The sequence below is a fragment of the Pseudomonas sp. MWU12-3088 genome (assembly GCF_023242405.1).
Taxonomy (GTDB): Bacteria; Pseudomonadota; Gammaproteobacteria; order Pseudomonadales; family Pseudomonadaceae; genus Aquipseudomonas; species Aquipseudomonas kribbensis.
Genome location: NZ_JALJEA010000001.1, coordinates 626454 through 682796, shown reverse-complemented (window position 1 = coordinate 682796; position 56343 = coordinate 626454). Strand labels below are relative to the sequence as shown.

The 56343-nt window shown below is 59.4% G+C and carries 53 protein-coding genes (2 of these 53 running past the window's edge); 23 read left to right on the top strand and 30 right to left on the bottom strand.

All coding sequences use genetic code 11. The annotated features are described in order from the left end of the window. The 3 genes from modA to M5B98_RS03100 form a co-directional block, all read right to left on the bottom strand. Positions 1-629, bottom strand: partial view of a molybdate ABC transporter substrate-binding protein gene (gene modA, locus M5B98_RS03110; protein ID WP_114883351.1) — the 5' portion only. Its footprint begins 139 nt before the window's first position; the window shows 629 of its 768 coding nt (coding positions 1-629); it begins with the start codon at positions 627-629; its stop codon lies off the left edge, out of view. Between the two features lie 176 nt (positions 630-805). Next, entirely contained in the window at positions 806-1867 is a 1062-nt protein-coding gene (locus M5B98_RS03105; protein WP_248741778.1) for an NAD(P)H-dependent flavin oxidoreductase, read from the bottom strand. A gap of 108 nt (positions 1868-1975) precedes the next feature. Next, positions 1976-4423, bottom strand: a complete 2448-nt coding sequence (locus M5B98_RS03100; protein WP_248741777.1) for an autotransporter — start codon at positions 4421-4423, stop codon at positions 1976-1978. Positions 4424-4602: 179 nt separating this feature from the next. Here M5B98_RS03100 and M5B98_RS03095 point away from each other — a divergent pair, with 179 nt between their 5' ends. Both M5B98_RS03095 and M5B98_RS03090 read left to right on the top strand, forming a co-directional pair. Then, a complete protein-coding gene (locus M5B98_RS03095; protein WP_248741776.1) occupies positions 4603-5586 on the top strand; it encodes an MDR family oxidoreductase in 984 nt (327 codons plus the stop codon). 60 nt (positions 5587-5646) lie between these two features. After that, a complete protein-coding gene (locus M5B98_RS03090; RefSeq protein ID WP_248741775.1) occupies positions 5647-6105 on the top strand; it encodes a GyrI-like domain-containing protein in 459 nt (152 codons plus the stop codon). On the opposite strand, the gene ada is transcribed toward M5B98_RS03090, so the two are convergent. The 5 genes from ada to M5B98_RS03065 form a co-directional block, all read right to left on the bottom strand. Beyond that, positions 6102-7169 carry a bifunctional DNA-binding transcriptional regulator/O6-methylguanine-DNA methyltransferase Ada gene (gene ada / locus M5B98_RS03085; RefSeq protein ID WP_248741774.1) on the bottom strand — a complete coding sequence of 356 codons (1068 nt, stop codon included), beginning with the start codon at positions 7167-7169 and terminating at the stop codon, positions 6102-6104. The genes M5B98_RS03090 and ada overlap by 4 nt on opposite strands. A gap of 88 nt (positions 7170-7257) precedes the next feature. Beyond that, the gene (gene alkB / locus M5B98_RS03080; protein ID WP_248741773.1) at positions 7258-7914 is read right to left on the bottom strand and encodes a DNA oxidative demethylase AlkB; all 657 of its coding nucleotides are present in this window, start codon (positions 7912-7914) and stop codon (positions 7258-7260) included. Positions 7915-7919: 5 nt separating this feature from the next. Further along, complete coding sequence (locus M5B98_RS03075; protein WP_412548527.1) at positions 7920-8633, bottom strand: 2OG-Fe(II) oxygenase; 714 nt, start codon at positions 8631-8633, stop codon at positions 7920-7922. A 92-nt stretch (positions 8634-8725) separates the two neighbouring features. Next, positions 8726-8902, bottom strand: a complete 177-nt coding sequence (locus tag M5B98_RS03070) for a hypothetical protein (RefSeq protein WP_158593095.1) — start codon at positions 8900-8902, stop codon at positions 8726-8728. Positions 8903-8930: 28 nt separating this feature from the next. Next, entirely contained in the window at positions 8931-9233 is a 303-nt protein-coding gene (locus tag M5B98_RS03065; RefSeq protein WP_039768744.1) for a DUF1883 domain-containing protein, read from the bottom strand. A gap of 212 nt (positions 9234-9445) precedes the next feature. Here M5B98_RS03065 and M5B98_RS03060 point away from each other — a divergent pair, with 212 nt between their 5' ends. Then, positions 9446-9802 (top strand): hypothetical protein, encoded by a 357-nt coding sequence (locus tag M5B98_RS03060; protein WP_085710033.1) that lies wholly within the window; start codon positions 9446-9448, stop codon positions 9800-9802. A gap of 72 nt (positions 9803-9874) precedes the next feature. After that, positions 9875-10105 (top strand): hypothetical protein, encoded by a 231-nt coding sequence (locus tag M5B98_RS03055; protein WP_085710032.1) that lies wholly within the window; start codon positions 9875-9877, stop codon positions 10103-10105. A 3-nt stretch (positions 10106-10108) separates the two neighbouring features. Here the strand turns inward: M5B98_RS03055 and M5B98_RS03050 are convergent, their stop codons facing one another. Beyond that, on the bottom strand, positions 10109-10405 hold the full coding sequence (locus M5B98_RS03050) for a hypothetical protein (RefSeq protein WP_085710031.1): 297 nt from the start codon (positions 10403-10405) through the stop codon (positions 10109-10111). Positions 10406-10544: 139 nt separating this feature from the next. Next, positions 10545-10733 carry a hypothetical protein gene (locus M5B98_RS03045; RefSeq protein WP_085710030.1) on the bottom strand — a complete coding sequence of 63 codons (189 nt, stop codon included), beginning with the start codon at positions 10731-10733 and terminating at the stop codon, positions 10545-10547. Between the two features lie 247 nt (positions 10734-10980). On the opposite strand from M5B98_RS03045, the gene galU reads away from it, so the two are divergent. Both galU and gorA read left to right on the top strand, forming a co-directional pair. Then, positions 10981-11820 (top strand): UTP--glucose-1-phosphate uridylyltransferase GalU, encoded by an 840-nt coding sequence (gene galU / locus M5B98_RS03040; RefSeq protein ID WP_085710029.1) that lies wholly within the window; start codon positions 10981-10983, stop codon positions 11818-11820. A 129-nt stretch (positions 11821-11949) separates the two neighbouring features. After that, a complete protein-coding gene (gene gorA / locus M5B98_RS03035; RefSeq protein WP_248741772.1) occupies positions 11950-13308 on the top strand; it encodes a glutathione-disulfide reductase in 1359 nt (452 codons plus the stop codon). Here gorA and M5B98_RS03030 read toward each other — a convergent pair. Beyond that, on the bottom strand, positions 13305-14309 hold the full coding sequence (locus tag M5B98_RS03030) for a DNA-binding protein (RefSeq protein ID WP_248741771.1): 1005 nt from the start codon (positions 14307-14309) through the stop codon (positions 13305-13307). The genes gorA and M5B98_RS03030 overlap by 4 nt on opposite strands. A 177-nt stretch (positions 14310-14486) precedes the next feature. On the opposite strand from M5B98_RS03030, the gene M5B98_RS03025 reads away from it, so the two are divergent. The 3 genes from M5B98_RS03025 (at position 14487) to ahpF (ending at position 17818) form a co-directional block, all read left to right on the top strand. Continuing rightward, entirely contained in the window at positions 14487-15425 is a 939-nt protein-coding gene (locus M5B98_RS03025) for a site-specific integrase (RefSeq protein ID WP_248741770.1), read from the top strand. A 136-nt stretch (positions 15426-15561) separates the two neighbouring features. Further along, positions 15562-16125 (top strand): alkyl hydroperoxide reductase subunit C, encoded by a 564-nt coding sequence (gene ahpC / locus M5B98_RS03020; protein WP_003224621.1) that lies wholly within the window; start codon positions 15562-15564, stop codon positions 16123-16125. A gap of 130 nt (positions 16126-16255) precedes the next feature. Further along, a complete protein-coding gene (ahpF, locus tag M5B98_RS03015) occupies positions 16256-17818 on the top strand; it encodes an alkyl hydroperoxide reductase subunit F (RefSeq protein ID WP_248741769.1) in 1563 nt (520 codons plus the stop codon). Between the two features lie 77 nt (positions 17819-17895). Here the strand turns inward: ahpF and gloA are convergent, their stop codons facing one another. Continuing rightward, positions 17896-18417 carry a lactoylglutathione lyase gene (gene gloA / locus M5B98_RS03010; RefSeq protein ID WP_065260490.1) on the bottom strand — a complete coding sequence of 174 codons (522 nt, stop codon included), beginning with the start codon at positions 18415-18417 and terminating at the stop codon, positions 17896-17898. A 142-nt stretch (positions 18418-18559) separates the two neighbouring features. On the opposite strand from gloA, the gene M5B98_RS03005 reads away from it, so the two are divergent. Beyond that, the gene (locus tag M5B98_RS03005) at positions 18560-19078 is read left to right on the top strand and encodes a DUF4946 domain-containing protein (RefSeq protein WP_248741768.1); all 519 of its coding nucleotides are present in this window, start codon (positions 18560-18562) and stop codon (positions 19076-19078) included. Positions 19079-19286: 208 nt separating this feature from the next. Here the strand turns inward: M5B98_RS03005 and M5B98_RS03000 are convergent, their stop codons facing one another. The 3 genes from M5B98_RS03000 to M5B98_RS02990 form a co-directional block, all read right to left on the bottom strand. Then, a complete protein-coding gene (locus M5B98_RS03000) occupies positions 19287-19652 on the bottom strand; it encodes a histone-like nucleoid-structuring protein, MvaT/MvaU family (protein WP_064381416.1) in 366 nt (121 codons plus the stop codon). Positions 19653-19887: 235 nt separating this feature from the next. Further along, positions 19888-21423: an EAL domain-containing protein gene (locus tag M5B98_RS02995; RefSeq protein ID WP_248741767.1), complete on the bottom strand. Its 1536-nt coding sequence runs from the start codon at positions 21421-21423 to the stop codon at positions 19888-19890. Between the two features lie 115 nt (positions 21424-21538). After that, positions 21539-22411, bottom strand: coding sequence for a LysR family transcriptional regulator (locus M5B98_RS02990; RefSeq protein ID WP_248741766.1), 873 nt, complete (start codon positions 22409-22411; stop codon positions 21539-21541). Positions 22412-22488: 77 nt separating this feature from the next. On the opposite strand from M5B98_RS02990, the gene M5B98_RS02985 reads away from it, so the two are divergent. Further along, positions 22489-23436 carry a DMT family transporter gene (locus tag M5B98_RS02985; protein ID WP_248741765.1) on the top strand — a complete coding sequence of 316 codons (948 nt, stop codon included), beginning with the start codon at positions 22489-22491 and terminating at the stop codon, positions 23434-23436. 246 nt (positions 23437-23682) lie between these two features. After that, positions 23683-24759, top strand: coding sequence for a 4-hydroxyphenylpyruvate dioxygenase (gene hppD, locus M5B98_RS02980; protein ID WP_085730812.1), 1077 nt, complete (start codon positions 23683-23685; stop codon positions 24757-24759). Between the two features lie 64 nt (positions 24760-24823). Here the strand turns inward: hppD and rarD are convergent, their stop codons facing one another. The 3 genes from rarD to M5B98_RS02965 form a co-directional block, all read right to left on the bottom strand. Continuing rightward, positions 24824-25705: an EamA family transporter RarD gene (gene rarD / locus M5B98_RS02975; protein ID WP_085710020.1), complete on the bottom strand. Its 882-nt coding sequence runs from the start codon at positions 25703-25705 to the stop codon at positions 24824-24826. A gap of 287 nt (positions 25706-25992) precedes the next feature. After that, on the bottom strand, positions 25993-27006 hold the full coding sequence (locus tag M5B98_RS02970; RefSeq protein ID WP_248741764.1) for an aldo/keto reductase: 1014 nt from the start codon (positions 27004-27006) through the stop codon (positions 25993-25995). 69 nt (positions 27007-27075) lie between these two features. Continuing rightward, positions 27076-27975: a LysR family transcriptional regulator gene (locus M5B98_RS02965; protein WP_248741763.1), complete on the bottom strand. Its 900-nt coding sequence runs from the start codon at positions 27973-27975 to the stop codon at positions 27076-27078. A gap of 97 nt (positions 27976-28072) precedes the next feature. Here M5B98_RS02965 and M5B98_RS02960 point away from each other — a divergent pair, with 97 nt between their 5' ends. After that, on the top strand, positions 28073-28438 hold the full coding sequence (locus M5B98_RS02960) for a hypothetical protein (protein ID WP_248741762.1): 366 nt from the start codon (positions 28073-28075) through the stop codon (positions 28436-28438). 353 nt (positions 28439-28791) lie between these two features. Further along, positions 28792-29163: a DUF6124 family protein gene (locus M5B98_RS02955; protein WP_085710015.1), complete on the top strand. Its 372-nt coding sequence runs from the start codon at positions 28792-28794 to the stop codon at positions 29161-29163. 63 nt (positions 29164-29226) lie between these two features. On the opposite strand, the gene M5B98_RS02950 is transcribed toward M5B98_RS02955, so the two are convergent. Beyond that, positions 29227-30537: an MFS transporter gene (locus M5B98_RS02950; protein WP_114883312.1), complete on the bottom strand. Its 1311-nt coding sequence runs from the start codon at positions 30535-30537 to the stop codon at positions 29227-29229. Positions 30538-30707: 170 nt separating this feature from the next. Between M5B98_RS02950 and M5B98_RS02945 the strand changes: the two genes are divergently transcribed. The 4 genes from M5B98_RS02945 to M5B98_RS02930 all read left to right on the top strand — a co-directional run bounded on the left by M5B98_RS02945 (position 30708) and on the right by M5B98_RS02930 (position 36142). Continuing rightward, entirely contained in the window at positions 30708-31832 is a 1125-nt protein-coding gene (locus M5B98_RS02945; protein WP_248741761.1) for a sugar diacid recognition domain-containing protein, read from the top strand. 91 nt (positions 31833-31923) lie between these two features. Next, on the top strand, positions 31924-33063 hold the full coding sequence (locus M5B98_RS02940; RefSeq protein WP_248741760.1) for a glycerate kinase: 1140 nt from the start codon (positions 31924-31926) through the stop codon (positions 33061-33063). Positions 33064-33287: 224 nt separating this feature from the next. Continuing rightward, positions 33288-34913: a methyl-accepting chemotaxis protein gene (locus M5B98_RS02935; protein ID WP_248741759.1), complete on the top strand. Its 1626-nt coding sequence runs from the start codon at positions 33288-33290 to the stop codon at positions 34911-34913. 41 nt (positions 34914-34954) lie between these two features. Next, a complete protein-coding gene (locus tag M5B98_RS02930; RefSeq protein ID WP_248741758.1) occupies positions 34955-36142 on the top strand; it encodes a pyridoxal phosphate-dependent aminotransferase in 1188 nt (395 codons plus the stop codon). Between the two features lie 141 nt (positions 36143-36283). Here M5B98_RS02930 and M5B98_RS02925 read toward each other — a convergent pair whose 3' ends face one another. The 5 genes from M5B98_RS02925 to M5B98_RS02905 form a co-directional block, all read right to left on the bottom strand. Next, a complete protein-coding gene (locus tag M5B98_RS02925; RefSeq protein ID WP_248741757.1) occupies positions 36284-37261 on the bottom strand; it encodes a 2-hydroxyacid dehydrogenase in 978 nt (325 codons plus the stop codon). 21 nt (positions 37262-37282) lie between these two features. Further along, on the bottom strand, positions 37283-38581 hold the full coding sequence (locus M5B98_RS02920; protein WP_102622667.1) for an MFS transporter: 1299 nt from the start codon (positions 38579-38581) through the stop codon (positions 37283-37285). Between the two features lie 66 nt (positions 38582-38647). Next, positions 38648-39667 (bottom strand): sugar kinase, encoded by a 1020-nt coding sequence (locus tag M5B98_RS02915; RefSeq protein ID WP_248741756.1) that lies wholly within the window; start codon positions 39665-39667, stop codon positions 38648-38650. Continuing rightward, complete coding sequence (locus M5B98_RS02910) at positions 39660-40442, bottom strand: sugar phosphate isomerase/epimerase family protein (protein WP_248741755.1); 783 nt, start codon at positions 40440-40442, stop codon at positions 39660-39662. The genes M5B98_RS02915 and M5B98_RS02910 overlap by 8 nt, the downstream gene beginning before the upstream one ends. A gap of 64 nt (positions 40443-40506) precedes the next feature. Beyond that, positions 40507-41532: a LacI family DNA-binding transcriptional regulator gene (locus tag M5B98_RS02905; RefSeq protein WP_318654167.1), complete on the bottom strand. Its 1026-nt coding sequence runs from the start codon at positions 41530-41532 to the stop codon at positions 40507-40509. Between the two features lie 209 nt (positions 41533-41741). Here M5B98_RS02905 and M5B98_RS02900 point away from each other — a divergent pair, with 209 nt between their 5' ends. From M5B98_RS02900 to M5B98_RS02890, 3 genes are all read left to right on the top strand, one after another. Beyond that, a complete protein-coding gene (locus M5B98_RS02900; protein WP_248741754.1) occupies positions 41742-42587 on the top strand; it encodes a hypothetical protein in 846 nt (281 codons plus the stop codon). 100 nt (positions 42588-42687) lie between these two features. Further along, complete coding sequence (locus M5B98_RS02895; RefSeq protein ID WP_248741753.1) at positions 42688-44775, top strand: hypothetical protein; 2088 nt, start codon at positions 42688-42690, stop codon at positions 44773-44775. A 244-nt stretch (positions 44776-45019) separates the two neighbouring features. Beyond that, on the top strand, positions 45020-47464 hold the full coding sequence (locus M5B98_RS02890; RefSeq protein WP_248741752.1) for an autotransporter outer membrane beta-barrel domain-containing protein: 2445 nt from the start codon (positions 45020-45022) through the stop codon (positions 47462-47464). Positions 47465-47527: 63 nt separating this feature from the next. Here the strand turns inward: M5B98_RS02890 and M5B98_RS02885 are convergent, their stop codons facing one another. The 4 genes from M5B98_RS02885 to M5B98_RS02870 form a co-directional block, all read right to left on the bottom strand. After that, positions 47528-48025 carry a hypothetical protein gene (locus tag M5B98_RS02885; protein ID WP_248741751.1) on the bottom strand — a complete coding sequence of 166 codons (498 nt, stop codon included), beginning with the start codon at positions 48023-48025 and terminating at the stop codon, positions 47528-47530. A 219-nt stretch (positions 48026-48244) separates the two neighbouring features. Then, entirely contained in the window at positions 48245-48886 is a 642-nt protein-coding gene (locus M5B98_RS02880; RefSeq protein WP_248741750.1) for a DUF1345 domain-containing protein, read from the bottom strand. Between the two features lie 79 nt (positions 48887-48965). After that, positions 48966-52064 (bottom strand): efflux RND transporter permease subunit, encoded by a 3099-nt coding sequence (locus tag M5B98_RS02875; protein ID WP_248741749.1) that lies wholly within the window; start codon positions 52062-52064, stop codon positions 48966-48968. 15 nt (positions 52065-52079) lie between these two features. Next, the gene (locus M5B98_RS02870) at positions 52080-53237 is read right to left on the bottom strand and encodes an efflux RND transporter periplasmic adaptor subunit (RefSeq protein ID WP_248741748.1); all 1158 of its coding nucleotides are present in this window, start codon (positions 53235-53237) and stop codon (positions 52080-52082) included. Between the two features lie 261 nt (positions 53238-53498). Here M5B98_RS02870 and M5B98_RS02865 point away from each other — a divergent pair, with 261 nt between their 5' ends. Continuing rightward, positions 53499-54200: a response regulator transcription factor gene (locus M5B98_RS02865; RefSeq protein WP_007960391.1), complete on the top strand. Its 702-nt coding sequence runs from the start codon at positions 53499-53501 to the stop codon at positions 54198-54200. Between the two features lie 4 nt (positions 54201-54204). After that, positions 54205-55506, top strand: a complete 1302-nt coding sequence (locus M5B98_RS02860) for an ATP-binding protein (RefSeq protein ID WP_248741747.1) — start codon at positions 54205-54207, stop codon at positions 55504-55506. 40 nt (positions 55507-55546) lie between these two features. On the opposite strand, the gene pncA is transcribed toward M5B98_RS02860, so the two are convergent. Next, positions 55547-56173 carry a bifunctional nicotinamidase/pyrazinamidase gene (gene pncA / locus M5B98_RS02855; RefSeq protein WP_248741746.1) on the bottom strand — a complete coding sequence of 209 codons (627 nt, stop codon included), beginning with the start codon at positions 56171-56173 and terminating at the stop codon, positions 55547-55549. A 51-nt stretch (positions 56174-56224) separates the two neighbouring features. Continuing rightward, positions 56225-56343 carry the end of an anti-sigma factor family protein gene (locus M5B98_RS02850; RefSeq protein ID WP_248741745.1) on the bottom strand. The gene runs 640 nt beyond the window's last position, so the window shows 119 of its 759 coding nt (coding positions 641-759); its start codon lies off the right edge, out of view; the stop codon is at positions 56225-56227.

Genomic DNA, 56343 nt, shown 5'->3' with positions numbered 1-56343 from the left:
GCCGGAACGATCCACGCCGAACCGCTGCTGACTTTGCCGTCCTTGTAGATCTGTGAGAGGGCAACGAAGCCCAGCTCGGCATTGCCAGTGGAAACGAACTGGTAGGCCTGAGTGATGTTCTGGCCTTCGACGATCTTGGCTTTGGTCGCTTCAGTCAGTTTCAGTTTTTCCAGCACCTGGGTGGCCGCCAGACCATAAGGCGCGGCTTTCGGGTTGGCGATGGACAGGTGTTGGTATTCGTTTTTCTTCAGGACGTCGCCTTTGGCATCGACGTAACCTTCTTTGGCCGACCACAGCGCCAGGGTGCCGATGGCGTAGGTGAAGCGCGAGCCTTTGACGGTGTCGCCTTCTTTTTCCAGTTTTTCAGGCGTGGTGTCGTCAGCGGAGAGGAATACCTCGAACGGCGCGCCGTTCTTGATCTGGGTGTAGAACTGCCCGGTGGCGCCATAGGCTGCGACCAGTTTGTGCCCGGTGTCTTTTTCGAAATCGGCGGCGATTGCCTGGATCGGTGCAGTGAAGTTGGCCGCGACGGCAACTTGCACTTCATCCGCCTGAACAGCGCCGACGGCGAATACCGCAAGCAGGGAGGCCAGGCAGGTAGGGGCAAAACGTGAGGCACGAATGGTCATGTAACAGCTCCGTTGTTGGCAGGTGCAGTGGGCAGTTGTTGTTAGAGGGGTAGACTGCGCCGATGCGAGGGGGTGAATCGCTATATATCTGAATATATAGCGAAATGCTTCCAAACGGAAAGTGCTGGTTTCAGGTGGGCAGGTCAGGGAATGAAATCCCTCAGTCTGCCGTGCCTTTACCGGGCCAGTTTCGCGAGCGCTCCTTCGGCCAGTTGCCGGGTCAGTTCAGCACTGCTCAGCTCCTTGCCCAGCGTGAACGCCTGACCGGCCCACAGGTTGCTGAAGTCGGCCTCGTCCTTGGCGCGCAAGGGCATCAGAGCACCGCCGGCCAGCGGAAACGCCGGTGCCTTGGCCGACATCGGTCCCACTTCGCGCATCACTCGATTCAGGATTCCCCGTGCCGGGCGCCCGGTGAACAGGTTGGTGACCGCTGTTTCACTGTCTTTGGCGGTACGCAGCGCCTTGTGATGAGAGGCGCTGACTTTGGCTTCCGGGGTAAACAGATAAGCCGTGCCGACCTGCACGGCCGATGCGCCGAGCATGAAGGCCGCTGCGACGCCTCGTGCATCGGCGATTGCACCGGCAGCAATCACCGGTACTTTGACCGCGTCGACAATTTGCGGGACAAGGGCAAAGGTTCCGACCTGGCTGCTCAGGTCATCGCTGAGGAACATGCCCCGGTGCCCGCCGGCCTCATAGCCCATGGCGATGATTGCGTCGCATCCGTTCTGTTCCAGCCAGATAGCTTCATCGACGTTGGTGGCCGAAGACAGGATTTTCGCGCCGGTGGCTTTGACCCGGTCCAGCAGGGATTCTTCCGGGAGGCCGAAGTGGAAACTCACCACTTCCGGGCGAAATTCTTCCAGTACCTCGCAAGCGGCCGCATCAAACGGTGCACGATTGGACACTGGCGTCGGAGCGTCGAAATCGGCACCCAGTTCGCGGTAGTAGGGTTCCAGCAGATTCTTCCAGTCCCGTGCGCGCTGTTCATCGGCGGCCGGTGGCTGGTGGCAGAAGAAATTGACGTTGAAGGGTTTGTCAGTGCCCTGACGGATGGCCTTCAGTTCTTCGCGCAATTGCTCGATGCTCAGCATCGCCGCCGGCATCGAACCCAAGCCGCCCGCGTTGCACACGGCAATCACCATCGACGAGTTGGTGGCACCGGCCATAGGGCCCTGGATAATCGGCAGTTCGATGCCGAGCAGGTCAAGAATGCGCGTATCTGGCCATTGGTTCATGGAAAAGACTCCGAAGGACAAAGCAGGGCAGAGAAGCTGAAGCCGGTTTTTTTACCAGCAAAACCGGGTTCAGGGCCAGCCAAGATTTGCAGCCTCTCGGGATTCGGTTCAGCGTCGATGAAATCCGCCACCACCGCCTCCACCGAATGAATGGTTCATGAACTGCGAAGAGTTGTGGAAGTTGTTCAACCGTTGATTGCCAACGTTACGCGCCGCCGAATCCCGGTTGAGGTTCTGCAGTTGAGCATTGTTGTTGATCGGCGCTCGTGTCGTGCCACCCTTGACCATCGACTGCCAGCCATCATCGGTTTTCTTGTAGACGTTGCCGTCATGCCCGGCGTAAACGTTGTCGCCAACCCGCGCGGCGCCGCTGTTGCGCCCATGGATACCGCCATACTGCGTGGTGTTGCCGGTGTTCGGGTTGTAGACGGCGCCACGATTGGCCGTAACCTGTGTGCCATTGCGAACATTGCCGGCCGTTACCCGGCCTCCGGCAATTGCACCGCCGTTGGGCCCGACCACTTCACCACTGCGACCCGCTGCATAGTTGCCGTTGTAGACATTGTGTACCCCACCGCGCTGACCTGCCGTCGCAATCCCGGTCCGTGAGTTATAGGAAGAGCCGACCTGACCGGCCCAACGGTTGCCGGTCCAGGCGTTGTAGCCCGCGCCATAGCGGCTGACCGTCGCCCGGTCGCCCCATTGCCGATAGATGTTGCCGGTGGTGCCGGCCCAGCCGCCGGGACCCCACGCCACAGCGCCGCCGTGATATCCGTAGGCTGCGCCTCCCCAGGCCAACGGCGCCGGATACAGGTGTGGCCCCCACGCGTAACCCCAGCCGTAATTGCCCCACCATGGATAGGCGCCCCAGCCCCAACCCATGGCGACAGTGCTGCCGCCCCAACTCCAGCCGAAGCCGAAACCGAAGGTCCAGCCTGTCCACGGCGTATAGCGAATGGCGACGCCAAAACCGTAAGTCACCGGCGGCCCGTACCAGACAGTGCCCACCCAGGGTGTGTACGGATAGCCCGTGCCGTAAACCACGACGCCGGTCGCTGGATCCAGCGTCGATCCCTGATAACCCGGGGTATAGCCGACAACAACCGTGTCACCGCTGGACTCATAGACTTTGACGTAGGTGAGGTAATGCATCGGCGAGTTCGGCGGAATCGAATAAATCACCGCCGGCACCGAACTGGCGACGGTCCATGGCCCGGTCACAGCTGTCGCGACAAACCAGATGCCGTTCTCCACCGCGTACCAACTGTTGTTGTCGACACGGATGATCGGCGTAGCGCTGTTGATCACATACTGAAGCGGGGTTCCGCTGATGGCTTTGAGTTGAGGCTCACCATCGAATTGCGGGGCAGTCATTTTGACCGCGCTTTTCTTGATCGCCGACGTCTGCGGGATCGTGGCGGCAATGGCCGCTTCCCTGGCCTGCGGCGTCCCGGCCACCGAGGCTTTGACGTTCTCCTTCGGACTGTCGTCGGGGATGTTGGCGAAGTCGGCCGGCAGCTTGTCCGCCGGGGTAAATGTCCAAGGGCCGTTCATGTCAGCGGCACGGAACCAGCGGCCGGAGATCAGCACATAACTGTTCTGGTCGCCGATTTCCTTGAAGATGTGCCCGGTGGTATTGCTGACATACAGCAATTGCGTGCCCTGGATCGGCAGCCACTGCGGCGCACCGTCGGTGACGATCAGTTCGGTCGGGGTCGTGGCGACAAAGATCTTTGGCTGCGGCGGCTTGGCCAGACTCGGCACTTTGTCCTTCGGATTGCTTTGCCCGGTGAGCAGATCCACTTGCCGACTCTCGATCGCGGCTTTCTTGGCTTTCTCCAGATCCGCCAGAGGCGAGGACAGCAGGGTGTACGGCCCTGTCAATTGATCGGCAACCATCCAGCCGTCGAACACGTGCAGATAGTGTTTGCCCTGGCCGTCCTTGAGCAGCAGAGGACGAGTGTTGATGACCCGTTGCAATCCGGTGCCGTCGACCGGGCGATACGCGGCCTCACCGTCGATATAAACGAGCATGGCCGGCACATCAGAGCTGATGATGGTCGGTGGTGTGTTTTCCAGTGGCGCCGAGTCGGCTTTCTGTTCGGCGGCCAGTACGCCGACGGCAGCCTCCAATTGATCCAGGGAGATGGTTTTCTTGCGCTTGGCCGCATCGTTTTGCAGTGTCGTGATCCACGTCTCTGCCTGGCTGGCATCGGCAGGGAAATCGGCCTTGATGATCTTGTACTGGTCGAGCATGACCCAGCGGGTCGCCTTGTCGACCAGCGTATGAGCGCTGAACTGGACGATCCCGTAAGTCGCCTTGCCGTCGGCATCGGTCGCCTCGACGGCGGCGCGGGCCTGCAAGGTGTAGCCGTCCCAGCTGTCGAGCTGGGGTTGGTACACGGTGAGTCTGGACTTGCCGCTGGTGATGACTTGCGGCCATGTCGGCTCAACGGCAGCGACGTCTGCCGGCTTGGTCTCAGGCGCCGCCCACGCGGTATTGAATGCCAACAGACAGAGCATCAGCCAGGCAAGAAAAGGGCGGGCGCGGGACATTGTCAGCTCCATCGACAAAGGCTTCTCGGGGATAAACGGAAGCAGTCGAAAAAGCATAGTCGCCCGATCTGGAATCACCCGCCCGTTTCAGCGATTGGCGGAAAGTCGAGTGGGGCAAAATGTTGCAGTGTGCTATTTGAATGCCACGATCCCCTGAATCCTTCCCCTGAGAGGCAGTCATGTTCAACGCCATTCTGATCGACAAAAACGACAGCGGATATCGCGCCAGCCTGCAGACAATCGACGAGCAGCAGTTGCCCGAAGGCAATGTGACAGTGCGCGTCGCGTACAGCACGCTCAACTTCAAGGACGGGTTGGCGATTACCGGCAGCAGTCCGGTGGTGCGCAAGTTCCCGATGGTGCCGGGAATCGATCTGGCGGGTACGGTCGAAGTCAGTTCGCATCCCGACTATAAGGCTGGCGATCAGGTGCTGCTCAACGGCTGGGGCGTGGGTGAAAACCACTGGGGCGGTCTGGCCCAGAAGGCGCGGCTCAACGGCGACTGGCTGATTCCGCTGCCAAAAGCCTTCACTGCCGCGCAAGCCATGGCCATTGGTACGGCGGGCTACACGGCGATGCTGTGCATCATGGCGCTGGAGCGAAACGGCGTGACGCCAGAGCAGGGCGAAGTACTGGTCACCGGCGCCAATGGCGGGGTCGGCAGCTTTGCCATTGCCTTGTTGCACAAACTTGGCTATCGCGTGGTGGCGTCTACCGGGCGGGTGTCGGAGCATGAATATCTGCAGCGACTGGGCGCCAGCGAAATCATTGATCGTGCGACCTTGTCCGAACCCGGCAAGCCACTGGCGAAGGAGCGTTGGGCAGCAGTGATTGATTCGGTCGGCAGTCATACTTTGGTCAACGCCTGCGCCAGTACTCGCGCCGAAGGTACTGTCGCGGCATGCGGTCTGGCTCAGGGCATGGATTTTCCGGCGTCGGTGGCCCCGTTCATCTTGCGTGGCGTGACGCTGGCCGGCATCAACAGCGTGACCCAGCCCAAGGCCCGCCGAATTGAAGCCTGGGCGCGTCTGGCCAAGGATCTGGATTTCGCCCTGTTGCCCCTGATCAGCCACGAAATCGCCCTCAGCGAAGCGATCGAAGCTGCTCCGAAATTGCTCGCCGGACAGTTGCGCGGACGGGTTGTCGTGGACGTCAATCGCTGACACATTAAGCGCCATCGCGGACCTGCCGGGCCGCACTTCAAAAAAGGGAGTGGCACTTCGATGGATTTACAACAACAGCACGTTGAGTCGTTCACGGTCTCAGGCTTGCGCGTTCGAACCACCAATGCCGCAGAACACAAGGCCGAGACCGCGAAAATCGGACCGATGTGGGGCGAGTTCTTCGGCAAGAACCTGGCGCAGGTCATTCCCGGCAAACTGACCGAGTCGCCGATTTATGGGGTGTATTCGGCCTACGAGTCGGATGCCTCGGGCGCATTCGATGTGACCGCCGGCGTTGCTGTCGTTGATCCGCAAAGCGGTTTCGAAACAATCCTGATCGAGAGCGGCGAGTATCTGGTTTTTCAGGGGCAGGGCGCGTTGCCGGACGCCGTCATCGCCACCTGGGGCCGGATCTGGAAACACTTCGAAGCCAATCCGCAGATCCAGCGCCGCTACGCCACCGACTTCGAGGCCTACCTGGGCCCCGAGTCGGTAGCTATCTACATCGGTATTCGCTAAGGCTGCGTTTCCCGGGACAACAGCTCACGCTTGCGCTCCACACCCCAGCGATAGCCGGAAAGGTTGCCGTCGCTGCGCACCACACGGTGGCAAGGGATCGCCACCGCGAGGCTGTTGGCGCCGCAAGCCTGGGCTACCGCCCGAACCGCTTTTGGCGAGCCGATGCGTTGAGCGATGTCGGCGTAACTGGCGGTGCTGCCGACCGGAATTTCGCGCAGTGCCTGCCAGACCCGTTCCTGAAACGCGGTGCCCCGCACATCCAGTGGCAGGTCGAGGCCGATGGCCGGTGCTTCGATGAAGCCGACGACATGGGCGATCAGTTGTTCGAACTCGGCATCAGCTCCGATCAGGTTTGCCCGGCGAAACTGATCCTGCAGGTCGCAGACCAGTTGATGAGGGTCGTCCCCCAACAGAATCGCGCAGATCCCCCGGTCACTCTGTGCCACCAGAATCGCGCCAAGCGAACATTGGCCCACCGCAAAACGAATGTCGTTGTTTTGCCCGGCGGCCCGGAAGTCGCCGGGTTTCATGCCCAGCAACTGGTCTGCGGATTCGTAGAAGCGGCTGTTCGAGTTGAAACCGGCGTCGTACAGCGCATCGGTCACCGAGTCGCCATCCGCCAGACGTTGCCGGACTCTGCGGGAACGATGCGCGGCGGCGTAACCTTTGGGTGTCAGGCCGGTGGCGGCTTTGAAGACCCGGTGGAAATGGAAGGCGCTAAGGCCGGCGGCTTCGGCCAGTTCGTTGAGTGCCGGCAGGGTTTCGGCGCTTTCGATCTGCCGGCAGGCTGCGGCTACGGTCGCGGCATGTTGCGCAGCCACGTCGCTCTGGTCCTTGCTCGCCCGTTTGCTGGGGCGGTATCCCGCCGCTTCGGCCTCTTCGGCGGTGTCGAAGAACTCGACATTCTGCGGCTTCGGCAGACGTGCCAGGCTGCTCGGGCGGCAATAGATGCCGGTGGTCTTCACGGCATAGACAAATTGGCCGTCCGCCCGTGGGTCGCGGGCGACGACAGCGGCCCAACGTGGATCGTCTTGAATGTTCAAAGGGGTCGAAAGCGTTTTCATGATGGAGAGTCCGTTGACCTGTTGAATTTCAGGTTAACCAGTGCCGCCAACCGTAACACTCCGGCCCTTGCGGTCAAATTTCGTGAGGTTATCCAGCGGTGCGAAATGTCAGATTGAAACGCTGTTCGCCCAATTGCGGATGCCGGCCGTGTTTGATCGGCAGGACGCCGTGGAAGCGCAGCCGGTCGACGCCGCCCCAGATCACCATGTCGCCGTGCAGCAACGAAATGCGCTGACTCTTGTCGCTGCGGGCGAAACCGCCGAACAGAAACATGGCTGGCAAACCCAATGACAGAGAAACGATCGGTGCGTTGTAGGAATGTTCGTCCTTGTCCTGATGCAAAGACATCTTCGCGCCGGGGACATAGCGGTTGATCAGGCAGGAATCCGGTATGAAGTCGGAAAATCCGACTTGCTTCGCCGCTGCCTGGGCGAGCTTGCGAAAGACTTCAGGCATTTGCGGCCAGGGCTGGTGGCTGATTGGATCTTCGGCCGAGTAGCGATAACCGCTGCGATCGGTGATCCAGCCCAAAGCGCCGCAGCTGCTGGTGGCCACCGACATGCTGAAGCCGCCGGGCGTCATCATGTGCCGCAGCGGGGCGCGTTCGATGACCGTTTCCAGCGCCGGCAGCAATTGCTCGATACGGGAGAGTGCGAAGCCGCGCAAGACCCACGATTGCTCTCCAATCTGCTCGGAGCGGTGTGGCTGCTCGGTGTCGGCGAAGAGGTCGAAATTGCTGTGCATGATGGTCAGGTTGCGTCGTGGAAGATGATGCCGAGAGTATGCCGTTTTCCGCTGTGCAGGCGACTCACCCCGTGGCGCATGGTGACCCGATAATCGCCGCGCACGCCTTTGACCGGGCGCTGGTTGACGGCAAAGATCAAGGCGTCACCTTTTCTCAGGTCCATCACCAACGGGCGTGACTGCATTCTCGGACGTTGTTCGGTCAGGACGAACTCACCACCGCTGAAGTCTTCGCCAGGCTCTGACAGAAGAATCGCCACTTGCAGTGGAAAGACATGTTCGCCGTACAAGTCCTGATGCAAACAGTTGTAGTCCTGTGGGCCATATTGCAGCAAGAGCGGGGTAGGCCGCAGTTGACCGGCGGCGTGACAGCGCGCAAGAAACTCGCTGTGCAGAGGTGGAAACCGTTGCGGCAAACCCATTCGTTCGTGCCAGCGGTTGGCCAGGGGAACGAGTCGCGGATAAAACGTACTGCGCAGGCGCTCCGCCAGCGGCGGTAACGGATAGCGCAGATATTTGTACTCGCCGCGCCCGAACCCGTGGCGGGCCATGATGACTTGCGAGCGGAACGGTTCGCTTTGCGGGTAAAGCGCACTCAGGCGCTCGCAGGTTTCCGGGCGCAACAACGAGCGGATGACGGTACAGCCGTCCTGATCCAGCTGTTGTTCCAGTGCGACCCAGTCGAGCCTGTCGAGGGGAGAGTCGGGTGACATCGGCATTCTGATTCCTTGGTTCTTGTCCAGGCGATCAGTCTAGGCAGCCCGCGAGGCCGGAACACTCCGGCGCTTGCGGTCGAATTGTCACCCGTGTCTTACAAGGCCTTGCTGACGCTGATATCGCTGATCACGTCGCCGCTCTGGCCGTGCAGGGCATCCAGTGCAGCCTTGGCCTCTTCCGGCGTGCCGTTTTCCAGCTGGGCGAATTCGAAGCGGCGTTCGCCGTTGAGTTTGTACTTGATGACGTATTTGGTCGTTTGGGCCACGGTCATGCTTACCTGGTTGGATTGATGGAGGCGATCAGCTGAGTTTCGAGCTGGAACGACGGATGATCTTGATCGAGTGCGTCAGGGTCGGCTTGCGGGTCACGCTGATGGCGCGGCGGCTGACGGTGTCGATGGTGATGTTCCAGAACCCGGTGCTCGGCGCCGTGATGCGGGCCGGGAAGGTGTCGAATGCGCCGCCGTGGTAAGTGTGACGGCCGCCGTTCTTGAAGCTGCGGAAGTTGGCGTCGTTCATCAGGCGGATATTGCAGGTTTGCGAGCATTGGATGACGACGATGTCGTCTTCGTTGAGGTGCTCGCGCTGGTGAATAAATTTCATGGGCGCCTCCAGAAGGGCTTTTTCTACAAAATCAAAACGATAGCAAGGTCGATTGGCGGCAGTTTATCAGTCCGGACAGGTTATTATCCGGCCGTCGGGCGCTGCTTTGACAATTAAAAACAGTTATTCGCGATTCCATGTGCGTTAAATGCAATGAGCCTCGGAGAAAATTGGCATTCGTGCTGTCCGACGGTCTTTATAGGAGATTCTGTATGAAGTGGGGTGTGGTCATTGTGCCGTTGGCATTGGCGATGGGTGGTTGCGCAAGCGTTTCAGAGATTAATGAAACGTTGCCGACCATGAACGTCATTTCCGGCAAGAAGCCCCACGAATATGCGCAGTGCCTGGCTGACAAGCTGGCGCAAAGCCGCGGGGCCCTGCAAATGGAGCCGCACAAGGACGGGGTTAGGGTGATCGTGCCGGGGAAATTGTCATCCGGCCCGGCGGCGGTGTTTGACATCGAGGATCGCTCCGGCGGCAGCAGTATCAAGTTGCATGAACGCATGTCCAATGTGCCGATACGTCCTCGGGATGTACGCAATGCCGCCACGGTGTGCATTTCCGGCTGATAAACTGTCAGTCATCGGTATTGATGCCGTCCAGGCCACGCCTGGGCGGCATTGTCATTTCTGGAGATGTGCATGAAGCGGGAGCAGGTGCGCGAGCGCCATAAAGAAGGGCTGATTGCGGCCACGCATGTGATTCAGAACCCGGCGAATCCGGGTGAGTGGATCGTGTTTTTCAAGAAAAGCGCCGGGCGCAGTTATTTTCTGGTGGATGAAAACGACGAAGTCGAATCGTTTGGCCGTCTGGATGACCTGATTGAGGTCGTTCGCGGGCTGGGGATCAAGTTCGCCGAAATCCACATGTAAAACCTACTTGCAGACCACCACGACGCTGCGAGTCTTGTAATTGCCGACGTCGACACCCAGTGTCTTGTCGCTTTCCTTCGGGGCAGGCGTACCTTCCGTTCCAACGATGCGATAGCCGGTCCCGGCGCAGGAGGCATCGGCCTTTTCATAGCAACTGGCCCAGGAGTTCGCCTCGCCGGAGCAGTCGATGCTCAGGCCTTGTTCGCCGTTGTTCAGATAAGTCGTTTCGGACGTGGCGCAGCCGGCCAGGGCCAGAAGCGCAATCAGTGGCAGCATGCGGTGCAGGGTACGGGTGTTCATGGCGATGTCGTCTTCGGAAGGAGAGGGCTAGACGCTATGACAGCGCCGGTGTGAAAAGGTTATAGCGATTGGCCACGTCTTTGTGTGCGGGCCAAAAAAAGCCCTGCGCAGTGGCAGGGCCGGGATTTGTGGTCGCCGATCAGTCTTGATCCTTGCCGCGACGCTTCGGTGCAGGAGGCGTGTAATCAAGCACCGCGGCCACTTCAACCGCCATCGCTTCAGTGGGCAATGGACCGGACACATCTTCGCCGTTGGCGGCGGTGATATGCCACTGGCCATCTTTTGCCTTGGCGACGGTGTACCCGTTGATGATTTTTGCTGCGGACATCTAGCGGCCTCGTTGGCTGGTTCAAAGGCGTCATGATAGCGGGAAACGGGCGAGCGGGCGCGGGTCGATGCGGTGTTCCTGAATCTTTGGGCTACGCTGAATGCGCAGCTTCTGCGTGCGGATTGAACTATCCGCCAGAATATTTCTCTATGTTGACATCGGTTAGCCAGTGCGGGGCATTGTAAGGTGCACGCCGCCTGATTAGACTGCGCCGAAACTCGTACACACAGCCCTTTCAAGGACTTATATGATCAAGAAATGCTTGTTCCCAGCAGCCGGTTACGGTACTCGCTTCCTTCCAGCGACTAAGGCCATGCCCAAAGAAATGCTGCCGGTGGTAAACAAGCCACTGATCCAGTACGGCGTCGAAGAAGCTCTGGATGCTGGTCTGACTGAGATCTCCATCGTGACCGGCCGTGGCAAGCGCGCCCTGGAAGACCACTTCGACATCAGCTATGAGCTGGAAAACCAGATCAAGGGCACCGACAAAGAGAAATATCTGGTCGGTATCCGCAAGCTGTTGGACGAGTGCTCGTTCTCCTACACCCGTCAGACTGAAATGAAAGGCCTGGGCCACGCGATCCTGACCGGTCGTCCGCTGATCGGCGACGAACCGTTTGCCGTGGTGCTGGCGGACGACCTGTGCGTCAACCTCGAAGGCGACGGCGTACTGACCCAGATGGTCAAGCTGTACAAGCAGTTCCGCTGCTCGATCATTGCCATTCAGGAAGTCGATCCGGCAGAGACCAGCAAGTACGGCGTTATCGCCGGCGAGATGATCCGCGACGACATCTACCGCGTACACAGCATGGTCGAGAAGCCAAAGCCGGAAGACGCACCGTCGAACCTGGCGATCATCGGTCGTTACATCCTGACCCCGGACATCTTCGACCTGATCGAACAGACCGAGCCAGGCAAGGGTGGTGAAATCCAGATCACCGACGCCCTGATGAAACAGGCCCAGAACGGCTGCGTGATGGCCTACAAGTTCAAGGGCAAGCGTTTCGACTGCGGTGGTGCCGAGGGTTACATCGAGGCCACCAACTTCTGCTTCGAAAACTTCTACAAGACCGGCAAGGCCTACTGATAGCGCCTGACCTGTCTGTACGAAAAAGCCACCTTCGGGTGGCTTTTTCATTTTCCGCCCCTATATCGGCAGGAGTGCTTGCCCAAAGGACGACGGCGGGTATGCTGATCGCCTGCCGAGGAGAAAGAAATGGCCTACGATTTTGACCTTTATGTGATTGGTGCCGGTTCCGGCGGTGTACGTGCTGCGCGTTTTGCTGCCGGTTTTGGTGCGAAAGTGGCGGTGGCCGAGAGCCGTTATCTGGGTGGCACCTGCGTCAACGTCGGCTGCGTGCCGAAGAAGCTGTTGGTGTACGGTGCGCATTTCGCCGAAGACTTTGAGCAGTCGTCCGGTTTCGGTTGGAGCCTGGGTGAGGCGAATTTCGATTGGTCGACCCTGATCGCCAACAAGGATCGCGAGATCAATCGCCTTAACGGCATTTATCGCAATCTGCTGGTCAACAGTGGCGTGACCCTGCACGAAGCGCACGCGAAGATCGTTGGTCCCCATGAAGTGGAGGTCAACGGCGAGCGTTACACCGCGAAAAACATTCTGATCGCCACGGGCGGCTGGCCGCAGATTCCGGAAATTCCGGGGCACGAGCATGCCATCAGCTCCAATCAGGCGTTTTTCCTGAAAGAGCTGCCCAAGCGTGTCCTGGTCGTTGGTGGTGGTTACATCGCCGTCGAGTTTGCCGGGATCTTCCACGGTCTCGGTGCAGATACCACGTTGCTGTATCGCGGTGATTTGTTCCTGCGCGGCTTCGACGGCTCGGTGCGCAAGCATCTGCAGGAAGAGCTGACCAAGCGCGGTATGAATTTGCAGTTCAATGCCGATATCGAGCGGATCGACAAACAAGCCGATGGCAGCCTCAAGGCTACTCTCAAGGATGGTCGCGTACTGGAAGCAGATTGCGTGTTCTACGCCACTGGCCGGCGCCCGATGCTGGACAATCTCGGGCTGGAAAATACCGATGTGCAGCTCGACGACAAAGGCTTCATCAAGGTCGATGAGCAATATCAGACCACCGAGCCGTCAATCCTGGCGCTGGGCGATGTCATCGGGCGTGTGCAGTTGACGCCGGTGGCGCTGGCTGAAGGCATGGCGGTGGCGCGACGTCTGTTCAAGCCGGAGCAATACCGGCCGGTGGATTACAAGATGATCCCGACAGCGGTGTTCAGCTTGCCGAATATCGGCACTGTCGGTTTGACCGAAGAAGAAGCGCGTGAAGCGGGTCACGATGTGGTGATCTTCGAAAGCCGCTTCCGCCCGATGAAGCTGACCCTGACCGAATGCCAGGAACGCACGCTGATGAAACTGGTGGTCGATGGCAAAACCGACAAGGTGCTGGGCTGCCACATGGTCGGGCCGGATGCCGGCGAGATCGTACAGGGCCTGGCGATCGCATTGAAGGCTGGCGCCACCAAGCGTGACTTCGACGACACCGTCGGGGTGCACCCGACGGCGGCCGAAGAGTTTGTGACCATGCGTACGCCGGTCGGCGCTTAAGTCTTTTTCGGTTCTGCTGCGTCTGGCGCTGCCGCAACGGTGGTAGCCAGGCGCAGGCTGTCTTGCGCCTTGGTCAATTCCTTCTCCAGTGACTGATTGAGCTGAGACTGCTCGTCGACGCTCTGCTTGAGTGTCTGACTCTCCAGCAGCGCCACGCGCAAGCGTTCCTGGAGGAGGGTGCGCTCGCTGTCGACGCGGGTCGCTTGCTCCAGCAGTTGATCCTGACGCTGATTGCTGTGCTTGAGCTGATCCTGCAGCAGGCTCAGTTCGCGCAGCGTGCCACGGTTCTCGGTCAGCAGGCGTTCGTTGTCACGGTGCAATTGAGTGATTTCGTCCTGACGAACCAGCGCACTTTGCTGCGCCTGACGCAACTCCATCTGCAATTGTTGAACCTGGCTTTCGTGACGGCTCTGTTCCTGTTCGCGCTGCTCCTTGACGGCATTGCGGTAGTGCTCAAGCGCATCTCGGGCATGCAGGTGTTTTTCTTCCAGCGAGCGGATCTGCTCGTCCTTGTCTTGCAAGCGCAATTCGAAATCTGCCAGCGCCTGATTCAGGCCGGCATTGCGTGTCTGTTCGGTTTGCAGCATCGAGCGGGTGTCGCTCAAGGCTTCGGACTCTTTCGCTAGCGCTGCGCCCTGGATGTCGTGCTTCTTCTCCAGCTGTGCATGGTGATGGCGAAGTTGATTCAGCTCTGCTTCCAACGCCTGGCGTTGTTGCTCGTACTGCTCGCGTGCCTGATCAATCGGCTCTTGCGCCTGTTCTTTCAGGCGTTGGGCAAGGCGCGTGACGAGGGCGAGGAGTTCGTCATCGATGGGTTCTGCCGAAGGATCTGCCGGTGCGCTGCCGTCATCCAGTTCCTTCAGGTAGCGATGAATCGTGGTTTTTGATCCGGTATTCCCCAGCTCGATGCGTACTGCGTCGATGCTCGGGTGTTCGCCACGGGCGAGGATCGCTGAGCGCGCGATCTGGACTACTGCTTTGTTAACGCCGCCACGGGCCATATGTGCTCCTACGATTACGTACTGTGGTACATGCCACCAAAGTACGCAGTGTACCATGCTGAAAATAAAGTTAAATGTTTCAAGATAAACGGGCGGGATATACTGGTATTACCCAATGTGAAACGTCAGAATCCGCTTTTCATTCTTCAAATCAGTACATCTGCGAGAAATCTGCCCATGAGCGATCTGGATCGCTATCTGCAAGCCGCCACCCGTGACAACACCCGCCGCAGCTACCGTGCGGCCGTCGAGCATTTCGAAACGGTATGGGGCGGGTTCCTGCCCGCGACGGCGGACAGCGTCGCGCGCTATCTGGTGGCTCACGCGGGCGTTCTGTCGGTCAATACGCTGAAGCTGCGCCTGTCGGCACTGGCGCAGTGGCACAACAGTCAGGGGTTTGCCGATCCGACCAAGACGCCGGTGGTGCGCAAAGTGTTCAAGGGCATCCGTGCGCTGCATCCCGCGCAGGAAAAACAGGCCGAGCCGTTACAGCTGCAGGACCTTGACCAGACCGTTGCCTGGCTTGAGCAGGAAATGAAGGTTGCCCGGGAAAAACAGGATCGGCCGTTGCTGCTCAGAGCCTGTCGGGATCGGGCGCTGATTCTTCTGGGGTTCTGGCGCGGCTTTCGTAGTGACGAGCTGTGCCGGGTGCAGATCGAGCATGTCCAGGCCCACGCCGGCAGTGGCATCACCCTGTACCTGCCGCGCAGCAAGGGTGACCGGGAGAACCTCGGACAGACCTATCAGGCCCCGGCTTTGCTCAAGCTTTGCCCGGTGCAGGCCTACATCGACTGGATCACTGAAGCTGCGCTCGTACGCGGCCCGGTGTTTCGCGCCGTCGACCGCTGGGGCAATCTGAGCGAGGAGGGCTTGCACGCCAACAGTGTGATTCCGTTGCTGCGCCAGGCCCTCGAACGCGCCGGGATAGCCGCCGAGCGCTACACAAGCCATTCGTTGCGACGTGGCTTTGCCACCTGGGCCCATCAAAGTGGCTGGGATCTCAAGTCGCTGATGAGTTACGTGGGCTGGAAGGATATGAAGTCCGCCATGCGCTATGTTGAAGCGAGCCCCTTTCACGGGATGGCCCGGATTACGGATAAGCCGTTGTCGTCGTAGATATCGTTTTCTTCTATTAATACAGTCAGCTAATAGCGAAAACAAATCAGCAGCATCAGGTTTGCCAATGAGCCATCCGTCGAGTGAGTGGGTAGGATTCACCCATCGAATTCACAACCCTGACGGAGAGTCATCAATGCCTATCATCAACAGCCAAGTAAAACCGTTCAAAGCTACCGCGTTCAAAAACGGCGACTTCGTACAAGTCTCGGACGCTGACCTGAAAGGCAAATGGTCCGTAGTGTTCTTCTACCCGGCCGACTTCACCTTCGTTTGCCCAACCGAGCTGGAAGACCTGGCCGACAACTACGCTGCCTTCCAGAAACTGGGCGTAGAAATCTACAGCGTTTCCACCGACACCCACTTTGCCCACGCTGCCTGGCACAACACTTCGCCAGCCATCGGCAAAATCGAATACACCATGATCGGCGACCCGACCCACGTCATCTCCCGCAACTTCGACGTGCTGATCGAAGAAGCTGGCCTGGCAGACCGTGGCACTTTCGTGATCAACCCTGAAGGCCAGATCAAAATCGTTGAACTGAACGACGGCGGCGTTGGCCGTGACGCTTCCGAGCTGCTGCGCAAAATCAAGGCTGCTCAGTACGTTGCTGCCCACCCAGGCGAAGTTTGCCCGGCCAAGTGGAAAGAAGGCGAGGCCACTCTGGCTCCGTCCCTGGACCTGGTCGGCAAGATCTGAGTCTGTGACACACGCAATGCAGGGCGGGACTCCGCACCTACCTCAGTAAGCTGCACCGCCCAATAGAAAAGCCCGGGCGAGATTCGCTCGGGCTTTTTTTCGCCTCAAATAAAGTCAGGAGATCGCCCGTATGTTGGACGCCAATCTTAAAGCCCAGTTGAAATCGTACCTGGAACGGGTCACCCAGCCGATCGAGATCGTTGCTTCACTCGACGACGGTGCGAAATCCCGTGAAATGCTCGACCTGCTGAAAGACGTTGCCAGTCTTTCGCATCAGATTACCTTGATCGACAGCGGCGACGATGCACGCAAGCCGTCGTTCTCGATCAACCGCCCGGGTGCCGATATCAGCCTGCGTTTCGCCGGCATCCCGATGGGCCATGAATTCACTTCGCTGGTGCTGGCCCTGCTGCAAGTCGGCGGCCACCCTTCGAAGGCCAGTGTCGAAGTGATTGAACAGATCCGCTCGCTCAAGGGCGAGTTCAACTTCGAGACCTACTTCTCGTTGTCCTGCCAGAACTGCCCGGACGTGGTCCAGGCGTTGAACCTGATGGCCGTGCTGAACCCGAACATCCGTCACGTCGCCATCGACGGCGCGCTGTTCCAGGACGAAGTCAACGATCGCAAGATCATGGCCGTGCCGAGCATCTACCTGAACGGCGAAAACTTCGGCCAGGGCCGCATGGGCCTGGAGGAAATCCTCGCCAAACTCGACACCGGTGCCATCGAGCGTCAGGCCGAGAAAATCAGCGCCAAAGAGTCTTTCGATGTACTGGTGGTCGGCGGTGGCCCGGCCGGTGCTTCGGCGGCCATCTATGCGGCACGTAAAGGCATTCGCACTGGCGTTGCGGCTGAGCGTTTTGGCGGTCAGGTGCTGGACACCATGGCCATCGAAAACTTCATTTCCGTGCAGGAAACCGAAGGCCCGAAGCTGGCGACCGCGCTGGAAGAACACGTCAAGCAGTACGACGTAGACATCATGAATCTGCAACGCGCCGACAAGCTGATTCCGGGCAAGAACGGCGAGCTGCATGAAGTCCACTTCGCCAGCGGCGCGACCCTCAAGGCCAAGAGCGTGATTCTGGCGACCGGCGCACGGTGGCGTGAAATGAACGTGCCGGGCGAACAGGAATACCGCAACAAGGGCGTGGCGTACTGCCCGCACTGCGACGGTCCGCTGTTCAAAGGCAAGCGTGTGGCGGTGATTGGCGGCGGTAACTCCGGCGTCGAAGCGGCCATCGACCTGGCCGGTATCGTGTCCCACGTAACCTTGCTTGAGTTCGACGTACAACTGCGTGCCGACGCCGTATTGCAACGCAAGCTGCATAGCCTGCCGAATGTCACCGTGATCACCAGTGCGTTGACCACTGAAGTCACTGGCGACGGCCAGAAGGTCAACGGCCTGCGTTACAAGGATCGCAACACTGACGAGTTGCGCACGGTCGAGCTGGAAGGGATCTTCGTGCAGATCGGTCTGTTGCCCAACACCGACTGGCTCAAAGGCACCATCGAGCTGTCGCCGCGTGGCGAGATCATTGTCGACAACCGTGGCGAAACCTCGATCCCGGGCATCTTTGCTGCCGGCGACGTGACCACTGTGCCGTACAAGCAGATCGTGATTGCGGTGGGTGAGGGCGCCAAGGCTTCCCTCAGTGCTTTCGATCACCTGATCCGCACTTCGGCCCCGGCGTAAATCCCGGACCGAAAAAGAAAAACCCCATCAGCGATGATGGGGTTTTTTCTTTTCAGCGTTTTCAGCGTTTTCAGCGTTTACAGCGGTGCCGGCTGAATGATCTCGACCCAGTAGCCATCCGGGTCCTTGATGAACGCCAGGCTCTTCATGCGGCCATCGGTCAGGCGTTTCTGGAAGTCGCAGCCCAGCTCTTCAAAGCGTGCGCAAGCAGCGACGATGTCCGGCACCGAAATGCAGATGTGGCCGAAACCGCGCGGGTCGGTGTTGCCGTTGTGGTAGGCGAAATCGGCGTCGTTCTCGGTGCCGTGGTTGTGGGTCAGTTCCAGGATGCCGGGAATCGACTTCATCCACTCGGTGCGCGCAGCGGCGTCGGCCGGGATCTGCGATTTGTCGACCAGGGCGAGGAAGTACAGGCTGAATTCCGCTTCCGGGAAGTCACGTTTTTCCACCAGCGAGAAACCCAGCACGCGGGTGTAGAAGTCCAGCGACTTGGTGATGTCTTTGACGCGCAGCATGGTGTGGTTGAACACGAAGTTGCGGGTTGCGCTGTCCGGGGTGGCGGTGACGCCAGGGAAGGTGTTCAGTTCTTGCAGGCTCATGGGCCCTCCGTAACAAATTGGGGCGAGTGAATGGGCGCAATGATACGCATGCCTTGCGGCATCGCCAAACCGAAAGCGCGGGCTTGCCCTGCAGGCGAGCGAGCCTCAGACTTTACGGCTCAATCCGCGAGTGCCTCTGGTAATGATCCGACCGTTCAAATCGCTGTTCGTTTTCTTCGGCTTGTCCCTCATCGCCGCTTCGGCCTGCGCTGATGCGCCGAGCATTACCTGGCCTGCGGGTTGGCAAGTCGAAGCGCTGCCCGAAACCACGGCGGAAGTTTCCCGTCAGCGGGCGGTCAAGACCGACTCCGATGGCAATCAGGTGATGGTGATGGAGTTGACTATGACGCGTGTGGAAACGGGTCATCAGGTCAACCTGCAAGGCGTGTTGCTGGAAATGCGCAAGTCGGTGCAGAAGGACTTTTTCCAGGGCGGTTATCAGAGTGTCTGTAACAAGGTTCATTCGAGCACACTTGGCTCACTCGCGGCGCTCGAGACCACTTGTACAGTCACCGAAAATGGCCGTCATGTGCTGTCACAAACATTGGTTGCTGCAGTAGAGGCAGACAAGGCCTATGTACTTTCGTATGCCGGGCAAGCCGAGGTTTACAAGGCCAGCGCTGATGAAATAGTGGCGGCGAGAAACAGCTTGAAATTTTAGTCAGCTGTTCGGTGTTCCTCAGCCCGTTAGATACCTGAAGTGATTAAATACAAAGTTGCTCGCCCTGCGAAGGCGCAACATCCGGAAGCATAGTTTCAGTGCAAGAGGCTGTTTGGCTGTGAACTTTCGACACGGGAAATTGTTGCATTTGTTAGATATTGTCCAAAAAAAAGCCCTGCATCTGCAGGGCTTTTATGTTTGCGGGGGATTAACCGCGCAACCAGGAATCAACGGTGGCTGCACCGTATTGTTCCTTCCAGGCCTTCAGGCCGCGATGGTTGCCACCCTTGGTCTCGATCAGCTCGCCGGTGTGCGGGTTCTGATAGACCTTGACCACGCGAGCGCGGCGGGTTTTAGGTGCTGCGGTCAGTTGCAGACCGGATTTGGCCGGGTTCGGATCGAGGATGGCGATGATGTCTTTCAGGCCTTTGCCGTAGGTTTTCATCAGCCCCTGGAGCTTTTCTTCGAATTCGATTTCTTTCTTGAGCCCGGCATCGTTCTTCAGCGATTCCAGCTGCTTGAGCTGTTCCTGAAGGGCCTTTTCAGCTGCACGAAATTCAGCGAGTCTGGACAATATCTTTACTCCAATAGTGTGTTTGGCTGATACCAACCGCAAACAAAGCTATAAGCCAAGAGCCTTGAAGCGACTCGGTGATAGTGGCTCACCTGCCAATCTAGCAACAGGTAAGAAAAATTGTAGTAGTTAATGCGTCAAGAGTAAATCCTGACGTTTTCTTTATGTAAAAACAGCGATGTCTTGTATCAATTTGGTGCGACCGGTCTGAGCCCGTCGGTTTTATCGCGTTTAGTTAATGGTGAGTTAATGCATCGATGAAGTCTGTGGCCGGCATCGGTTTGCCAAACAGATAGCCTTGCAGGAAGTTGACGTGATGCGCGGCCAGATAATCGGCCTGGACCTGTGTTTCCACGCCTTCGGCCACAATGCCCAGGTCCAGTTTGGCGGAGAGTTCGATGATGCTGTCCAGAATGTGTCGGGACAGGGCATCCTTATCAATCATTGCGACGAATGTCTGGTCGATCTTCAGGAAGTCGACATTGAATGTTCTCAAATAGCCCAGGCTCGAATGGCCGGTGCCGAAGTCGTCGATCGCGATCTTCACACCCATGGCCCGCAGTTGCGCAAACAACTGATGAGTGATGTCGGTGGGCTCGATCAACTCGCGTTCCGTCAATTCCAGGACCAGGCTGATGCTGCCGGGGGCGAAGGCCGCGAGAAACTCGCGGCAGTCTTCCAGCAACTCCAGATCGTGGCAGTGACTGGCCGTAATGTTGATGCCGATGTGGAAGGGGGCCTCGAAGGAAGCAGACAGCGGCCCGAGCACCACAGCGGTCTGCTGCATTAATGCGCGGGTCATCGGCACGATCAGCCCGGAATGTTCTGCGAACGGTATGAAAAGGTCCGGGCGTACCAGGCCTTCCTTGGGATGATTCCAGCGCATCAGCACTTCGCAGCCCGACCAGCGTTTGCTGTCGCCGTAGACCACCGGCTGGAAGTAGGGAATGAACTCTCCGGCTTCCAGCGCGCGCAGCATTTCGTGACTGGGGGATGTCGCGCGGTTCTGCACGATATAACCGATCGCCCCGGATACCGCGCCAAAGAAAATCAACAGACTGAACAACGGCGGGTATTCGTCGCTCATGTAGTTCCAGGTTTCATCTTCAGGGAAACCGGCGCTCACCGTGTAGGCATAGTGTGCAGAGTTCAACGTGCTCTGGGCCACCGGCAACTCGGGAAGGGCGCCTTGATGCACTTTGCCGTCGGCAGAAAGCCAGTTATTGCCAACCTGCAGCAATAACAATGTCTGCCGCCCGATCAGGCGCAGGATATTGCTCAGGTGATAGCCGTCCAGCGTCGTCAGGGCGCCGCCCCGGCCATCGCTCAGTCGATACACCAGCAGCGCCGTATCAGGCGTCACCGGGTTGCCGTTCATGAGCCATAACTTGCCTTGGGTGTAGTCCCCCGGATTGACGGCTTCCTTGAAGTCGCCGAACAACGAACTGCAATAGAGGTTGTTGTCCCACACCAGATTGGTCGAACGCACGAACGGGCGGCGCGTGACCTGTTCGCGCAGGGCCAGTTTGACGTCCTCGCAGGTCTGGCCCGCCAGCGGCAGCAATTCCCGGGCGGACTGGGCGGTGTTGTCGAGCATCAGGTCGAACTGGCGCAAGGCTTCCTCGGCGGTTTGCCGGGAGCTCTGTTCCAGCGTGCGCTCGGCCTGCATATGCAGAATGACAGTGCCGATGATGATCGGCAGCAAACCACACAGCAGCGTCACGATGATTCGGGTGCTGCGTTTGCGGCGGGGCCTGACGGTCAGAGGCATGGGCGCATCCTGTTGCGGTGGTGTGGGGCTCTCGACGGCAGGCGGGGCAAGGATGCACCTTCTGGAAAGCGTTGGGTCTGTGCCCATGATAGATGGCCGTTGGCGCTTGCGCCGCTCAGCGGTAATCCAGTGCAGTCGCCAGCTTGATGAAAGCCAGAGTGGCGGGTGATGCCTGGCGCTGATCCAGCACGGCCAGGCCGATGTGGCGCACCACGGCGGGTGACAATGGCCGCTTCACGTATTGCGGGTTTGGCTCGTCGGGCAGTGAGCCGTCGGCAACGAGGGTGATGGCGTCGCCCCGGCTCACGGTATCGAGGGTGCTCAGCAGTTGCGAGCAGCGGTAGCGGATATTCGGGCTCAGTCTTGCCGCGTTGAACAGTCGCGATACCAGTTCCGAAGAGCCGGCTTCGGTGAGTACGAACGGGTCGTTGCACAGGTCTTTCAGGCTCAGTTGCGCCTGCGTGGCCAGAGGATGGTCGGGCGGAAGCAGGGCGACCATCTGGTCCTCCATCAGGGCAAACGTATCAAAACGTTCTTCGGGCAACACCACGAAACCGATGTCGATCCGCCGCTCGTCAAGCCACTGGAGTACCTGCCGGTCCGGCCCTTCGTCGATGTGAACCTCGATGCCCGGGTGCGCCTGGCGGAAATGCTGGAGGATTCGCGGCAGCAACCTGATCGATGAAGTCGGGCCGAACGAGCCGATACGCAAGGTACCGCTTTTCAGCCCGCGCGCATCGGCGGCTTCCTGGCGCAATGTGTTGGCCAGCCCGAGCATCGCCCGTGCGCGCAGCAGCAATTGCTCGCCAATATCGCTGAGTTCGACTTGCGATTGATGCCGGCGAAACAGTTCGACACCCAGTTCCTGTTCCAGTGACTTCAAGGCATGGGACACCGCCGACTGGGAAATCCCCAGACGATGGGCGGCGAGAGTGAAGCCGCGCAGTTCGGCCACCAGAGAGAAGATTTCGAGCTGGGTCAAAGTCATGAGTAAAAGCTCATTTTACGATGATCGACAATTATTCGAATGATACGGCATCCGTCAGTTTCGTCGCCGAGAGCGTTATGAATAGTCATGAATCAATCCGTCCGGTGGCCTCGGACATGCCCGTCTATCTGAACCTCGCCATGGTCAGCATGATCTGGGGCGGGACCTGGGTGGCCGGGCGGTTTCTCGCCGGCAGCTTGAGTCCGATCCTCGCCGCCAGCTTTCGGTTCTTGCTGGCCAGTGTCGCGTTGCTCTGTTTTCTATGGCTGGCGCGGATTCCCTTCGCACGCCCGAATCCCGGGCAATGGCTGCAACTGGCATTGCTGGGGTTCTTCGGGATTTTCTTCTACAACCTGTGCTTCTTTTACGGCCTGCAATACATCAATGCGTCGCGGGCTTCGCTGATTGTTACGTTAAATCCGGCGGTGATTGGCCTGGCGTCATGGCTGCTGTTCAAGGAGCGCCTGAGTCGATTTAAAGTCATCGGCATCCTGGTCTGCATCGGTGGTGCGGGCGTGGTGATCGTCAGTCGTAATCCGCAATTGCTGGCTGCGACACCAGACGCCTGGATCGGCGATCTGCTGATTCTCGGCTGTGTGTTGAGTTGGGGTGTTTATTCGCTGTTTTCCCGCAGTCTCAACCAGAGCATAGGCCCGTTGCAGACGGTGACCTTTTCGATTCTGCTCGGCACGCTGATGCTCTGGGCGCTGGCCGCCATTCGTGGCGAAGTGAGCGGGGCGGCGGTGGCCAATCTCGGGATGACACAATGGTTGAGCCTGATCTACCTCGGGGTGTTGGGCTCGGCCCTGGCCTACATCAGTTATTACGACGGCATTCGCAAAATCGGCGCGACCCGCTCCGGCGTGTTCATTGCGCTTAACCCGCTGACCGCCGTGCTCGCTGGTGCAATCCTGCTGGGCGAGCAACTGACGCTGCCCATGTGCCTGGGCGGCGTGCTGATTCTGGCGGGCATCTGGCTGTGCAACAAACCCCTTGCACCGGGCCGAAAAAAGCGGATTTTATAGAGAGGGCAGACAACCCTATTTACGCTGTGTAGAATCGGGTTACGCATACAATAATAATCGTCTTCTGGCAGCAGAAGCCTCGCCCGCAAGAGCCTTGGGTCGACAATGAAGATATTCGGGTTTCAACTGATCTACGGTGACTTCCTCGCCCGCAGTGTGCGTGGCATCTCCTGTGCGCCACCCACCGGTCTCAGCATTACTGACAAATAACTCTGGTTAATTGATAAGAATGATGAGGCGCCAACCATGGCAGATTTATACGAAAACCCAATGGGCCTGATGGGCTTCGAGTTCATCGAGTTCGCATCGCCGACACCTGGCACCCTGGAGCCGATCTTCGAGATCATGGGCTTCACCAAGGTCGCGACCCACCGTTCCAAGAACGTGCACCTGTATCGCCAGGGCGCGATCAACCTGATCCTCAACAACGAACCCCACAGCGTCGCTTCGTACTTCGCCGCCGAGCACGGTCCGTCCGTTTGCGGCATGGCGTTCCGGGTCAAGGATTCGCAGAAGGCCTACAAACGTGCGCTGGAACTCGGCGCCCAGCCGATCCACATCGAAACCGGTCCGATGGAGCTGAACCTGCCGGCGATCAAAGGCATTGGTGGCGCGCCGCTGTACCTGATCGACCGTTTCGGCGAAGGCAGCTCGATCTATGACATCGACTTCGTGTTCCTCGAAGGCGTTGACCGCAACCCGGTCGGTGCCGGCCTGAAGATCATCGATCACCTGACCCACAACGTTTATCGCGGCCGCATGGCCTACTGGGCCAACTTCTACGAGAAGCTGTTCAACTTCCGCGAGATCCGCTACTTCGACATCAAGGGCGAATACACCGGCCTGACCTCGAAAGCGATGACCGCGCCGGACGGTATGATCCGCATCCCGCTCAACGAAGAATCGTCGAAGGGCGCCGGGCAGATCGAAGAGTTCCTGATGCAGTTCAACGGCGAAGGCATCCAGCACGTGGCGTTCCTCACCGACGACCTGGTCAAGACCTGGGATCAGTTGAAGAAGATCGGCATGCGCTTCATGACCGCGCCGCCGGACACCTACTACGAAATGCTCGAAGGCCGCCTGCCGAACCACGGCGAGCCGGTCGATCAACTACAATCGCGCGGCATCCTGCTCGATGGCGCGTCGGACAAAGACGACAAGCGTCTGCTGCTGCAGATCTTCTCGGAAACCCTGATGGGCCCGGTGTTCTTCGAATTCATCCAGCGTAAAGGCGACGATGGTTTCGGCGAAGGCAACTTCAAAGCACTGTTCGAATCGATCGAGCGTGACCAGGTGCGTCGTGGCGTACTCGCCACCGAGTAATCTGCAGATGTAAAAAAGCCCGGCCTGCAATTAATTGTGCAGGCCGGGCTTTTTATTGCGCGTCTTACGGACGCCGCTGGCGCATCAGATGCTTGAACCCTTCAAACACCAGCACCACCACCGCGAGCCAGATCGGGATGTAGGTCAGCCATTCGCCGGGTTTGATGCTCTCGCCGAGCAGCAGCGCTACACCGAGCAACAACACCGGCTCAACATAACTCAACAAGCCGAACAGACTGAACGGCAACAAACGACTGGCAATGATGTACACCACCAGCGCCGACGCACTGATCAGACCGAGCAGCGGAATCAGCCACGCCAGCGCCGGATACTGATCGAACACGCCGAAACCCTGTTCACCGCCGCGCACAAACCAGTACGCCACCGGCAGCATCAGCGTCATGTCGACCCACAGTCCACCAAGGTTGTCGGTCTTGAGGTATTTGCGCAGTACGAAATACAACGGGTAACCGACGACCACCACCAGCGTCGCCCAGGAAAACCCGCCGACCTGATACAACTCGTTCAACACGCCCAGGCTGGCAAAGAACACCGCGATTTTTTGCAGGTACGACAGGCTTTCGCCGTAAGCGATACGCCCGGTCAGCACCATGGCCAGCGGCAACAGGAAGTAGCCCAGCGACACGTCGAGGCTGTAACCATTGAGCGGCGCCCACATGAACAGCCACAACTGCACGCCGAGTAGCGCTGACGAGAGGATCAGGCCGCCGATCAGCTTCGGCAGCGCAGGGATCCGGCGCAGCAACTCCAGCACCCGCCGCCATTCGCCGGACAGCAGCATGAACACAGTCATGCAGGGCACGGTCAGCAGCATCCGCCAACCGTAGATTTCCACGCCGCTCAACGGGGTGAGCAGCGAGGTGTAGTAATACATGACGGCAAACAGCGTCGAGGCTGTTACCGAAAGAGCGATACCTTTAGACAAACTGTCCTCGCGGGGGTGATGGTGAAACGGGGCGCGCAGGATACGTGGTTTTTGTGCTGAATATTGGTCGGGGTGGTCAATATTTTCTACAAAACCAAAAGAAGCCCTCACCCTAACCCTCTCCCGGAGGGAGAGGGGACTGACCGAGGTGTCTCACGAGTTTCAGCGACGTGAAATTCCGAGTCGATTATGGATTCAACACAACAGCTTCAGGCAAAAGCTTAGCTTCAATATTCTCCAATCGGTTCCCTCTCCCTCCGGGAGAGGGCTAGGGTGAGGGGGCGATCTCACGCCTGGCGCGGTTTGCGCCCCGACACAAAATGGCTCACATCGTTGAACCCCGGCGTCGACGCATGCCCCGGCGTCACCAGCGAATCGATAAACGCCTCATCCTCCGCCGTAATCTTCACCGCTTGCGCCTTGGTGTACGCGTCCCACTGTTCTTCCGTACGCGGCCCGACAATCGCCGACGTTACCGCGCCGTTGTTCAGCACCCAGGCAATCGCAAACTCGACAATCCCGACCCCACGCTCTTTTGTGTATTGCTGGATCTGCTGGGCAATGCGCAACGACTCCACCCGCCATTCGGTTTCCAGAATGCGCTTGTCCTGGCGTCCGGCGCGGCTGTTGGCATCAGGGGTCACGTCCGGCGCGTATTTGCCGCTGAGCACACCACGGGCCAGCGGGCTGTACGGCACCACGCCGAGGCCGTAAGTCTGGGCGGCAGTGATTTGCTCGGTCTCGGCCTGGCGGTTGACGATGTTGTACAGCGGCTGGCTGATCACCGGGCGATCGACGCCCAGTTTGTCCGCCACGCGAATCACCTCGGCAATCCGCCAGCCGCGATAGTTCGACAGGCCCCAATAACGGATCTTGCCCTGGCGAATCAGATCGCCAATCGCCGAAATCGTCACTTCCAGCGGCGTGTTGTGGTCTTCGCGGTGCAGGTAATAGATGTCGAGGTAGTCGGTGCCGAGCCGGGTCAGGCTGGCCTCCAGACCGTTGAAGATATGCTTGCGGCTCAGTCCACTGCGATTCGGCACGCCGTCCACCGGGCCGAATCCGACCTTGGTTGCGAGCACCCACTCATGCCGATGACGGGCGATGGCTTCACCGACGATCTCTTCCGAGCGGCCGCTGGTGTAGACGTCGGCGGTATCGATGAAGTTGATGCCCTGATCCCAGGCCTTGTCGATGATGCGCAGCGAATCTTCCGCGCTGGTCTGCTCGCCGAACATCATCGTGCCGAGGGTGAGGGTGGACACCTGCAACCCCGATTGACCCAGTGTGCGATAGCTCATGCCGAAATCCTTTTGTCGGTGGGAAAGCTTCCATCAAATACCAGAAGCGTCCGGCAGGGCAAAGTGAATTTATCGACGCAATGCCTCACAGCGCTCGCGCAAAAACGCCTGCAACACCTTGACCCGTTCCGACACCTGCACCCGGTGCGGGCAGAGCAGATTGAACGGCACGCTCTCGCCGTGCCAGTCATCGAACAGCGTCAGCAGCCGCCCGGCGCGCACGTCTTCGGCTACGTCGAGCCAGGCCTTGTAGGCGATGCCGTGCCCGGCGAGTGCCCAACGGCGGGCAACTTCGCCGTCATCGCTGAGGTATTCGCCGCGTACTTCGACCTCGACCGTTTCGTCTTCACGATGGAAACGCCAAGTGTTGTAGGGGCGGCCATTGCGCAAGTAGAGCAGGGCGCTGTGTTCGCTCAATTCATCCGGGTTTTGCGGTGTGCCGTGACGCTCCAGATACGCAGGGCTGGCGCAGGCCACGCGCCGATGCTCAGGCAGAATCGACAACGCCACCAGCGTCGAATCACTCGGCACGCCAAAGCGCAGCGCCACGTCCACCGTCTCGCGAAACAGATCCGCATGCCGGTCGTTGAGCAGCAATTGCAGTTGAATGTGCGGGTGCTCGCGCTTGAAGTCGTCCAGCCACGGCAGCAACACATTGCGCCCGAAGTCCGACGGCGCCGCCAGTTGCAGCACGCCGCTCAGGCCTTCGGTCTGCTGCTTCAGCGCCTGCTCGCCCTCGGCCAGGGTGGCCAGCGCCAGACGCACGCTTTCCAGATAACGCCGGCCTTCTTCGGTCAGGCGCATGCTGCGGGTGGAGCGGGCGAAGAGGCGGATGCCGAGGCGGGTTTCCAGGCGTTTAAGCGCGATGCTGGCGGCGGCCGGGGTCAGCTCCAGCGCCCGGGCGGCGGCGGAAATGCTGCCGGAGTCGGCGGTGCGGACGAAGATTTCCAGATCGAGGATCGAGCTCATTAGTAAAAATCCGTTGAAGATCCTTGGCGTTTTGCGGGATTTTTCCGGGATTGGCAAGCGCAGATACTGGAATCCTGAATAACCGCAGGAGACAGACATGACGTGGACATTCGATCATCTGGCGTTCAACACTGCTGACGGTCAGGCGCTGCAGGACGCTTTTGGTGCGTTACTGGGACTGACGCCGGGGCGGCGGCCGCCGTTTCCGTTTCCCGGGCGCTGGTTGTATCAGGATGGGCAGGCGTTGGTGCATGTGATTGAGCAGCCGGCGCTGGATGAGGCTGCGTTGAGCCATATTGCGTTTCGTACCGATGAAGACGCGGCGGTGGTTTTGAAGCGGGTGCAGGGCAGTGGGTTGCCGTATCAACTGGCGCAGGTGCCAGAGGATGGGGTCTGGCAGATTTTTGTGCAGATGCCGGGGGGCTTGGTGCTGGAACTGGATGCAAAAACGGGGATGTTGTGAATGTTTAATCGGCGCGTTTAAAGGACACGTTCAGACACGCACCCCAGGCTACACAACCTTGCGCCGTTGCCTACGACTGCGCCAGAATCCGCCGGCTTGTGCGCTTACAGGCCGGGTTTTATCGTTATCCCGTCGCTGAAAAGAACAGCGATCGGGTTTGGTAGCCCGGGTCTTTAAATGCAGAGTGCTCCATTTTGTAGAGTCTTTTTGTCTCTGTTTTATGGTGGTCATTCGCAGGGCACCTTCGGGTGCGCCGTTTCTCCTAAGGCCCGGTCTACCAACCTGCGTCTGGCCACCACCATCGTTTGGTAGCGAGAGTGGTGGCTCCATATAAGTGCCTTAGGAGTTTTGCCATGATCAAACCAACACCCAACCCACCCGAAGCCGATTCAACGTCCCCCTACGAAACCCTCGACTCCAAGAAATTCCACGAAGCCGCCGAACGCGCCCTCGACCACTACCTCAATCCGTTCCACCCCAGAAAACCCCTGCTCAAACCCAACACCCGCTACCTCATCGCCCCCGGCATCCCGAGCGAAGAGCTATTGGCCGACGCCTGCGAAACCCTGACCTCGGCCAAAACCATGGCCAGCGATTTCGCCGGGATGATCGATGCGCCGCAGCGGCACGTGCTGCTGGGTATCGGGCAACTGATCATGCTGGCGGAACTGGCGGTAAACCGGGTGCTGGATAATCTGGACACGGCGGCTGAAGCCCGGCCCTGACCGATCGTAGAGCGCCAATAAAAAACGGCCCGATATGGGCCGTTTTTGTGTGTCTGCCAATAATCAGGCCCGCAAGGTCCGCGTCATCCGCAATGCCAGCAGGCTCCCGCCAACAATCACACCCGCCAGCAGATACAACGCCGCATCGGTCGACCCGGTGCTGTCCTTGACCCAACCCACAAGGTAAGGGCTGAGGAACCCGGCCATCTGCCCCATGGAGTTGATCAATGCCAGACCACCCGCCGCAGCGCCCGCGCTCAGCATGGCAGTCGGCACCGGCCAGAACATCGGCAAACCGGTCAGCGCGCCCATGGTCGCGATAGTCAGGCCGAGAATCGCAATCGCCGGATTCGCCGCGAAGTTCACCGCAATCAGCAGGCCCACAGCGCCCATCAACATCGGCACTACCAAATGCCAGCGGCGTTCTTTACGCAAATCCGCCGAACGCCCGACCACCAGCATGAATACCGCCGCCAGAAGATACGGAATCGCGCTCAACCAGCCAATCACCAGGTTGTCGCTGAAGCCGAGGTTCTTGATGATCGACGGCAGCCAGAAGTTGATCGCGTACACGCCGCTCTGGATGCAGAAGTAGATCAGGCCGAAGGCCCAGATGGCCGGGTTCTTGAATACGGCGATCAGCGAATCGGACGTGGTTTTCGGTTTGTTCGCCAGGTCTTCGGCCTGATCCGCTTCCAGCACCGACCGCTCGTGCGGGGTCAGCCATTTGGCAGCGGCGAAGTTGTCGCTCAACAGGAAGTAGGCGAGTGCGCCGAGGATTACAGTCGGAATGCCTTGCAGCAGGAACATCCACTGCCAGCCGGCCAGACCGCCCTGGCCCGCGGCGAAATGATTGAGAATCCAGCCGGAAAACGGGCTGCCGAGCAAACCGGACACCGGGATCGCCGACATGAACAGCGCCATGATCCGCCCACGGCGAAAGGTCGGGAACCACTGCGAGAGATACAGCACAACGCCCGGGAAGAACCCGGCTTCAGCGGCGCCAGTGAACAGGCGCAAGGTGTAGAACTGGGTCGGCGTGGTGACAAACAGCAGGCAGGTCGACAGCGTGCCCCAGGTGATCATCATCAGCGCGATCCAGCGCCGTGGGCCGAATTTGGTCAGCGCGAGGTTGCTCGGTACGCCGCACAGCACGTAGCCGATGAAGAAGATACCGGCCCCGAGGCCGTACACGGTTTCGCTGAATTTCAGCGCGTCGAGCATCTGCAGTTTGGCGAATCCAACGTTGACCCGGTCGAGGTAGTTGAACAGGTAGCAGATGAAGATGAAGGGAATCAAACGCAGGGTGATGCGTTTGTAGACGGCATTTTTATCGTCAGCGATGGTCTGGGCGGCAGCGGCGCTCTGCGACATGGCGGCTCTCTCTTTATTATGATTTTTTGCGATGCAAAGGGTAACGTTGATCGCCCTGAGAGTCTCGGTCACCTTTGGCCGGATTGTCTTTGTGCCTGAGCACAGGGTTTGCCGGCAGACCCTGTGCGGGTGAACAACCGTCCGCGCCTGTTTTCAAGGATTTTCCCCTTATGTTCGAACTCGATCACGACCTCGCCCAAGACATCGTCGACCGGGCCATGGCCATTTTGCCCTACAACGTCAACGTCATGGACAGCCAGGGGCTGATCCTTGGCAGTGGCGAGCCGGAGCGGATCAACACCCGCCACGAAGGCGCGCAACTGGTGCTGGCCAACGGGCGGGTGGTGGAGATCGACGCGCAGACCGCCGTGCATCTGAAAGGCGTGCAGCCGGGGATCAATCTGCCGTTGTTGCTCGATCAGCGTTTGATCGGCGTGCTCGGCATCACCGGCGAGCCGGAGCAACTGCGCACTTACGCCGAACTGGTGCGCATGACCGCCGAAATGCTGGTGGGCCAGCGCAATCAGCAATCCGAGCAGCAATGGCGTCGGCAGCGTTGCGATGACTTGCTTGCGTTGTTGCTGAGCGAAGCGGGGGATTCGCCAAGGCTGGTCGACGAAGCCCAGCAGCTAGGGCTCAAACCGCAACTGACGCGGGTGCCGTATCTGTTTGAGTTGGGCCTGGAGCACGGGCCTGGGCAAACCGTCGAGGCGCTGAGTGCCTGGCTGATGTCGCGCTATCCGGACAGTTGGTGCGTGAGTTCGGCCAAGTCGTCACTGCTGTGGTGCCGGCCGGCGAGTCAGAACGTCGAGCATGATCGCCTGCTGGAAAAACTCGATGGCCTGGGCTGGAACATCCTGCGCATTGCCGTCGGCGGGCAGGCCGATGGGCTGGCCGGGTTGCGCCGTTGCTATCGGCGGGTCGGCGACTTGCTCGCCTATGGCCGCGAAGTGCTCCCGCGTTCACGCCTGCTGACCCTCAATCGCTATCGCTTGCCGGTGATGCTCTGGCGCCATCGCAACGATGATGCGCTGGATGAACTGCTCAAACCGTTGCGCAAAGTCATCGCCAAGGACAGCAACGGCCAGTTGCTCGCGACCCTGCGCAGTTGGTGCGACCACGACGGCCAGAGCCAGGCCTGCGCCGATGCCTTGGGGATTCACCGCAACAGCCTGCGTTACCGGATGGAGCGGATTGCCGAGTTGAGCGGGGTTGATCCGCTGAAGCTCGACGGCATGTTGGCGCTGTATCTCGGGGTGCAATTGCTGCCGCAGACCGAGGATTTGTCGAAATGAACAATAAACGCCTGCGCCACTTGTGCAGCGGACAGGCGTCAACGTTTCAAGCGACTGGCAGCATGAGGGGCATTGGAACTGGAGAATTCGCATGAAAATCGTCATCGCCCCCGATTCGTTCAAGGACAGCCTGAGTGCCCAAGGCGTTGCAGAAGCCATCGCGCTGGGCCTGGCGCAGGTCTGGCCGCAGGCGACGCTGGTCAAATGCCCGATGGCCGACGGTGGTGAAGGGACGGTGGAGTCGATTCTCGACGCCTGCGAAGGCGAGTTGCGCCGCACCCGTGTGCGTGGCCCGTTGGGCGCGGCGGTCGAAGCCGCGTGGGGCTGGCTGCCGCACAACCACACCGCAATCATTGAAATGGCCGAAGCCAGCGGCCTGCAACTGGTGCCGCCGGGGCAGCGCGATGCGTGCATCAGCAGCACGTTCGGCACCGGTGAGCTGATCCGTGCAGCGCTCGATGCTGGCGCACAACGGGTGATTCTGGCCATCGGCGGCAGTGCCACCAACGACGGCGGCGCCGGCGCGATGCAGGCGCTGGGCGTGAAACTGCTGGACGCCCAAGGGCAATCGCTGGTGCCTGGCGGTCTGGCGCTGGCACAACTGGCCAAACTGGATCTCGATGAACTCGACCCGCGTCTGGCACAAGTCCGTTTCGACATAGCCGCCGACGTTAACAACCCGCTGTGCGGCCCCCACGGCGCCTCGGCGATTTTCGGTCCGCAGAAAGGCGCATCCCCTGCGCAAGTGCAGCAACTGGATCAGGCTCTTGGCCACTTCGCCGAACTCTGCGCGCAAGCGCTGGGCAAGGATGTTCGGGACGAACCGGGCAGCGGTGCAGCGGGCGGACTGGGTTTTGCCGCCAAGGCGTTTCTCGGCGCACGGTTTCAGGCCGGGGTTGAAGTGGTCGCCGAATTGGTCGGGCTGGCCGATGCAGTGAAAGGCGCAGATCTGGTGATCACCGGGGAAGGGCGCTTCGATGCCCAGACCCTGCGCGGCAAAACCCCGTTCGGCGTGGCGCGGATCGCCAAACAACATGGCGTACCGGTGATTGTCATCGCCGGCACTCTGGGCGAGGGTTATCAGGCGCTCTACGAACACGGCATCGACGCAGCTTTCGCCGTCACCAGCGGCCCGATGACTCTGGAGCAAGCCTGCGCCGAAGCCCCACGTCTGTTGCGCGAACGTGCTACGGACATTGCCCGCGTCTGGCGCATGGCAACCCCGGCCTGACCTGTCACCCATCATCTAAAACGTCGGGTGTTTCAATAGCGAAACACTCGCAACACTTTGAAAAATATTTCTTCTTTACACGCAAACTTCCTAAAGCCTGGCCGATACAGCGATCAGGCGCACAGAAGATTTCCCAGCACAGTGACGCCGGACTGAAACCCGCCCTCGCGGGGCAGTGATTACGGCATGGACGCTCGCAGTTTCAATCATCCGAGAGTCCTACTATGTCCTTGCGTAATCTGAACATCGCGCCCCGTGCCTTCCTCGGTTTTGCCTTTATTGCCCTGTTGGTGATCGTGCTCGGCGTGTTCGCCGTCAACCGCATGTCGGTCATCCGCCAGGCGTCCGTCGAGATGCAGACCAATCAGTTGCCCAGCGTCGCTTACCTTGGCGTGGTGACGGAAAACGTCTTGCGCCTGCGGATCCTTTCGTTCCGCATTCTGGTCAACCGTGACGCCGCCGGTCTGCAGGATGCACAGACCCGCATCGGCGTTCTCGTCGACAAGGTGCGCAGCGCCCAGGCTGCCTACGCCGCATTGCCGGCCGATAGCGATGAGAAGGCACAATATCAAGCGTTCGCGACGACCCTGGACAACTACCTGCAAGCGCAGAACCAGATGATGGAGTTGTCCCGCCAGGACAAGGTCGAGGACATGCGCACCCTGATCAACACGAAGATCAAGGACGGCACCGACCAGATGGGCGAGCAGCTCAACAAACTGATTGCGATCAACGCCGCCGGTGCCAAAGACGCCTCGATTCAGGCCGGTGAACATTACGACAGCGCCATCACTGGCGTGGTCATTGTGGCGGTCATTGCTGCCGTGGCCACCGTATTGTTGGCCTTGATGCTGACCCGCAGCATCGTCACCCCGTTGAACCGTGCCGTGGCCGCTGCGCAAACCATCGCCGGCGGCAACCTGACCAAAACCATCGAAGTCGACGGCAAGGACGAACCGGCGCGTCTGCTGGAAGCCTTGTCTGTGATGCAGGCAAACCTGCGCAAGACCATCGAGCAGATTGCCGGTTCCGCCACGCAACTGGGCGCCGCTGCCGAAGAACTCAGCGCCGTGACCGAAGAAGCGTCCCGTGGCCTGCAACAGCAGAACGACGAAATCGAACAGGCCGCCACCGCCGTCAACGAAATGACTGCAGCGGTGGAAGAGGTGGCACGCAACGCGGTCTCGACCTCCGAAGCGTCGAACCAGTCCACCCACGCCGCCCGTGAAGGTCGCGATCAAGTGGTGAAAACCGTCGATGCGATCCAGACCATGACCCGGGACGTGCAGAACACCGCACAGATGATCGAAGGCCTCGCCGCTCAGGGCCGCGACATCGGCAAGGTGCTGGACGTGATTCGCGCCATCGCCGAACAGACCAACCTGCTGGCACTCAACGCTGCCATCGAAGCGGCCCGTGCAGGTGAAGCCGGGCGTGGTTTCGCCGTGGTGGCGGACGAGGTTCGTGCCCTGGCTCACCGCACCGCGCAATCGACTCAGGAAATCGAAAAAATGGTCGCCGGCATCCAGAACGGTACCGGCGAAGCGGTGGAGTCGATGCAGCAAAGCAACCAGCGCACCCAGACGACCCTGGAAATGGCCCGTGCCGCCGGCGTCGCGCTGGAGCAGATCACGCAATCGATTCACCAGATCAACGAACGCAATCTGGTGATCGCCAGCGCGTCCGAAGAGCAGGCGCAAGTGTCCCGTGAAGTCGACCGCAACCTGGTGAATATCCGTGATCTGGCCACCCAATCGGCGGCCGGGGCCAACCAGACCAGCGCCGCCACCCACGAACTGTCGCGTCTGGCGGTGGATTTGAATGCGATGGTGGCGCGGTTTGTGATTTGACCTAGGGTGAAGGCTGGAGACTGCGCAATCAGGAGACGTACATGCGCTATTCAGCCTTGACCCAACGAATCGCCGGGGAGGGAGCAGCGGCCTGGCGGATTCACGACCGAGCGCTGGAGCTGCGCGCCGAGGGCATTGATGTCTTGCTGCTGTCCGTGGGTGATCCGGATTTCGATACACCGCTGCCGATCATCCACGGCGCCATCGACAGCCTGTTGGCGGGTGATACCCATTATTCCGAAGTGCGCGGCCGGCTGGAGCTGCGCAAGCGGATCGCCGAGCGCCATCGGCGACGCAGCGGCCAGGACGTCGATGCCGAGCATGTGATCGTGCTGCCCGGCGCGCAATGCGCGGTGTATTCGGTGGCGCAGTGTCTGCTCGATCCGGGCGATGAAGTCATCGTCGCCGAACCCATGTATGTCACCTACGAAGGTGTGTTTGGCGCTTGCGGCGCGACCGTGGTGCCAGTGCCGGTTCGTCCGGAAAACGGCTTTCGAGTCGACCCGGCGGATGTCTCGGCGCGGATTACACCCAGGACGCGGGCCCTGTTGCTCAACAGTCCCAACAACCCCTCCGGCGCCAGTCTGTCTCTGTTGATCTGGCAGGAGCTGGCAGCGCTGTGCATCCGTCATGACCTGTGGCTGATCAGCGATGAGGTCTACAGCGAATTGTTATACGAAGGCGAGCATGTCAGCCCGGCGAGCCTGCCGGGCATGGCCGAGCGCACCGCGACCATCAACAGTCTGTCCAAATCCCATGCGATGACCGGGTGGCGCATCGGCTGGATGATCGGGCCCAAGCCGTTGGCCGAGCATCTGGTGAACCTGTCGTTGAGCATGTTGTTCGGCCTGCCGGACTTTGTGCAGAAAGCCGCTCAGGTCGCGCTGGAGAAGGATTTGCCGGAAGTGACGCAGATGCGTGAGGAATACCGGTTGCGCCGGGATCTGGTGTGCGAGCGGTTGCGCGGCTGTCCGGGGTTGTACCCGATCAGGCCGGATGGCGGGATGTTCGTGATGGTCGATGTGCGCCAGACCGGGATCGGCGCGCAGGACTTTGCCGAGCGGCTGCTGGAAGGGTATGGGGTTTCGGTGTTGGCGGGAGAGGCGTTCGGGCCGAGTGCGGCGGGTCATATCCGTATCGGGTTGGTGGTGGATCGGGTGAAGCTGGCGGATGCGTGTTCAAGGATTGCCTTGTGCGCTGCGCAGCTTCTCCAGGTGCGCAGCGCCTGAGAACTTTGTGTTGCCAGCACCGGCCTCTTCGCGAGCAAGCTCGCTCCCACAGGTTTTCTGGCGTACACAGATTATGTGAACGACACAGTCACTGTGGGAGCGAGCTTGCTCGCGAATACGGCCTGACAGGCGCTGAACGTTTCAGCTTTGCCACACCGGGGGATTCACCAGGTTGGCGGGCTTTTCACCGGACAACGCCGCCAATAGATTCTCCACCGCACACCGCGCCATCGCTTCGCGCGTCTCATGGGTCGCCGAACCCATGTGCGGTGTGGCCACCACGTTGTTCAACTGCAGCAACGGTGAATCTTGATTCAGCGGCTCGCGTTCGAAAACATCCAGCCCCGCCGCGCGAATCCGGTTATGCCGCAACGCTTCGATCATCGCGGCTTCGTCCACCACCTTGCCCCGGGAGATGTTGATGAAGATGCTTTCCGGGCGCATCAACGCGAACTGTTCGGCGCCGATCAGGCCTTCAGTCTGCGCAGTCAGCGGCAACGTCAGGCAGATGAAGTCCGCCTGCTGCAACAGATCCTCCAGGCTGCGGTACTGCGCATCGAACCGCGCCTCAACCGCCGGTTTGCGCGACTGACTGTGATAGATCACCGGCATGCCAAATCCGAAATGCCCACGCTGCGCCAACGCCTCGCCGATCCGACCCATGCCGATGATGCCCAGCGTCTTGCCGTGCACATCGGTACCGAAATGCGCCGGGCCGATGCTGCGATGCCAGTGACCGCCGCGCACCATGTTCGCCAGCTCCACCACGCGCCGGGCGGTGGCCAGGATCAGCGCGAAACCGGTGTCGGCGGTGGTTTCGGTGAGCACGTCCGGGGTGTTGGTCAGCAGGATCCGGCGCCGGGTCAGGTAGTCGATGTCGTAGTTGTCGACGCCCACCGAGACGCTGGAAATCGCTTCCAGCTGTGGCGCCAGATCAAGCAGCGCCGCATCCAGTTTCAGGCTGGCGCCAAGCAAGCCGTGGGCGGCGGAAAGGGCGTCGCGCAGTTTCATCAGACCGTCGGTGTCGAGGCTGTCGATCAGCGTTACATCGACCTGTTCCTCAAGGCGCGCCATCAGCGCCGGCGACAGTTTCTTGTACAGCACAACCTGCTTTTTCATCGCAGTCATCTCTCTATCAATTCAGGAATGGGCCGGCAGCGGGCGTGGTGCGACGCGCTTGGCCGTCACCCGGTCGCTGGCGCCGGGCTTGAGAAAAATCGTCAGCACCACAGAGAGCATCAGCGCTCCGCTCATCAACAGATACGAAGCGCCGGGCGAACCGGTGGAGCTGTTCAGGTAACCGACCAGATAGGAGCCACCGAACGAACCGAGGGCGCCCATGCTGTTGATCAGCGCCATGGCGCCGCCAGCGACGTTGGCCGGCAGGATCTCCGGAACGATGGCGAAGAACGGCCCGTAAGGCGCGTACATGCAGGCGCCGGCGATCACCAGCAACGTGTACGACCACCAGAAGTGTTCCGCGCCCAAAGCGTAGGAGCCGTAGAACGCCACCGAGGCAATCAGCAGCGGCGGCCAGACGAAGCGTTTGCGCTTTTGCAGTTTGTCCGAGCCCCACGACACCAGCAGCATGCCGATCACTGCTGCCAGATACGGCAACGCCGATAGCCAGCCGGCCTCGATCATGTCCATCTGCGCACCGGCCTTGAGGATCGACGGCAGCCACAGCACGAAGCCATAGACGCCGATGCTCCAGCAGAAGAATTGCAGCGCCAGAATGATCACCTTCGGCGAACGGAAGGCTTCGGCGTAGTTCTTCACCGCTTTGATCCCGACCTGTTCGGCGGCGAGAGCGCTCTCAAGGTCGTGCTTTTCCCGGTCGCTGAGCCACTTGGCCTGGGCAGGACGATCATCGGCGAGCTTCCACCAGATGAATGCCCAGAGCACCGCCGGCAGCCCTTCGATGATGAACATCCAGCGCCAGCTGAAATGCTGTACCAGATAACCCGAAACTACCGACATCCACAGCATCGTTACCGGGTTGCCGAGGATCAGGAAGGTGTTGGCCCGGGAGCGTTCGGCGCGGGTGAACCAGTGGCACAGGTACACCAGCATCGCCGGCATCACCGCCGCTTCGACCACGCCGAGCATGAAGCGGATGACGATCAGCCAATAGGCGTTGGAGACCACACCGGTCAGCGTGGCGAGCCCGCCCCAGAGGATCAGGCTGACGAAGATCAGCTTCTTGACGCTGTGCTTTTGCGCGTAGATCGCGCCGGGCACCTGGAAGAAAAAGTAGCCGAGGAAGAACAGCGCGCCGAGCAGCGAGGACAGACCCGGCGTGATCATCAGGTCGGCGGCCATTCCGGACGCGGCGGCGAAACCGTAATTGGCGCGGTCCAGGTACGCGAGGCTGTAGGTGATGAACACGATCGGCATGATGTACCACCAGCGGCGGGTGGCGAGGGTTGCGGTTTTCATGGTCTTGCTCCTGAGCTTGTTGTTTTTGTCGCAGCAGGTTCAATTAATCGGTTGTTTGTACTGGCCCTATCGCGAGCAGGCTCGCTCCCACACTGGATCGGATTCCAACTCAGAACCCTTGTGGGAGCGAGCCTGCTCGCGATTGACGGCCTCCAGTTCAGCCGAAAGTTCGGATCGGGTCGGCAAACCCTCCATGTCGCCACGGCTCTGCACCGCCCGACTGCCAACCCAGTTGGCACGTCTGACGGCTTCGGGAAAACTCAGGTGCTCCAGCAGGGCGCTGATCATCCCCACCGCAAATCCATCGCCGGCGCCGACCGTATCGACCACGGTTTCAACCGGCACCCCGGCGACAAACCCCTGATCCAGATGCGTGCGGTAATACGCACCCTGCGGCCCGAGTTTGATGGCCACGGCCTCGGCACCCTGATCGAGATAAAACGCAGCGATGTCCGCCGGGTCTTCAAAACCGGTCAGCAAGCGACCTTCGCTCAACCCTGGCAATACCCAGTGGGCGAGGGTGGCGAGGCGGTTGATCTCGGTGATCATCTCCCGCTCGCTGGCCCACAGGCTCGGGCGCAGGTTCGGGTCGAACGACACGCTGCGCCCGGCGTTGCGCATGCGGGTCATCAGTTCATGGGACATTTCCCGCGCCGATGCGGAGAGCGCCGGTGGAATGCCGGTGGCGTGCAGATGCCGGGCGCTTAACAGCGTCGGGGTGATCGACTGCGGCGACAGATGACTGGCGGCCGAGCCGCGACGGAAGTACTCGACCGTCGGATCGCTGCCGTCATCGTTGCGGGATTTGAGTTGGAAACCGGTCGGGTGCGCGTTGTCGACTTCGACATGACTGCAATCCAGACCTTCGCGGGCCAGGGTCTCGACGACAAATCGTCCCAGCGAATCAGAGCCAACCCGACTCAGCCACGCAACGTTGAAACCCAACCGGGACAAACCGATGGCCACATTGCTGTCCGCCCCGGCAATCCGCCTGTGGAACTGGTCGACGAATGCCAGATCACCGCATTGTTCGGCGACAAACATCGCCATGGTTTCGCCGAACGACAGAATATCGATCTCAGACATGAGCAGGCTCCAGGCGGGATTGGCCGAGGCGGGCGAGGGCGGCGACGTGTTCGGTGGTGAGTTGCACCAGGTCATCGCCCTGCAACGGGTATTCGGCGGCGCGCATGACCCCTTGGGCCATGTGCCGCAGCAGTTGTTCCCACAGATGCAGGTCAGTGGCGGCGGGCGGCACCGCCACCAGTTTGCCGTCGGCACGGCGGGCCACGGCTTTGCAATGTACGTAGCCGACGTAGCGGCCCAGCAAGCGTGCGGCGCTGGTGGCGGACTGGTCTTGCCATTGCCAGTTGCCGATGTCGAAGGTCATCTTGATCGGCAGGTTGTGCTGTTCGACGGCAGCGAAGAAGCGCTGGAACGGTTCGATGCGGCCACCGTGCAGGGTCTGGTCGTTCTCTACCAGCAGTTGCACCGGACTTTGCGCAAGGATCTGCGCGAGCGTCTGCAGATCGTTGTTGTCGGTGAAAAAACCCAGCGACACTTTCAGCCACTTCGAACCGAACGCTTCGGCGTTTTGCAGCGCGGTGATGAGTTCGGGATTGGGTCGCGACTGACCGGCCAGCCACAGTTCGGTGGGCGAGGAATAGATGCTTTGCAGGCCTTCGGCTTGTGTTGCGGCGGCGAGCTGTTCGGGGACTTCGTTGGTCAGCAGCTCTTCGCGCCATTCGATTCGATTGGCGCCGGCAGTGGCCAGCACCTCGATGAAAAAGCCTTGACCACGACGGCGCACAAGGTCCGCGCCGTAGCTGGACAGGCTGATGGAAACGGCAGGTTTATTCATTGTTTTATACCTCTGAAACCGGTTTCATTTTTGTTAAAAAAATTTTGGGTGGCCCCGTAGGGCCTTATTCCGCCTTGCTGCGCGTCGAACCGCGCTCAATCAGCACCGGTGCAAAATCCAGCGTCCGCGCCGCTTCATCATCCCCACGCAACCGCTTGAGCAAGCACTCAAACGCCCGCGCACCAATCTCCTCCGTCGGCTGGGCGAGGGCGGTGATCCCGCTGCCTACCAGCGGATACCAATCCAGATCATCCAGTGCGATCAACCCGACATCCTCGAACAACCGGCAGCCAAATTCGCGCAATGCCAGGGTGCAGGCCAGCGCCGCCACGCCATTGGCGCAGAACAGGGCTTTCGGGCCGTTATCAAGTGTGTTCAAAAAGGTTTGAAGATCGTTCGCAAGGCTTGGGCTGGTTTCCAGCACCGCGCCACGCATGTCTTTGCGCTGGCCAATCTGCTGCTGAAAACTGCTGACCCGCTCGATGCGCGAACTGGTGCCGTCATAGGGCTCAGTCACCAGCAGCACGTCGCGGTAGCCGCGCTGCTGAAGATGTTCCAGCGCCATTTCGATGGCTTGCGGGTTGTTCAACCCGACCATGTCGCTGTCCAGCCCGTCGACCTTGCGATCCACCAGCACCAGCGGCATTTCCCGCTTCAACTCGTCCAGTTCATCCCGGTGATGGCCAAGGGTGTTCACGATCAAACCTTCGATGTTGTACGAGCGCAGCAGCGCAAGGTGCTGGCGTTCCTGCTCGTCATCGCGGTCGGTGTTGCACACCACCAGGCTGTAGCCGTGCCGACGGCAGGCGGTTTCCACCCCGTGCATCACGGCAATCGAATAAGGGTTGCGGATATCGGCCACCAGCATGCCGATCAGGCGCGTGCGGCCACGTTTCAGGCCACGGGCCATTTGATTGGGACGGTAGCCGAGTTCGGCAATCGCCTGCTCGATGCGTTGGGCGATGGCATCGGAGAGCAGGGCGCGGTCATCGCCGATGAAGCGCGAGACACTGGCCTTGGATACGCCCGCGTGTTCGGCGACGTCGAGCATGGTCACGCGGCTGCGCTGGGCGGCGGAGAAATCGTTCACGGTCGGGTCTTCTTATTGTCTGAAACCGGTTTCAGAAAACACCATTTGTACGGTAGCCGTCAACTGAAGTCTTTGGAATGAAATTGCATCTGCTTCACCGTTTCCGACAAGCGGTGGTTTCACCTGTCAGATCTGACAGTAGGCAACTACTGGATACGGGCGCTTAATTTCTTGCAAGTGAAGGGCGAATGAAGAGCGAGAAATTATCCATGTCCGCTGATGATCCCCGTGCCAAAAGCAACGCTTTCAACGCAGGCATTTTACTCGATCTGCCTCGATTCGAAGGCGTCGACCCGTTGGATCCGGCCGGGACGTTACCGCCGGATGCGAAACAAAACGGAATTGTCTGCATCATCGATAGGTGGCCCGCGTTTCCTGTACTTCCAGATACGCGTATTGATCGCGTCGAGATCTTTATCCTCGGCAATCCGAACTTCATTGCATGGGCCGAGTATGGTGCTGCCGACAATGCCCCCGAGTTTCACATTCGAATCAGGCCGGATTTGCTTCCCGATCTGGCCACATTTGAAATTTACTACACCGTGCGCTCGGTCAACCTGACAACGTCGCTATCACGGCGCCTGACGTTTGCGATTACACCACCTCAGTTGTTGAAAGAAGTAACGTTCCCCGATGCAACTCTTTGGGGATATATCGGTTGCAAAAAAAACAACCCTCTGGATCCTGATGCATTATTTGTCTGGGAGGGCGTACGCATTCTGGTTCCGTTCAATGACCTGTTTCAGACAGGCGATGTGATCAGTCTCGCCTGGCAAGGGTGGGATTCGTTGAACGGATCGGGAGCTGCGTTAACTCCCGAATTTATCTTTACCGCTCCTGTAACGGATGTGGCCAACAAACGGCCGGTCTTGATTGTAATAAGACCTTTCGCTGCACACATTGAACCTATGCGTGAGAACCATTCAGCGACGGCTAAATATCTGTTACTGCGAAACGGAATTCCAGAATTCAGTTCTTTTACGGGTCTGGTGAAAATAGACAGAGTGATTCCGGGCAGTAGTGATTTTTGTTCGGATGCAGGCTGGATGAAATAACGATGTTGCTGTAACCGAAAAGGCGACTGCTGTCGGCGATAACGCCCTTGTCGATGAAGGAAGTATTGATATCCATTGTTCAGAGTATTGGAGAACACACATGACAAGTTTTCAAGCTGGAACTGCGGGGCAGGGTGGTGGGATCCTAGTGGCGCCAACTCCCGAGTTACCGGATGGCCGCGGCCCGCAGGGCGATATCATTCCCGTCGCTGCAATTCCCGTGGGCAGTACTTTAACGTTGTTGCTGGACACGACAGTCTGGTTGACACCGAATAATGCTGACCAGGTGGCACTGGAAGTCACAAGAACCCTGCCTCCTGCGAATCCGCAACCCTCGGATTTTACTCGACTGCCACGGGTCAACCTCGGGTCGGTGGCGAGCCGTCCTCCCAAGTTTCCGGTCACGATACCGACCGATTTTCTCGGCGAGGATGTAACGCCGGACGGACCTACACCCATCTGGGTACGGTGTGTGCTTTTTGAACGCGGTCTCAACCCGCTGACCTCGCCCATCATGCGTTTTTTCATCGACCGCACGGCACCCCGGCAAGCAAAACCGATCCAGACCGCGCCCAATCCCGGACAAAGGCCTGGTCTCAAATTACCCCCGGAAGTGTCATTTCCCAACGCCCCTGGCGATCTGGACGATACCTGGGCAGCTCTTCCGGGCAGCTCGATGGGGTTGAGGGTTGCGATCAACAATACTTATCCCAATGCTCAACCGGATGACCACGTGCGGTTGTATGTGGCTAATCAACGGACCAATCCTCCGCAGGTGGCGCCTTTCTTCGATGCTGCCATGCCCGCCAATGGTGAGGTCGTAATTCCGACTGCCGTGCTGAGGAACATAACCAGCGGCAGGGCTTTCATCTGGTTCATTATTATTGATGCTGCAGGCAACGAAAGTGCGTGGTCAGTAAGTTTCAAAAACACTCGCTTTCTGCCGTTGCCCGTATTGAGGTCACTGCGCGTACCGGCAAACGATGACGGTCTGATCGACCTGAACGATGCGCGTGCAGGTGTTATTGCCGAAGTTGATCGGCCGGTGAACGCACTCAATGATGATGAGGTGAGCCTGAAATGGGGAAACCAGCCTGCCCAGGACCTGCCGTTCGGCACCCTGAACAAACTCGTTTTCACTATTCCATGGGCCGATTTGAGCGCAGAGTATTTCGATAATCAGACCGGCCAGAATTACGAGGTACCTGTTCAGGTCAGAGCCGATTTGATGCGTAACTTAGTGTCTGTCAGTGATGTGGATACGAGAGTAAACACTGACTTCTCGACGCACCCGCCTTATACCGTCGACCCAATTGATCCACCTCCAGCCGTCAATCCCGAGTTCCAGGCGGCGATCGTACGGGGACAACCCCCTGTTACCGATAACGTGCTGGGCCCACATGATGCCAATCAAACGGCCACGATATTCATTGATACAGCACCTGCTACTCCAGGTACTACCTTTCCAGACCCGGAACCGGGTGATCTGGTCACCGCATATTATCTTGGCGATGAAGGCAAGATCGTTGTGGGGTCAGTGCCGATGGACGATCAAAATATCAATACAATTATTGATATGCCTTTGCCTTATAGCATTGTCGGTCCCGGCGGTCTGGGAGCGAAACATGTATGGTGGGAATACGAGAACCCCAACCGTAACAACATCCAAACTTCGGAAGAAACCGATGTGACGGTCAATACGGTGGTCATTAATCTTGATCCTCCAGAGTTCGTACGGCCGCCTGCAGACGGGACTTCCGATCCTTTCATTATTTGCGAAAGTCTGACCGTATTGGCCGGCGATCATATAGCCAGATTCCGCATTCCGCCAAACAGCCACTTTTTAGACGGTATGCCTGTTACCTTCAACTGGCGCGGGTTCCGGACGGATGATTATGCAACGCCGGCACCGGCCGATACGGAGTTCACCGAAACCCGAAACATTACCGGGCCTGAATTGACCGCCGGGATGATCTTTGATGTCGGGCCTTATGATCCGGTGATCCGGAATGTACCAGAGCCTCCACCCGCCACTCCGGATCCTGCAGACTTCTACGCGGGTTATGTAAAAGTCTGGTATTCGACACCGACAGTTCCTACATCCGGTGTAACGGAAATGACGATCTATTTGCTCAACGCAGACTTCCTGTACTGCGAGTCAGAGCCGGGTTGGAATCCAGGGCCATAGCATAAATGCCAGGGTTGCATTCGCCGGGAGATCATTGCTCTCCCGGCAATGCCGTTGCTCTGTCTTCGAAATGGCTGATAGCACTTCATTCGGCAGGGACGAGCCCTACCTGTAAAGAGGATTAGTCCTACATAGATGATTCGAAGTTGTAGGTATTCTCCGACGCCGCCAACGACAGGCGTCTGTGGAGCCATGCTGTGAACCGTCTTTCTCCTGTCCTGACAAATCTCAGAGAGTAGTTGTTATGAAGTTTGAAAAGATACCGGGATTGACGTTCATGAAATTTACCGGTGTGCTCACTTATGCTGTGGTGATAATGACCACTTCAGAGCCCGCTTATGCACGTAACCTTCTACCGGGAGAGGTGGCGACCGTTTCCACAGGCGCTACACCCGAAGCCTGGTTTGTTCCTGCGACCGCTACGCTCAATATCAACGGCGCCAGTGCACTGGATATTCAAGTCGGTGGAGGCGCTCTTAATGGCGATAACGCCACGACATCACAGATTGATGCCTCCGCAGGCGCTCGAGTCGGCCTTGCCGGATCTACTGTTACCAGCACAGGTTTTGAAGCTGCGCTGGCATTGACTGACAGCCTGGCTACCCTCTCGAACAGCACGCTGATCAGCCAGGGCGCTGCACTGACGCTGGCCCGGGATCTGCTGATCCCCGTGGGATCTACCGCTACTGTCATTGGCAGTACTTTGCGAGGTGGGACATTCGGTGCAGCGGTGACTTCACTCAGCACGTTGAATCTGATCAATACCCAAGTGAGCGCAACGGATGCGGACGGTATCGGGTTGGCCCTGTTTGGCGGGAATGCCAATGTAAGTGCCGGCAGCAAGATTACCGGCGATCTCAACGGGGTCACTTTCGGGCAGGACACCGTAGCCAATCCCGGCGATGTCACTGGTCAAAGTCATTTAATACTGGATGGCGCGACCGTCGAGGGGCTCAGTGGCGCGGCGATTACTGTCGATTTCGCAACACCTGCCGGTCAGCCAGTGCTGATCGATGTCAACAACGGCTCTCGTTTGATCGGGGGGAATGGCAATCTCCTCGAAGTCGTCGATGGAGCCGCTGCACAGTTCCAGGTCGACAACAGTAAATTGTCCGGCAACATCGAAGTCGCTGAAGGTGGTGTCGCCAGCGTTTCGTTGAAAAACGCCGCGACACTGGATGGCAACCTGGTCAATGTCGATTCGGTAAAGCTCGATACCCAAAGCGTTCTCTCCGGCAATATCCAGGGCACCGGTGCGGGAGCGGTGGTGCTGGACAACAATGCGCAATTCAAGGGTGCTGTTTCCGGTGTCGGCAGCATGTCGGTCAGCCGAGGTGCCGAATGGAACATGGCAGGTAGCAGTAACTCAGTCTCGCGTCTGGACATGCAGGGCGGTGCTGTGCGTTTTGGAACAGACCAGGCCTACAGTCAGCTGGATATCGCCACCTTATCGGGTAATGGTCAGTTTTTTATGCGCTCGGATGTGGGTAGTGCTCAGACGGATTTTTTGAATGTCACACAATCGGCAACGGGCCAGCATCAGTTGGTGGTGGCGGCTACCGCCAGCGAGCCCGCCAGTGGCGCGCCGGTCAAAGTGGGGAACGTCGCTTCCGGAGATGCGCAGTTTTCCCTGAAAAATGGGCAAGTCGATGTCGGCGCCCTGGCCTACAAGCTGGTAAAAGAGGGCGAAGGGCTGTTTCTGCAACCCGATGGGACCACACCGAGCACGGGTTCTCAAACCGCTCTTGCGATCTCCGGAACAGCGCCCACAGTCATTTATTCTGAGATGACCACTCTCAATACTCGCCTCGGAGACCGGCGCATGGCCGGCACTCAGCCTGGGGCACAATCGGACGGGGCATTGAGCTCGAATACTCAAGATTCGTCATCCGGTCTCTGGATTCGAACCTACGGAAATCAGTACAACGTAAAGGGCGCCTACGGTAACGGTTTCAATCAACACCAGACAGGTGTCTCGGTGGGGTTGGATCGAGCATTGCCATTTTGGGATGGTCAGTGGTTGATCGGTGTCTTTGGCGGGTACAGCAATACACGTCTGGATCTGGCGCGAGGCAGTTCCGGTACGATTGACAGCGCTTATGCAGGTCTTTACTTGACCTGGTTTGATCAGGCGACAGGGTATTACGTGGATACCGTCGGCAAGATCAACCGTTTCAATAACGATGTCAAAGTCACCTTGAGCGACGACACTCGAACCAAAGGCAACTTCGATAACCTGGGTTTGAGTGGGTCCGTCGAAGTCGGCAAGCACATTCCCTTGAACCGCGGTTATTTCATTGAGCCTTCTGCGCAAATAGGTTTGGCGGCCGTTGAGGGCAAGCGCTACCACCTGGACAATGGCTTGCAGGTAGACAGCGACGAGACTCGCTCGGTACTCGGCAAGCTCGGCATTACGGTGGGGCGTGAGCTCACGCTGGACAATGGCAGCAAGCTGCAGCCGCGCCTTCGTGCCGCCGTCAGCCACGAGTTTGTCAATAACAACCGCGTCAGCGTCAACGACACTGATTTCAATAATGACTTGTCCAGTACCAGCCTGGAATTGACCGGCGGAATGAACTGGGTCCCGACCAACAAAAAATGGCAGGTCTACGCCGAGGTTGGCACCAGCCGCGGTACTAAAGTTGACCAGGAGCTGGGGGGGAGTGTGGGGTTGAGTTATAACTTCTGAATGGGGTCGGAAATAAAAAAGGAAGCTTGAAAGCTTCCTTTTTTATTATGGGCTGTCGGCAAGTTATCTTTGGATCTTGCTGAGGTCGGTGATAACAAGAAGCTCTCCAGAGATCGGAAACAGACTGTCACCATCTGAACCGCCATGATCAAAAAAACCCGTCCACGTTGCTGTCAGGTTTTTTTCGATGTCATCGTATTGAAACGTGATGCTACCGCTTTCGGCCATGTGCAAGTCACCGTTCACCGGGTTGGAGTTATAGGTCACTCGGACATCGTCCATGTTCTTGGATAGTGAAACCGTTCCTGGCGCGGGCTTCGCGGAAAAGACAAATTCGATTGTCTGTGTCATTCCATTTTCGGTGTGCCCGGCTCTGAGCCAGTAATACCGACCATCGGGAAAGTCTTTTAACTCGAGTACAGGCACAGATGTTGAGCGAAATTCTTTGAATGGCGGGATCTTGACGTGTCTGAAGTTTGGATTGGCATCACCATTGATGGTGGCCGACAAGTACGGTTGTGCAGAAAGTGTTGGTGCGTAGGCTCGGGCTGCGAAGCTCATGAGTTTATCTCCATACAGAATGGTAAGAGTCATCCAAAGACTGACCGGTCCTACTTCTGGATGTTGTATGGAAGCTCAAAGAAGAGGCGGCTGTAAACTGTCAGAGTTGACAGGTTACAGCCGTTTATTTTTGTGATTTTTTTAGACTTCCTTAAATTCGGTTTCCATTCTGAGGTTTCATTCAAAACCGCCGAAAAAAACCTGATGATTTTGGGCAACTCAACCAAACAAGCCGGCGGCGATGTTGATTGAGAACCCCAGAATCGCCGTATTGAACACAAACCCTATCAACGACTGCGCCAGCACGATCTTGCGGATCTCCCGCGTAGCCACGCCGACATCCGCTGTCTGCACAGCGACGCCGATGGTGAACGAGAAGTACAGAAAGTCCCAATAGTTGGGTGTCGTCAGGCCTTCGGCAAAGCGCAGTGCCGGCTCCTTGCCGTCCCAGGTATAAAACAGCCGGGCGTAGTGAACGCAGAAAATCACCCCGATCAGCAGCCATGAACCGATCACCGTCAGCGCGGTAAAACCGTAGTGCAGGAGTTTGCGAGTGGTTTCCAGATCCTTGCTGCCGGCCAGCTCGACGGTAATGGTGGCCAGGCTGGCCAAAGCGGCAATGCAGACGACGAACAGCACCAGCCCGGCATTTTCATCCTCGACCTCGGCGATACGCTTGACGTCCGGCGCTTTGGCGCGGATGGTCAGCCAAAGCATCAGGATCAGGTACGTCCAGACCCCGGCGTTCCAGCCGATGAGGATTTTGCTGATGACAGATTCCGCCGGGGCCAGCAGGCCTGCGGCAAGGCCGAACAACGCGGCAGCGGAAAGGCGAGGGTGGGTGCGGGCGAGGAAGCGCATGAGGACTCGATGGGCCAGGGTGGTTCAGACACCTTAGCCCAGCGCGGCGACCTGTGGCCACCGCGCCGGGAGCGCTCGATCAATCAGGCTTGGTGAACCGGCGCACAAGCTTGATCACGACAACGAAAAAAACCGGTACAAAGATCACCGCCAATGTTGCGGTAATCATCCCGCCAATCACCCCGGTACCAATCGCCTGCTGACTCGCCGAACTCGCGCCGGTGGCAATCGCCAACGGCACCACGCCGAGAATGAACGCCAGCGAAGTCATGACAATCGGCCGCAACCGCAGACGCGCCGCTTGCAGCGTGGCGTCGATCAGATCGTGACCTTCGTCATACAGGCTCTTGGCAAACTCGATGATCAGGATCGCGTTCTTCGCCGACAGGCCGATGATGGTGATCAGGCCGACCTTGAAAAACACATCGTTAGGCATCCCGCGCAAAGTCACCGCCAGCACAGCGCCAAGCACACCGAGCGGCACCACCAGCAGCACGGAAGTCGGAATCGACCAGCTCTCATACAACGCCGCCAGGCACAGGAACACGATCAGCAGCGACAGACCGAGCAGTATCGGTGCCTGGCTGCCGGACAAACGCTCCTGCAACGACAGACCGGTCCATTCCTGACCCATGCCTTTCGGCCCTTGCGCTACCAGACGTTCGATCTCCGCCATGGCTTCGCCGGTGCTGTGGCCGGGTTTCGGCTCGCCGGAAATCGAGATCGCCGGATAGCCGTTGTAGCGGGTCAACTGCGCCGGGCCTTGGGTCCAAGTGGCTCTCACGAATGCCGACAGCGGCACCATTTTCCCGGCGTCGTTGCGTACGTGCATCTTCAGCAGGTCGTCGACCTGACTGCGACGGTCGCCTTCGGCCTGCACGACCACCCGTTGCATCCGCCCCTGATTGGGGAAGTCGTTGACGTACGAAGAACCGATGGCGGTGGACAGCACGTTGCCGAAGTCGGCGAAGGAAATGCCCAGCGCGTTGGCCTGTTTGCGGTCCACCTCCAGCTGCACTTGCGGGGCCTCGGCCAGTGCGCTTTCTCGCACGTTCATCAGGATCGGACTTTTCTCGGCGGCTTCCAGCAGTTGGGTGCGCGCCTCCATCAGGGCTGCATGGCCGAGGCCACCGCGATCCTGCAGGCGGAATTCGAAACCGCTGGAAGTACCGAGGCCGTCAACCGGTGGCGGCAGCACCGAGAATGCCATCGCGTCCTTGATCTGGCTCAGGGCAATGTTGGCACGCTCGGCAATGGAGCCGGCCGAGTCGTCGCTGCCGCGATGCGACCAGTCCTTGAGTGTGGTGAAGGCCAGCGCGGCGTTCTGCCCGCTGCCGGAGAAGCTGAAACCGAGAATCACCACGCTGTCACTGATGCCCGGTTCGCCGTTGTTGTGCGCTTCAAGCTGTTCGGCGACCTGCACGGTACGATTCTTGGTCGCGCCCGGTGGCAACTGGATGTCGGTGATGGTGTAACCCTGATCTTCGACCGGCAGGAACGAAGAGGGCAGGCGCGCAAAGCACAGGCCCAGGCCAACCAGCAACACAACGTAAATCAGCAGATAACGCCCAGTGCGTTTCAGTGCGTAACCGACCCAGCCCTGATAGCGATCGGTCAGTTGCTCGAAGCGGCGGTTGAACCAGCCGAAGAACCCGGTCTTCTCGTGATGCTCGCCCTTGGCGATCGGCTTGAGCAACGTTGCGCACAATGCCGGGGTCAAGGTCAGGGCAAGGAAGGCCGAGAACAGGATCGAGGTGGCCATCGACAGCGAGAACTGCCGGTAGATGACGCCCACCGAACCCTGCATGAACGCCATCGGAATGAACACTGCCACCAGCACGAGTGTGATGCCGATGATCGCGCCGGTAATCTGCCGCATCGCCTTGCGTGTGGCCTCTTTGGGCGACAGGCCTTCGGTGGCCATGATCCGCTCGACGTTCTCCACCACAACGATGGCGTCGTCCACCAGAATGCCGATGGCCAATACCATGCCGAACATGGTCAGCACGTTGATCGAGAAGCCCAGCGCGAGCATGGTCGCGAAGGTGCCCATCAGCGCCACCGGCACCACCAGCGTCGGGATCAGCGTGTAGCGGATGTTCTGCAGGAACAGGAACATCACCGCGAACACCAGCAACATCGCCTCGCCGAGGGTGTAGACCACTTTGGTGATCGAGACCTTCACGAATGGCGAGGTGTCGTAGGGGATCTTGTACTCCACACCGGTCGGGAAGTAGCGCGACAGTTCATCCATCTTCGCCCGGATCAGCGTTGCGGTGCTGAGGGCGTTGGCGCCCGGCGACAGTTGCACGCCGACGGCGGTGGAAGGCTTGCCGTTCAGGCGCGTACCGAACTGGTATTCCTGGCTGCCGATCTCGACCCGCGCCACATCCTTGATGCGCACGGTGGAGCCGTCCGGATTGGCCTTGAGCACGATGTCGGCGAACTCTTCCGGCGTCGACAGTTGTCCCTTGACCAGAATCGTCGCGGTGATTTCCTGAGTGCTCGGGTTCGGCAGATCGCCGATGCTGCCCGCCGAGACCTGAGCGTTCTGCGCGACGATGGCGGCATTGACGTCGGCTGGCGTCAGGTTGAAACCGATCAGCTTCTGCGGATCGACCCATATCCGCATCGCCCGTTCGGCGCCATACAACTGGGCTTTGCCAACGCCGTCGATGCGCTTGATCTCGTTCATCACGTTGCGCGCCAGATAATCACTCAGCGCTACGTCATCGAGCTTACCGTCGCTGGAGGTCAGGGTGATCAGCAGCAGGAAACCGGCAGAGACTTTTTCCACCTGCAAACCTTGCTGGTTGACCGCTTGCGGCAGGCGCGACTCGACCACCTTCAGGCGGTTCTGCACATCAACCTGCGCCAGTTCCGGGTTGGTGCCCGGCTGGAAAGTGGCCTTGATCGTGGCGCTGCCGAGGCTGCTCTGCGATTCGAAATACAGCAGGTGATCGGCGCCGTTGAGCTCTTCCTCGATCAGGCTGACCACGCTTTCGTCGACGGTCTGCGCCGAGGCGCCCGGGTATACGGCATAGATTTCGATCTGCGGCGGCGCGACGTCGGGGTATTGCGCCACCGGCAATTGCGGGATGGCCAGCGCACCGGCCAACAGGATGAACAACGCGACGACCCAGGCGAACACCGGGCGGTCGATAAAGAACTGCGGCATAGAAGAGCGTCCTGCTTACTGACCAGAGGTCTGGGCAAGTGGAAGAGGGGTGTCATCGATCTGCACCGTTTCGCCGGGGCGGGCGTGCTGCAGGCCTTCGATGACCACGCGGTCGCCGGCCTTCAGGCCGCCGGTGACGATCCAGCGGTCGTTCTGCACCGCGCCGAGCTGAACCGGTTGCAGGGCGACGCGCATCTGATCGTCGACGGTCAGCACTTGCGCCACACCGGCGCTGTCACGTTGTACGGCTCGTTGCGGCACGGTGAGGCCATGCTGGATCACACCTTGTTCAAGACGCACGCGAACGTAGCTGCCGGGCAGCAGATCAAGGTCCGGGTTGGGGAATTCGCTGCGCAGAACGATCTGCCCGGTGCCCGGATCGACCGTGATGTCGCTGAACAGCAACTTGCCCGGTAGCGGGTACAGACTGCCGTCATCCTGAATCAGCGTGGCCTTGACCTGATCCTGACCGACCTGCTGCAACTGGCCGGAACGGAAGGCCCGACGCAGCTCGTTCAATTCACGGGTCGACTGGGTAAGGTCGGCGTGGATCGGATTCAGTTGCTGGATCAGCGCCATGGGCGTGGTTTCGTTCTGACCGACCAGTGCGCCTTCTGTCACAAGCGCACGACCGACACGGCCGGAAATCGGCGCAGTGACGGTGGCGTAACCGAGGCTCAGCTTCGCGCGCTCGACGGCAGCCTTGTTGGCGGCAACGTCGGCGGCGGTCTGCCGGGCGTTGGCGCGGGCGTTGTCGTAGTCCTGAGCACTGATGGCCTTGTCGTCGATCAACTGGGCGTAGCGCTGCTCCTGCAGTTTTGCCTGGAACGCATTGGCCTCGGCTTTGCGCAGGGCGGCTTCGGCGCTGTCCAAGTCGGCCTTGAACGGTGCCGGGTCAATGCGGAACAGCACGTCGCCCTTTTTCACGTCGCTGCCTTCGCGATAGGTGCGTTGCAGCACCACGCCGGCGACCCGGGCGCGGACCTCGGCGATGCGCGGCGCGGCAATGCGTCCGCTCAGTTCGCTGCTGATCGACAGGGGGCGCGCCTCAAGGGTTTCGACCCGCACGGTGGCCGGTGGCGCCTGTTCCTCAGTGCTCGAGGATTTACCACAGGCACCCAGCGTCAGCGCCAATGCGATCAGGCCGAGCCCGGCCAGCAGATTCTTCGACATGTACAACCCCCAATATTGATCTGCGCATCCTACGGACAGTCGCCGAGGGTAGCGGTGAAGCTTTGTAGGCGCTGTGTGAAATTGTGTAAGGGTTTTGCTCAGGGACGAGTGAGGGCGTATATCCTTTACGCCTTGAAATTTATTGCGACAGATAAAGCATCGCGAGCAGGCTCGCTCCCACATTTGGAATACAGTCCTTGTGGGAGCGAGCCTGCTCGCGATAGCGGATGATGAGTCGCCACAGCACTTTCTGGATCATCAATGCCCAACATCCTCCTGGTCGAAGACGACACCGCCCTCGCCGAACTGATCTCCAGCTATCTCGAGCGCAACGGCTATTCCGTCAGCGTGATCGGCCGAGGCGACCATGTGCGCGAACGGGCGCGGCTCAATCCGCCGGACCTGGTGATTCTCGACCTGATGCTGCCGGGCCTCGATGGTTTGCAGGTCTGTCGTTTGTTGCGCGCCGATTCGGCGACGCTGCCGATCCTGATGCTCACTGCCCGCGATGACAGCCATGATCAGGTGCTGGGCCTGGAAATGGGCGCCGACGATTACGTGACCAAACCCTGCGAGCCACGCGTCCTGCTGGCGCGGGTGCGCACATTGTTGCGTCGTAGCAGCCTGGGCGAGCCGATGACCGCCAACGACCGGATCCTGATGGGCAATCTATGCATTGATCTGTCGGAACGCACCGTGACCTGGCGCGAACAGCCGGTGGAACTGTCCAGCGGCGAGTACAACCTGTTGGTGGTGCTGGCCCGTCATGCCGGTGAAGTGCTCAGTCGCGACCAGATCCTGCAACGCCTGCGCGGTATAGAGTTCAACGGCACCGACCGCTCGGTGGACGTGGCGATTTCCAAGCTGCGACGCAAGTTCGATGATCACGCCGGCGAGGCGCGCAAGATCAAGACCGTGTGGGGCAAGGGTTATCTGTTCAGCCGTTCCGAGTGGGAATGCTGAGTCGATGTTCAGAATCCTGTTTCGCCTATATCTGGTGACGATCGTTTCCTACAGCGCGGCAATCTATCTGGTGCCGGATCTGGTGGTGATGGCGTTCAGGGATCGCTTCGTGACTTACAACCTCGACTATTCCCGGGGCCTGCAATCGCTGATCACCAAACAGTTTCGCGCGGTGCCGCAGGATCAGTGGCCGGCGGTTGCCGCGTCGATGGACAAGGACTTCCAGCCGCTGCACATCGTCCTCGCCCGTATCGATAACGCTGATTTCACCCCGATCGAGCAAGAGCGCCTGCGCCGTGGTGAAAACGTGGTGCGCATCGGCGACTGGGGCTGGCGCACGCTGGCGGTGACGCCGCTGAACGACCAGGTCGCCGTGCAAATGGTGGTGCCGCCGGACCCGATGGACGTGAACTTGCTGTACTGGAGCATCAACGTTCTGATCGGTGCGAGTTTACTGGCGTGCCTGTTGCTGTGGTTACGGCCGCACTGGCGTGATCTTGAACGCCTGAAGGGCACTGCCGAGCGCTTCGGTAAAGGCCATTTGAGTGAGCGTACGCAAATTGGCTCGAGTTCGAACATCGGCAGTCTGGCCAACGTCTTCGACACCATGGCCGGCGACATCGAAAACCTGCTCAACCAGCAGCGTGATCTGCTCAACGCGGTGTCCCACGAACTGCGTACGCCGCTGACCCGACTGGATTTCGGCCTGGCGCTGGCGCTGTCCGATGATTTGCCGCAAACCAGTCGTGAACGCCTGCAAGGTCTGGTGGCGCACATTCGCGAACTGGATGAGCTGGTGCTGGAGTTGCTGTCCTACAGTCGCCTGCAAAATCCGGCGCGTTTGCCGGAACAGGTCGAAGTGTCGCTGGACGAGTTCATCGACAGCATTCTGGGCAGCGTCGACGAAGAACTGGAGTCTCCGGAAATCGTCATCGATGTGTTGCTGCACAATCAGCTGGAACGCTTCTCCCTTGATCCGCGCCTGACTGCCCGTGCAATTCAGAATCTGCTGCGCAACGCCATGCGCTATTGCGAAAAACGCATTCAGATCGGCGTTCAGGTCTGCCCGAAGGGTTGTGAGATCTGGGTGGATGACGATGGCATCGGTATTCCGGAGGATGAGCGGGAGCGGATTTTCGAGCCGTTTTATCGACTGGACCGTAGTCGGGACCGCGCTACTGGCGGGTTTGGTCTGGGCCTGGCCATCAGCCGTCGGGCGCTGGAAGCGCAGGGCGGGACGTTGACGGTGGAAGGTTCGCCGTTGGGTGGGGCGCGATTCAGGCTTTGGTTGCCGACCCCGACGTGAAGTTGCTCGCTCCCCCGATCGTCGTGGGAACGAGCACCAGTCAGAGCAATTCAGTGGATTGAATCAACCCGACCCCGGCCACCTGCATCCGCTCGATCGCCGATGCCAGCGAGCCGTTCATGTCGATCGCCCGGCACGCATCCAGCACCACAAACGTATTGAACCCCGCCGCCCGCGCGTCCAGCGCGGAGAACATCACGCAGAAATCCAGCGCCAGGCCGACCATGTACACCGTGTCGATGCCGCGCTCCTTCAAATAACCGGTCAGCCCGGTGGTGGTCGCCCGGTCTGCTTCCAGAAACGCCGAATAGCTGTCGATGTCCGGATTGCAGCCCTTGCGGATGATCAGTTGAGCGTGGGGCAGATTGAGTCCCGAATGAAAATCGGCACCGTGTGTGCCCTGAATGCAGTGATCCGGCCAGAGCGTCTGTTCGCCATACGGCAGTTGGATCACGTCGTAGGGCTGACGGCCGGGATGGCTTGACGCAAATGAAGCATGACCCGCCGGGTGCCAGTCCTGAGCAATGACCACTTGCTTGAACTGCTCGGCGAGACGGTTGATCAGCGGAACGATCCGGTCACCCTCGGGCACGGCCAGTTGGCCGCCGGGAATGAAGTCGTTCTGTACATCGATGACCAGCAATGCAGTACGCGGTGAAATCGTCATGTAAGGGTTCCTCCCTGGATAATCACTGGCCAAGCATAGTGACAGGCTGGCTCATGTGCTCAGCCGCTCTTTAAACATTTTCGCCAGACCTTCCAGCTCGGCGGCCGGGTTATGCCCGATCAGCATCCAGGCATGCTCACGTTCGGTCCAGTACACCACGTTCATCCCGT

Bases quoted from the DNA above. Each gene is read 5' to 3' on its own strand.
- M5B98_RS03005 (WP_248741768.1), top strand. From the start codon at position 18,560: ATGATCCGACCGTTCAAATCGCTGTTCGTTTTCTTCGGCTTGTCCCTC.
- M5B98_RS03070 (WP_158593095.1), bottom strand. From the start codon at position 8,902: ATGACCGTGGCCCAAACGACCAAATACGTCATCAAGTACAAACTCAAC.
- M5B98_RS02940 (WP_248741760.1), top strand. From the start codon at position 31,924: ATGAAAATCGTCATCGCCCCCGATTCGTTCAAGGACAGCCTGAGTGCC.
- M5B98_RS02895 (WP_248741753.1), top strand. From the start codon at position 42,688: ATGACAAGTTTTCAAGCTGGAACTGCGGGGCAGGGTGGTGGGATCCTA.
- M5B98_RS03030 (WP_248741771.1), bottom strand. From the start codon at position 14,309: ATGGCCCGTGGCGGCGTTAACAAAGCAGTAGTCCAGATCGCGCGCTCA.
- M5B98_RS02955 (WP_085710015.1), top strand. From the start codon at position 28,792: ATGATCAAACCAACACCCAACCCACCCGAAGCCGATTCAACGTCCCCC.
- galU (WP_085710029.1), top strand. From the start codon at position 10,981: ATGATCAAGAAATGCTTGTTCCCAGCAGCCGGTTACGGTACTCGCTTC.
- M5B98_RS02935 (WP_248741759.1), top strand. From the start codon at position 33,288: ATGTCCTTGCGTAATCTGAACATCGCGCCCCGTGCCTTCCTCGGTTTT.
- gorA (WP_248741772.1), top strand. From the start codon at position 11,950: ATGGCCTACGATTTTGACCTTTATGTGATTGGTGCCGGTTCCGGCGGT.
- M5B98_RS02950 (WP_114883312.1), bottom strand. From the start codon at position 30,537: ATGTCGCAGAGCGCCGCTGCCGCCCAGACCATCGCTGACGATAAAAAT.
- M5B98_RS03100 (WP_248741777.1), bottom strand. From the start codon at position 4,423: ATGTCCCGCGCCCGCCCTTTTCTTGCCTGGCTGATGCTCTGTCTGTTG.
- M5B98_RS03025 (WP_248741770.1), top strand. From the start codon at position 14,487: ATGAGCGATCTGGATCGCTATCTGCAAGCCGCCACCCGTGACAACACC.
- M5B98_RS02945 (WP_248741761.1), top strand. From the start codon at position 30,708: ATGTTCGAACTCGATCACGACCTCGCCCAAGACATCGTCGACCGGGCC.
- M5B98_RS02900 (WP_248741754.1), top strand. From the start codon at position 41,742: ATGTCCGCTGATGATCCCCGTGCCAAAAGCAACGCTTTCAACGCAGGC.
- M5B98_RS02885 (WP_248741751.1), bottom strand. From the start codon at position 48,025: ATGAGCTTCGCAGCCCGAGCCTACGCACCAACACTTTCTGCACAACCG.
- M5B98_RS02995 (WP_248741767.1), bottom strand. From the start codon at position 21,423: ATGCCTCTGACCGTCAGGCCCCGCCGCAAACGCAGCACCCGAATCATC.
- M5B98_RS02890 (WP_248741752.1), top strand. From the start codon at position 45,020: ATGAAGTTTGAAAAGATACCGGGATTGACGTTCATGAAATTTACCGGT.
- M5B98_RS02920 (WP_102622667.1), bottom strand. From the start codon at position 38,581: ATGAAAACCGCAACCCTCGCCACCCGCCGCTGGTGGTACATCATGCCG.
- gloA (WP_065260490.1), bottom strand. From the start codon at position 18,417: ATGAGCCTGCAAGAACTGAACACCTTCCCTGGCGTCACCGCCACCCCG.
- M5B98_RS03050 (WP_085710031.1), bottom strand. From the start codon at position 10,405: ATGAACACCCGTACCCTGCACCGCATGCTGCCACTGATTGCGCTTCTG.
- M5B98_RS02910 (WP_248741755.1), bottom strand. From the start codon at position 40,442: ATGAATAAACCTGCCGTTTCCATCAGCCTGTCCAGCTACGGCGCGGAC.
- M5B98_RS02875 (WP_248741749.1), bottom strand. From the start codon at position 52,064: ATGCCGCAGTTCTTTATCGACCGCCCGGTGTTCGCCTGGGTCGTCGCG.
- M5B98_RS03055 (WP_085710032.1), top strand. From the start codon at position 9,875: ATGAAGCGGGAGCAGGTGCGCGAGCGCCATAAAGAAGGGCTGATTGCG.
- ahpC (WP_003224621.1), top strand. From the start codon at position 15,562: ATGCCTATCATCAACAGCCAAGTAAAACCGTTCAAAGCTACCGCGTTC.
- M5B98_RS02865 (WP_007960391.1), top strand. From the start codon at position 53,499: ATGCCCAACATCCTCCTGGTCGAAGACGACACCGCCCTCGCCGAACTG.
- M5B98_RS03045 (WP_085710030.1), bottom strand. From the start codon at position 10,733: ATGTCCGCAGCAAAAATCATCAACGGGTACACCGTCGCCAAGGCAAAA.
- M5B98_RS02915 (WP_248741756.1), bottom strand. From the start codon at position 39,667: ATGTCTGAGATCGATATTCTGTCGTTCGGCGAAACCATGGCGATGTTT.
- M5B98_RS02965 (WP_248741763.1), bottom strand. From the start codon at position 27,975: ATGAGCTCGATCCTCGATCTGGAAATCTTCGTCCGCACCGCCGACTCC.
- M5B98_RS02990 (WP_248741766.1), bottom strand. From the start codon at position 22,411: ATGACTTTGACCCAGCTCGAAATCTTCTCTCTGGTGGCCGAACTGCGC.
- M5B98_RS03075 (WP_412548527.1), bottom strand. From the start codon at position 8,633: ATGCCGATGTCACCCGACTCTCCCCTCGACAGGCTCGACTGGGTCGCA.
- M5B98_RS02960 (WP_248741762.1), top strand. From the start codon at position 28,073: ATGACGTGGACATTCGATCATCTGGCGTTCAACACTGCTGACGGTCAG.
- M5B98_RS03095 (WP_248741776.1), top strand. From the start codon at position 4,603: ATGTTCAACGCCATTCTGATCGACAAAAACGACAGCGGATATCGCGCC.
- M5B98_RS02930 (WP_248741758.1), top strand. From the start codon at position 34,955: ATGCGCTATTCAGCCTTGACCCAACGAATCGCCGGGGAGGGAGCAGCG.
- M5B98_RS02860 (WP_248741747.1), top strand. From the start codon at position 54,205: ATGTTCAGAATCCTGTTTCGCCTATATCTGGTGACGATCGTTTCCTAC.
- alkB (WP_248741773.1), bottom strand. From the start codon at position 7,914: ATGCACAGCAATTTCGACCTCTTCGCCGACACCGAGCAGCCACACCGC.
- M5B98_RS03105 (WP_248741778.1), bottom strand. From the start codon at position 1,867: ATGAACCAATGGCCAGATACGCGCATTCTTGACCTGCTCGGCATCGAA.
- M5B98_RS02985 (WP_248741765.1), top strand. From the start codon at position 22,489: ATGAATAGTCATGAATCAATCCGTCCGGTGGCCTCGGACATGCCCGTC.
- M5B98_RS03060 (WP_085710033.1), top strand. From the start codon at position 9,446: ATGAAGTGGGGTGTGGTCATTGTGCCGTTGGCATTGGCGATGGGTGGT.
- ahpF (WP_248741769.1), top strand. From the start codon at position 16,256: ATGTTGGACGCCAATCTTAAAGCCCAGTTGAAATCGTACCTGGAACGG.
- ada (WP_248741774.1), bottom strand. From the start codon at position 7,169: ATGAAAACGCTTTCGACCCCTTTGAACATTCAAGACGATCCACGTTGG.
- M5B98_RS02880 (WP_248741750.1), bottom strand. From the start codon at position 48,886: ATGCGCTTCCTCGCCCGCACCCACCCTCGCCTTTCCGCTGCCGCGTTG.
- M5B98_RS02925 (WP_248741757.1), bottom strand. From the start codon at position 37,261: ATGAAAAAGCAGGTTGTGCTGTACAAGAAACTGTCGCCGGCGCTGATG.
- hppD (WP_085730812.1), top strand. From the start codon at position 23,683: ATGGCAGATTTATACGAAAACCCAATGGGCCTGATGGGCTTCGAGTTC.
- M5B98_RS03090 (WP_248741775.1), top strand. From the start codon at position 5,647: ATGGATTTACAACAACAGCACGTTGAGTCGTTCACGGTCTCAGGCTTG.
- M5B98_RS03065 (WP_039768744.1), bottom strand. From the start codon at position 9,233: ATGAAATTTATTCACCAGCGCGAGCACCTCAACGAAGACGACATCGTC.
- pncA (WP_248741746.1), bottom strand. From the start codon at position 56,173: ATGACGATTTCACCGCGTACTGCATTGCTGGTCATCGATGTACAGAAC.
- M5B98_RS02970 (WP_248741764.1), bottom strand. From the start codon at position 27,006: ATGAGCTATCGCACACTGGGTCAATCGGGGTTGCAGGTGTCCACCCTC.
- M5B98_RS02870 (WP_248741748.1), bottom strand. From the start codon at position 53,237: ATGTCGAAGAATCTGCTGGCCGGGCTCGGCCTGATCGCATTGGCGCTG.